A 57,671-nucleotide genomic window follows, 5' to 3' on the forward strand; every position below is an offset into this window, starting at 1 on the left:
CAAAAATCGATTTAGCTTCTTCAACTGCTTTATCACTAGCTATTGAAAAGGCTAAAGATAGAAGAAAGCAGTGACGGTCCCGATAATAATCAGCGTCCTGCCTCCATTTTATTGCTTATCTGAATAAAAGTAATAAAGAAACAACGACACCTAAAATTGGCACAGCTTCGATTAAAGCGACCCCGATAAACATTGTTGTTCTTAATTGACCAGACATTTCTGGTTGACGAGTCATTGACTCGATTGTTTTTGAAATAACTTGTCCGTTACCGATAGCGGCTCCGATAGCTGAACCGAAAATTGCAATTGCTGCTGCGATAAAATTTAATCCTTCCATTGTGTAAAATCCTCCTAAAAGATAATTTTTGTCCTTCGTATTTCTTGATTATTCTTCTGTTTCAATTTTGTGTGACATATAAACCATTGAAAGTGTCACAAAGATAAACGCTTGGATACATCCAATAAAGATTGAGAATGCTACCCAAATCATTTCTAGCGGAATTGCTAGTGGGATAACCCATAATCCGACGCTTGCTACGGTTCCAGCAATTAAGCCCAATAGAACTTCGCCGGCAAAAATGTTTCCGTACAAACGCAAGCCTAATGTTAATAGATTCGTGAATTCTTCCATTAATTTTACCGGTAGTAAGAAACCAACGGGTCTTAAATAACTATTAACTAGATAGCCTTTAAAACCAAAGCGTTTCATACCAAAGAAGTGTGTTAAGACAATCATCATCATCGCTAACGTTAAGGTTACGATTGGATCGGCGGTTGGACTTTTCCAAACGCTGAGATCGTCGCCCACAACGATTTTTGTAACGAGACCCAAGATGTTTGAAACAAGTACAAACATGAACAGGGTAAACGCCATTAAATGAAAATTGCTCACTTCTTTACGAGGTAAATTGTCTGTAATGATTCCACGAATAAAATCCACTAACCATTCGATGACCGTTTGTTTGCCTTTAGGTCGTAGCTTCATATTTCTCGTACAAGCATAGACAAAGGCGAAAACAATGATACACGTCAACAGCACCATCAAAACAATGGTTCCATCAAACCAAATTGGTCCGATATTGAAGAGTAATTTCTTCTCTTCCAAATCAATTCACCTCTTTTCCAACAATCTTTCAGAAGTTTCATCCTACTCCTGAGTGATAATCCCTGGCAAAGCTATCGTACCACCACTTGTTGATAATTTACAAATAGTTTACTTTTAAAATTTCATGTGTTGAAAATTGGTTGGAAAACCTTTTCCATAAACCAATCTAATGCAGGGTGGTACTGCTTTCCGAAGCGATTAAAAAATGAATCATTTACATTCATTTACTCAACACTTACCAGATTTTACACCTAATCCGAAGAAAGGCAAGCAAATATGCGAAAAAGAATAAATTTACATTTTTAACGTCGGTTATTTTTTAATGTTCGGCTGATTTGTCGGTCAACTTCCTTACGTTTCAAGTCTTCACGCTTGTCGTACTGCTTTTTCCCTTTAGCTAAACCAATCAAAACTTTGGCATAGCCGTCTTTAATATAGACCTTCAAAGGTACCAATGTGATACCTGTATTTTTGGTTTCGCCGATTAACTTATTAATTTGTTTTTTGTGTAATAATAATTTTCTGGTACGTAATGGGTCATGATTAAAAATATTGCCCTGTTCATATGGACTAATATGAACATTATACAAAAAGGCTTCTCCGTTTCGAATTCGTGCAAAACCATCTTTTAAATTGATACGACCATTTCGAATAGATTTGATTTCTGTTCCTTGTAAAACAAGCCCAGCTTCAACCGTATCGATAATTGAATAATCATGTCTAGCTTTGCGGTTTTGTGCAATTAATTTTCCTTCCCCTTTTGGCATAAGCGACCTCCTCTACTTCTTCTTTTTCCCTTTTTTATTTTTTTGTTTCATTGCTTCTTTATAAAAAGGTTGTTTTTTGCCTTTGCCTTTTTTCTTATTTTTCTTTTTCTTACCATCAAATGATTCATCTTTTTTATTTCTTCGTTGATTATTTGAACGAGTTGAAGAATTGGCTTTACCTTTTTTACGTCCTTTTGGTCCTTCGACTGGCGCGACTTCCTCAGCTGAAATCAATTCAAAATCAACTTCTCTTGTTTCTGGATCAGCTTTTTCAACACGGATTTGAACTTTCTGACCAATTTTCAAAGTCATTCCCGTCCGTTCACCAACTAACGCCATATGATTTTCAATAAAGTGGAAATAATCTTGTTTTAAGTTGTTCACGTGAATTAAGCCTTCTATTGTATTAGGCAGTTCCACAAAGATACCAAATTTTGTGACAGAGCTGATGATCCCGTCATACGTTTCTCCCACTTTATCTACCATAAATTCGGCTTTCTTCATAGCGTCCACTTCACGCTCTGCATCAACTGCGCGACGTTCCATACTTGAACTATGATTGGCAATTTCTGGTAATGCTTCGTTCCATTTTTCTTGATTTTTTTCAGATTGATCTTGGCTATAGCTGCGAATCAAACGATGCACAATTAAATCTGGATAACGACGTATTGGTGAAGTAAAATGCGTATAATATTCAGCAGCCAACCCATAGTGTCCGTAGTTGTCTTCTGAGTATTTCGCTTGTTGCATACTTCTTAGCAACATCGTATTGATAACCACTTCTTCCGGCTTATTTTCAACTTGCTCTAAAACTTTTTGTAAATCTTTCGGTGAAATGTTTTCTTTTGTTCCTTTAACAAGAATGCCAAGTACTGCAGCAAAATCAAAGAAACGTTGCATTTTTTCTTCTTTTGGTTGTTCATGAATCCGATAAATGAATGGCAGTTTTAAGTCATGATAATGACGTGCCACAGTTTCATTCGCTGCCAACATAAAAGATTCAATTAATCGTTCACCCACGCCACGCGTGCGTAAAAGAATATCTTGGGGATGACCATTTTCATCAACTAGGACTTTGGCTTCACGATCTTCAAAAGAAATCGCACCACGGCGCATACGCATCTCTTCTAATATGTGGTGCAGCTCGCCCATCTCTTTAAACATGGGAACTAGCTCTTTGTAGCGTTCTAACGTTTCAGGTTTTTGCTCTTCTAAAATTTCATTGACTGCTGTATAGGTCATTCGCTCCGTTGTTTGGATCACACTTTGGAAAATTTCATGCGAAATAACTTCTCCTTCTGGTGTAATTTCCATCTCACAGCTCATGGTTAAACGTGGAACATGTGGGTTAAGCGAACAAATCCCATTTGATAATCGCTGCGGAATCATTGGCACAACTCGGTCTGTCAAATAGACACTTGTGCCACGTTCATACGCTTCCATATCCAATTGGCTTCCTTCAGTTACATAATAAGAAACATCTGCAATATGCACCCCTAAAAAGAAATTGCCATTCGCTAACTTTTGTACCGTTACTGCATCATCTAAATCTTTCGCATCTTCTCCATCAATCGTCACAATCAACTGATCACGTAAATCCCGACGACCGACTAAATCGCTTTCTGCAATAGTTTCTGGTACTTGGTCCGCTTCAGCTAAAACTTCATCAGGAAATGCTGTGGGAATTCCATGAGCCACTACGATTGATAAAATATCCATTCCTGGATCATTTTTATGACCAATCACTTGTTTGACTAGTCCTTCCATACTCGTTGGATATTCTTGATCTGGATAATAGGTAATTTCAGCAATGACAATGCTACCATCTACTGGCTTAATCCCTTCAGGTGCAATCGATACAGTATACTGATTCAATTTCTTATCTTTGGGAATCATGTAGCCATACAGTCCCATTTCTGCCATTTCTTCTTCACTATATGCCACAAATTCTCCGACAACTTGGCTCACTGCTCGCTCTTTAATTTCTTTGACTTTACCTTCTGCTCCGCGATCTGAAAAAGAATCCGCATGTTGGATCACGTCGATTAAAACCGTGTCCCCATCCATTGCAAAGTTCGTTGCCTCTTTAGGAATATAAACATCTGGTTCTTCAGGATCGATGGTTACAAAACCAAAGCCTCGTTCATTTGCACGAAACGTTCCTTCTATTAATAAGTCTTTCATTGGTAACAGGACTTTGCCTTTTTTGTTGAAACTAACTGACTTTTCTCGTTCCATTTGTGCAATGGTTTGCACTAAAATTTTAAAATCTGAACTTTTTTCTAAATTCAAGCCTTGTGCAATTTCTTCCATTGAAAAGCTTTTCTTTTTTTGGCTTTCCATGAAATGTAAAATTTGCTCTTTAATTGTTTGTTTTGTCATTATTTCTCCTCATTCCAAGGTAGTGTTGCTAAAAATTGCACCACATCTTGCTCTAATTGTTTGTGTTCTCCACTCACCGTAATGACATGTCCGCTGTTTGGGTACCATTGTAAGGTCACACGTGCTTGTGTTAGCGCTTGGGCCGTTTGATAGACGCCCATTGGCTCAATCATTTCATCTTTGCCAGCTTGCGCTAAGAAAAGAGGTGCGTGGATTTTGTTTAGTTTGTCTGCCGTCTGACTAGCAATTGTTTCAATCGCTCCTAATTGTTGTTTGACTCGTTGCTCAATCGATTGCAACCGGCTTTGTTGTTCCTCTGCAGGAACTTCTGCGATTTTCATCACGTTTTCTGCGTATAATACAAAATTTTCTGGGACTTTATTTTCGACAGGGTAGATCGGTGAACAGAAAAATCCACCACCAATTAATCCTGTTAATTGTTCCGTTAATGCATGCATACTGAAAATCCCGCCCATTGATAAACCAAAAATGGCAATTTCTTGGTAGCCTCTTTCTCTCAAAAAAGCGACTGCTTCTTGTGTATCTTGCCACCATTGTTCCGTCGTTTGATCTAAAATATCTTCAGGAACTAGCGTGCCATGTCCTGAAAAATTAGGCGAATAGACAGTATAATTTTCTTTTTCTAAACGTCTGCTTAACATCCGTACATCATTACTGCTGCCAGAATAAGCGTGTAATAAAAGGACCGCCCGTTTTCCTTTTTCTGAAAATAACGGCTTCGGTAAATTGATTTTTTTTGCCACTTCGCTCACCTCAGCTTCATTCTATCATATTCTCAAAAGAAAACCTTCCGAAATGATAAGTTTCAAAGACTTTTTCAGAAAGAAAAAGAACAGAAAAATAAGTGTTCGCACTCATCTCTCTGTTCTAAACTTGTCATTTTAAAAGATTACGTACTTATTTTGAAGATAAGAACGCCAAAACAAATAATAAAATCATCCAAATTGCGCCAAGAACTGCTGTTGAGCGTTGCATAACAGCTTCAAAACCGCGCGCTTTTTGCTTCCCAAATAATTTATCTGCACCGCCAGTGAAGGCACTTGCTGCACTGTTTTGTTTGCTTGGTTGCATCATAACAGTAATGACGATTAAAACAGATAAAATGATGACCAACGTTAAGATTAGATTATACATGCGTTAATTCTCCTTTTTATACAAATATGCGAAATTCATCTACTTTAATGTAGCATATTTTATCTGTAAACACCAGTGAAATTTAATGTCTTTCCTTATTTGTCTCTAATAGCAACAGCCGCAAGTAGGAATCAGATTCCTACTTGCGGCTGTTGCTAACTTATTTTTTATTTTCTCAATACGTCTCCGTATTCAGGTTTAGTATCAAATTCTTTTTTGGCAAATGGACATAGCGGAATAATTTTTTTATGCTCTTTTCTCGCTTTTTCAACACCGGCTAAAACAAGTTTTTCAGCTAATTTTTGTCCACGATAAGTTGGATCAACAAACGTATGGTCAATAATCATCATGCTTTCGCCAGCATCTGACCAAGTCATTTCACCAATTTCTTGGTTTTCATCGTTATATAGAGCAAAATGATTGTTTTCTTCTTTAATTTGCATATTCGTTCCCTGCTTTCCGAATATATTTTAGAGCACCACTTGGACATGAATCTACCACAATCATGTCATTTTCAACACTTCCGTTATCTGGAATAATCCATGGTTTCCGACCAACTTCAAAGACTTCTGGATTTCCGCGAACACAATTACCAATATGTTCACAAATATCTTTATTATAAAAGATATCAATTCCTTCCCCAGTATATTTACGGTAGCCTTCTTTTAATAGTTGTTCTTCCGTGACTGGTTGCCCATCTATTTGGTTTCCTTTCATTGCACAATCTCTCCCCTGTAACTTATTAATATTAAAAACGTACCTTTATTTTACCACTAAGCTGGACATTCAGGCAATTAATTGTTCCACCTTACTTGCCAATTCGACGAGCACGCAAAGCAGATAAGATTGACACAGTGTCCACGACTTCTTGTAGCATAGCCCCGATTAGCGCCGGAATGATCCCGGTACTAGCAATTAGCATTAGTAAAACGCAGATAAAAATTCCGATTAATACAGATTGTTTGGCAATTTTCATGGTATCTTGGGCAATTTCGACCGCTTGGCTGACTTTACTTAAGTCATCTTTTAAAATAACAACGTCAGCAGTTTCACTAGCCGCAGTAGCTCCATGAGCGCCCATAGCAATACCTACGTCTGCAGCGGCAAGCGAAGGTGCATCATTTACACCATCTCCTACCATGATGACTGGATGGTTTTCTTTGGGCAATTCTTTTAGAATAGTTAATTTATCTTGTGGTAAACATTCCCCATGTACTTCGGTAATTCCTACTTCTGCAGCAATCGTTTCTGCGACGGATTCTTGATCCCCCGTCAGCATTAAAATTCGTTGAAGATGTAATTGGTGTAATTTTTCCATAGTCTCTTTTGCTTCTGGGCGTACAGTGTCTGTAAAAGTAATTCGGCCTAAATATGTGCCATTACGTGAAATATGAATAGTCGTTTTATCAATTTTTTCAGTTGCTTGAGACTCTTGTGTCACAAAATTCTTTTTACCTACCCGTATCTCAGCACCATCCACAAATGCCTTCACGCCAGCACCAGAAACTTCCGCTAGATCTGTAATATTTTTTAATGGGACATCTTGCTTTCTGGCATAAGCAACAATTGATCTAGCTAAAATATGACTTGATTCTTGTTCCACGCTTGCTGCCAATCCCACTAATTCAGCAGCAGTTATTTCAGCATTGATTGGTTGGACTTGATCAACAGAAAGTTGTCCTTGCGTAATCGTGCCTGTTTTATCAAACGCAATCGTTTTTGCAGAAGCTAATTTTTCGACCATCGTTCCAGATTTAATAACGACCCCATGACGACTTGAACGACCCATCCCTGCCACTAAAGCAATTGGGGCAGATAGAATTAAAGGACACGGCGAAGCAACAACTAAGACTTCCGCAAAACGTGTCGGACTTTTTGAAACAAACCAAGCAACACCTGCAATTAAGTAGGCAACTAGTGTAAAAGGTACCGCATAGCGGTCTGCTAAACGTACAAAATGAGCTGGACGTGCCGCAGATTCTTTCACTAAGTTCACAATTGTTTGATATTGACTGTCGGCTACAGTTTTTTCAGCAACCATTTTCAAAGAGCCATCACCATTCACGGAACCCGACATTAATTCATCACCAGGATTTTTTTCAATTGGTTTTGATTCTCCTGTTAATGAAGATTCATCGACTGTTGATGTCCCGGTTTTTACCAAGCCATCAACTGGAACTAGTTCCCCTGGTTTTACTACTAATTCATCGCCAACATTGATTTCCTCAACAGAAACATCTTCTAAATTTTCGCCATTCAAGCGATGAGCTTTTTGTGGCGAGTTATCCAATAATGACTTCAGCTCTTGGTTAGCTTTTCCAGCGGCATAGTCTTCTAATGAATCACCACCAGTCAACATAATTAAAATCATCAAACTGGCCCAGTATTCTCCCACAGCTAAGGTCGCGACGATAGCGGTAATCGCTAAAATATCGACACCATATTTTCCTTCACGTAAGGTTTGAATCATTTCCCAGAACATCATTAACGCCATTACAGAACCTGTTATTAAAATAATGCCATACGCCCAATTCGGCTGATGTAAAATAAATTCAAATAATAATGCCAAAACTCCTGTTATAATTGTAATCCCCAATTTTGTTACATGCTTCATCTCTTTTTCTCTCCCATCATTCACTTTACATTATTGAGCGTACCTTTTCTGTTTTGAAAAAGAAAGTGAAAACGCCTAAATGAAAACGACTTTCATTATCATAGAATAGAGGTCGGGACAGAACCGTTTAGCTCCGAGAACTCTCAAGGACAAAACTGCGACGAGTCTTTGACGAGAAAGCAATAAGAAGAAATTTCCGAAAATTGCTCTTTAATTTTTGGAGAATTTCGGCTTATTTCCGAAGGAGTTGGTTCTGTTTCCGCCGTTTATCAGGTTTTGATCCTGGAGCAAAAATCCAAAGTGATTTTTGTTCTAGGCTTGTTTACTTTCTAAAAGTAGTTATGTAAAAAAAAACACAGACCATCGTTCATTCGCCGATGGTCTGTGTTTTTATTTCCAAAAATCATCAAAAATTGTAATGGGTAAATGCCGTTTGTGTTGTCCTTTTTTATACCAGTTTTCAATTGTTTGTTGATCTGTTTCCGAGACTTTTTTGCCTTCCAAATAATCATCAATGGCATCATACGTGACACCTAAGGCAACTTCATCTGCAACTAACGGTTTGTCATCTTCTAGATCAGCTGTTGGTGTTTTTAGATACAAGGCTTCTGGTGCCCCAAGTTCTTTCAGCAAAGCTTTTCCTTGGCGCTTATTTAAACGAAATAACGGTAAAATATCCGCTCCGCCATCGCCATATTTGGTGAAGAAAGCTGTCACATTTTCGGCTGCGTGGTCTGTGCCAATTACTGCGCCAGCATTTTCGCCAGCTACTGCATATTGTGTAATCATACGTTGACGTGCTTTCATGTTCCCTTTATTAAAATCGCTAATTTGAACACCAGCGTTTTCTAGCGAACCAACCATTGCATCCACTGCTGGTTTAATATCCACTCGTAAAGAGACATCTGGCTGGATAAAGGTTAGCGCGGCTTGTGCATCAGCTTCATCTGCTTGCTCACCGTAAGGAAGGCGAATCGCAATAAATTGATACGACATATCTCCTGTTTCTTCGCGCATTTCAGTCATCGCTAATTGTGCTAAGCGCCCAGCTAATGTTGAATCTTGTCCGCCACTAATTCCCAAGACAAAAGTTTTTAAAAAAGGATGTTTAGTTAAATAAGCTTTCAGAAAATCAATACTTTTACGAACTTCTTCTTTTGGATCAATTGTCGGTAAAACACCTAACTCTTGAATGATTTTTTCTTGAAGTGTTGTCATTTCTAGGCCTCCTTATTCACCGTTTCCGTTAAATGTTTAACGTCTTTACGCACTTTTTCCAATAAATTCATTTTGTGGTTCCAACAATCTGTTGAAAGGTCCACTGGATATTTTTGCGGATTCAAGTCCCGCTTGTATTCTTCCCAAAGTGAATCTAAATTTTCTTTTGCATATTGTTTAATTTCATCTAAAGTTGGTAATTCGTACACACGTTTTCCTTCAACGAAAATATCTTGGAGTACTGGCCGTGCTTCAAAATCACGGACATACTTATTAATAAAGGTATGAACGGGATGGAACATATAAATTTCTTCTTCTTGGCGAGGATCTTCGTTCCAAAGTGTCACATAGTCCCCTTCTGACTTTTTATCAGATTTACGTGTAATACGCCAAACTTGTTTTTTTCCTGGTGTTGTCACTTTTTCAGCATTGCTAGATAGTTTAATGGTATCTTTCATTTGACCATCTTCACCTTCAATTGAAACTAATTTAAACACCGCTCCTAAAGCCGGTTGATCATAGGCCGTAATCAGCTTGGTACCCACGCCCCATACATCAATTTTTGATTTTTGCATTTTTAGATTCAAAATCGTATTTTCATCTAAATCGTTCGATGCATAAATTTTTGCTTCAGTAAAGCCAGCTTCGTCCAGTTGTTCACGAACTCGTTTAGAAATATAAGCCATATCGCCACTATCAATCCGCACACCTAGGAAATTAATTTTATCCCCCATTTCTCGAGCTACTCGAATTGCGCTTGGCACTCCCGCTTTCAAAGTATCATACGTATCAACAAGGAAAACGCAATCCCGATGTGTTTTGGCATACGCCATGAATGCTTCATAATCATTTCCATACGACTGAACCAATGAATGGGCATGAGTCCCACTAACCGGAATACCAAAAATTTTACCAGCACGAACATTACTTGTCGCGTCCGCCCCACCAATATAGGCGGCTCTTGTGCCCCAAATGGCAGCATCTAATTCTTGTGCCCGGCGTGTTCCAAATTCCAATAAAGGATCATCGCCAATCACAGATTTAATTCGAGCCGCTTTTGTCGCAATTAATGTTTGGAAATTCACCATATTTAGCAAGGCAGTTTCTACCAATTGACATTGTGCCAAAGGACCTTCAATTTGAATTAACGGTTCGTTATTAAAAACCAAATCCCCTTCTAAAGCAGAGCGTACAGTACATTTAAATTCAAAATTTGCTAAATACGTCAAGAAATCTTCTGGATATTCTTCAACTTCTCGGAGATATGCAATATCAGATTCTGTGAACGTTAAATTTTCGAGATAATTGACTAAACGTTCTAAACCTGCAAAAATTGCGTAGCCATGATTAAAAGGCATCTCTCTAAAGTAACATTCAAAAACAGCATGTAAATCTGCTCTCCCTAATTCCCAGTATGTTTGCATCATATTGATTTGATACATATCTGTATGCAATGTCAAACTATCATCTGCATATGTATAGTCCATCGTTTTCTACCTCTATTCTTTGTATTAAAAACTTGTTTATATTATAACAAAAAAATTTTTTTTAGCCTAAAATCTGCTTAGACCTCTTTTTCTTTAAAAATGAAAAATTTACTGAAGAAATAATTTAAAATCACTACTACAACTTGTGTAATCATTTTCGCCCAAAACGATGAAAAATGAATACCATCAATTAGGAGAATCATTAAACCCATATCAGCCACAAAAGATAAAATTCGGTACCAATAAAATAAGCCCATTTCTTTAAAAAAACCAGCTATGCTTTCATGCTTACTTGCGAATACCCAATATTTATTCGTGAAAAAGGCAAATAGAACAGATAAAAACCAACTAATTGCGTTACTTATCTTGTAATCCAGCCCTAACACGTTTTGACAAACAAAAAACACAACTAAGTTGACGACCGTCGTTGCACCACCAAAAAATAAATAAGCCAGTACTTCTCGGTATTTACGAAATAATTCTTTCAATTTTCACGCATCCTTTCAACTAATCATTTTATCAAACTTCGGCAAGAAAACCTATCTATTTTGTGTAAAGACACAATTCTCTTGCTAATTTTACTATTTATTAAGTATTTATGAAAAACATAGTAAGAGTAGAGGAAAAGTTCATCCATGAATGAACTTTTTCTCTACTCTTCGTCTTATAATATATTGACTCTATCGACCAATAAGTTAAATCAGCATTAGTCCTTTAGCTTAGGAAGTGCTATCGTTTGTCCTTCGATTAATACAGAATACGTTAAGTCATTTGCCTGCTTGAGTGCGGTTAAGGAATAGCCCGTTTTTTTAGCAATTTTTGCGAGGGTCTATCCTCTTTTTACTTCATAATACTCAGTAGACTCTGTTTTTGAGTCATTCGCTGTACCATTTGATTGCTCTGCTGTTTCCAAAGCATTAGTCACCGATTTACTGATTATTAGTGATTGAAGTAACGCTTGTTCTTTCGGTTCTAGAGAAGTCGCCGCTGTATGCTGAGGAATCGTGATTTTTTGGCCAATATAAAACATTTCTTGAGTCTTTGAATTTTGTTTTAAAATGGCTGTTGCTGACACACCAAACGTCTGGCTAATGGTGGCGAGAGAATCTCCTTTGCTTACTTCATAGATGACTGCTTCTTTTTTTAGCTGTTCTTTGACTGCTTCCTTATCAAACGAAGGTTTCTTTTCTTCTGCCAAATTAGTCACTACTGGTTTCTTCTTATCTTGATCGTATTCAGTTAATTGATAGGTTTCAATCAACGCGTTTAATTTTTTATCGTAATATGTATCCGTTGCATAACGACCTGTTAAAAATTTTGTTGCCTGCTGATAATTCGTCGTGTTTGCTTTCAAAACGCCGTGATAAAACGTTGGATTACCCGCTAGCCCATTGATGATTAATTTACTATAGTCTGTTAATGATTCTTTATAGGAAGGATACTGACGAAAATCGGCATGAATGGTGGTCATCTTCCCTTTACCATCATCTTCTTGTGTGGAAAAGCTGACACTTTGACCTTGATAAGCGCCTTTAATGCCAAATAAATTATAATTAGGCGGCGCGGCTAACGCACTATTGCCCGAGCCACTTTCTAAAATAGCTTGAGCTATCATGACAGAAGCGTATAGATCATGCCGCTGACCAATAACTCGTGCTTCTTCACCGATTTTTCTAATAAACTCAGAAGTAGAAGCATTCTCTTGGACAACAAAATTTGCCTCGACTTGTTGTTGAATTCCTGCTTGCTTTTCCTTTTCTTGACTATTGTCTATCTCTGAATGTACCAACGGCTCTTTGGTCTTTTCAGTTAATGTAGAATTTTGTGGTTCCTGATTATGAGGCGGCTTTTCAGTGAGTGCTTTACGCTCTTCAGACGCTGATTGCTCACTTTGTAACGATTCGGTTGGTTTAGTACTAGCAATTGGCTTTTCTTGTGGCGGTAAACTATTTTCAGATTCTGAAGGTTCCACATTATTTTCTGGAGGGTCACTGCTGTCATTTTGTGTTGAGCTTTCTTGTTGTTCAGACGAACTTATTACTGTTTCGTTCAGCGTTGAAGAAGTAAGAGTTTCTTGGTCTTGATTGACTTGGTCCGCTCTTTTTTCTTCCAGTACTAGCTGTCGGCTTTCGTGACTCGTTTCGGTCTCCTCTTGAGCGATTAATGGTTCCAAATTGTAGTAACTGGCGCCCGCATAAGTCCCTAAGACTCCAAGACATACCAACTTCAAATATCTTGCCTTTCTTTTTTTCATCGCATTTCTCCTTCATTTACCTCTTTATTTCTGCTAATAATTGCTCTATCTGTTGGTACATTCCTGTTGATTCATTCTTGATGGTTAGCATTTGTTCACAATAAGCTTGGTACTCTCTTGCCACTTGCTTCATGCTTGTTAAAGTTGCTAAACGTTGTTCCATCTCTTCATGAACTGTTGCAACTTGTTGGTTAGCTTGGGCAATTGTTTCTTTTGCTTGACGTTTGGCTTCTAATAAGACTTCGCCAATTTCTTTTTGAGAAAGCGTAACGGCTGTGTCTAAGTTCTCTTCGCTAGTCTGTCTCTGTTGTATCTTTGCTTCAGACAATTGTTTCTGTAAAGAAGTGATAGTTGCTTCTTTATCACTTAACGTTTCTTTAACATCTTTAAGTTGAACATCTTTTTCGACTACTTGTTTTTGTAATGCTTCCACTTCATTGGTTTGCATTAATAATTGCTCCGTTAGTTTTTTTATGGATTGCTGATATATTTGATTTTCTTCTTCCAGTTTTTCAGCAAAAGAAAACGATTCTTCCGACAGTTCAGTCGGCACTTCTTGCTTGACCTGCTTAACTTTTGCAGCTTGCTCTTTTGCATAAACGACCTCGTCATCAAAGATTGCTTCCTCTGTTACCTTTGGTTGTGCTTTCCCCGATTGTTCATTTTCAAAATCCGGCATCTTCTCATACTCCTCATCTTCATTGTTTTTAGTCAAAAATTGCCACATTTGTTTCTCCTCCTTCGTACCTTTTACACCGTTAACATATAGCCTTTTGAGCGAATTGTTTTGATATATTGTGGTTTGTTCACATCTTGTTCAATTTTTTTACGCAAATGGAAAATCACATTAGCGACACGATATTTTCGTTCATTCGCAGTATCTTTCCAGACATTTTTGTAGAGTTCTTCATATGTAATTGTTTGTCCTGCGTGTTTGTATAAATACTCTATTGTGAAAAATTCCAATTTTGTTAAAAGAATTTCTTCTCCACTTCCCAAGCAAACACTCAAATTTGGCGCAATTAAATACAATCTCTCAGAAAGATTCTTAGTAACGGTTTGTTCCTCGTTTGCACTAACTAATTTAGGATAAAAACGTCTTTTTACACGTTGCAATAAATTACTCATGCTTAACACGCATTCTTGGCGATCATAAGAATGATCAAAAACGCCATCTGCGCCTAATTGTAAATAAATAATTCGATTGACTTTACTAATTGCTTCTGTCCGAGAAAATAACCAAATAGGCAAGTCTGACTGCTTGCGAATTGTCATTAATAACTCACAACAAGTATTTACTTGCTGGTGATCAGTAACTTCAATCACTAATCCATCAATATGGTGCAAATGAAGAAGTATATTTGTTCCTTGGATGATCTGACATTCTACTTGATTACTTACAAACCAATTTTGACAGTATTCTTTTGTTTCAATTGTCAAAGGGACGACACCAATTGTATATTTTTCCATTTTTTTACCTCAATCTTCCTAATATTCTCCTTCAAAATATAATAATTTTTATTTATATTCTATTAATAAATAAAAATCACCAACTACTAATTTTTCAAAAAATGATTGTTATTACTAAATTTTATCGAATAAAAACAAGGCTGTCTAGCTAAAACGAAACCTTTAAATTATCATCTTTTTTGTTAAATGAGTAAATATTTGAGAAAACACTACAAGCAAAGATATTATTTAGATTATTTATTCTTTATGTAAAAAAAAGCTTACGATTTTTCAATCGTAAGCTTTTAGAATACTTTTTTTATTTTTACATCATACCGCCCATGCCCATTGATGGATCCATCATAGGAGCTGGTGCAGCTGGTTCTGGTTTGTCTGCAACAACTGCTTCGGTTGTTAATAATAAAGCTGACACAGAAGCTGCATTTTGTAAGGCAGAACGAGTTACTTTTGTTGGGTCAACAATACCGGCTTCAACCATGTTTACCCATTCACCGTTAGCTGCATTGAATCCGATACCTAAGTCAACATTTTTTAGTTTGTCAACAATCACTGATCCTTCATAACCAGCATTTTCAGCGATTTGACGGATTGGTTCTTCTAATGCACGAACGACAATCTTGATCCCTGTTGCCACATCGCCTTCAGCTTCTAGCGCAGCGACTTTACCAATTACATTGACAAGTGCAGTACCACCACCAGAAACCATGCCTTCTTCTACAGCGGCACGTGTTGCGTTTAACGCATCTTCAATTCGTAATTTTAATTCTTTTAATTCTGTTTCAGTTGCAGCACCGACTTTAACGACAGCAACCCCGCCAGCTAATTTAGCTAAACGTTCTTGTAATTTTTCACGATCAAAATCAGACGTTGTTTCGCCGATTTGGTTTTTAATTAAATGAACGCGGGCATCAATGGCTTCTTTTGAACCAGCACCTTCAACAATTGTTGTGTTATCTTTGTCGACAACTACTTTGCTAGCATTTCCTAAGTTTTCAATGGTTGTGTCTTTTAACTCTAATCCTAAGTCGTCAGTGATCACTGTACCACCTGTTAAAATAGCAATATCTTCAAGCATCGCTTTGCGGCGGTCACCAAATCCTGGCGCTTTTACTGCGACAACATTAAATGTACCACGGATTTTGTTCAATACTAATGTTGGTAGAGCTTCTCCATCAACATCATCCGCAATGATCAATAGTGGACGGCTTTGTTGTAGAATTTGTTCTAATAAAGGTAAGATATCTTGAATATTTGAGATTTTTTTGTCGGTAATTAAGATATATGGATTTTCTAAAACAGCTTCCATTTTATCGTTGTCAGTAACCATGTATTGAGATAAATAACCGCGGTCGAATTGCATTCCTTCAACCACATCTAATTCTGTTTCAATCCCTTTTGATTCTTCAATGGTAATTACGCCGTCGTTACCAACTTTTTCCATTGCATCGGCAATTAATTGGCCGACTTTTTCAGAACCTGATGAAACAGCAGCGACTTGTGCAATCGCTTCTTTTGAATCAACTACAGATGAAATATTGTGTAATTCTTCTACTGCTGTTTTTGTTGCTAATTCAATCCCACGACGAATACCTAATGGGTTAGCTCCAGCAGTTACGTTTTTTAAGCCTTCACGAACAATGGCTTGTGTCAAAACAGTCGCTGTTGTTGTTCCGTCACCAGCAATATCATTTGTTTTAGAAGCAACTTCTGAAACTAATTTTGCGCCCATGTTTTCAAAATGATCTTCTAATTCAATTTCCTTAGCAATTGTTACCCCATCGTTAGTAATCAATGGTGAACCAAATGATTTTTCTAAAACAACGTTACGACCTTTAGGGCCTAATGTCACTTTCACTGTATCTGCTAATACATCTACTCCGCGTAGCATTGCTGCACGTGCATCTTCTGCAAATTTAATCTCTTTTGCCATGATTTCTTCACCTCATAATTTTTTTCTTCTATTATATTATTCTGTAAAAGTTGTTTATTATTCAACAGTGGCAATAATGTCTTTGGCTGATACAATTAAGTATTCTACGCCTTCGTATTTCACTTCTGTTCCTGAATATTTTTCAAACATTACTGTGTCACCAATTTTTACTTCCATCGGAACTTTTGTGCCATTTTCAAGCACACGACCTTCACCTACTGCGATAACTTCACCTGTTTGTGGTTTTTCTTTTGCAACGGATGCAAGAACAATTCCTCCAACAGTTTTTTCTTCTTCTTTCGCGACTCTAATTACGACGCGATCGCCTAATGGTTTTAACACAATAAATCCCTCCAAATAAAAAGTTTTCGCTTATTTTAGCACTCGATACACAAGAGTGCTAACTCACACTATTTATAATACTCATTTCACTCTAAAAATGCAAGTCTTTTCTCTCTTTTTCTTGTCAATTATAAGATACGCATTTTTTATTGCGTATTCTTTTTTTCATGGAATGTTTTTCCAATCCTTTAATTCATGGTAAAATAAGTTGACTACGATTGGAGGCGAATAAAATGAAACAACGTTTACTTACAGCACTAATAGCAACCTTCGTTTATTTTGTGATAGCGAATTTAGGAAATCTTGTTTTCAGTGTCACAGAAGGAATTGTTTCGACACTTTGGGAATCTCTTTTCTTTTTCTTATTCGTTTTTCTTTTATTAGGCTATCGCAATAATCGTAAAAAATAATTATAGAAAGGATTAACCATGACCTTAAGAAAATCAAGTTTATTTATTTTAGTCACATACATTATCGCTTTTTTCGGGCCGTTACTTTTTTCGGGTATTTCCCCCAATGCAGCGATTAATGTGACAACTGCTCTCTACATTATTGGCGCCCTTGTAATGATTGGCATCTTTTTAAAAACCACAGAACCTTCTCCTTTAGAGGAAACCGCAACCTTGAAATCACCTATTTTTATTTTTTTACTAGGTGTTAGTGGGATTTTCATTGCCATGCTGATTCAAGGGGTTACTTTTGCCATTGAAGTAGCCATCACAGGAGAACAAGCTACTTCTCAAAATACGCAAGCTATTGTGGCGGTGATTTTGGCAAATCCTTTATTTATTTTGGCAACTACTATCGGTGGTCCGATTATGGAAGAATTCGTCTTTCGTTATGCATTTATCCATTTAATCCAGCCTTTTACAAATTTCTGGATTGCGGCTACTGTTAGTTCGGCGATTTTTTCACTCGCACATGCCGATGGTCACTTTTTTGTTTATTTCTTTATGGGATTTTTCTTTGCTCTTTTGTACAAGCAAACTGGAAAAATTTGGACCTCAATTATTGCCCATTGCGGCATGAATACGATTGTGATTATTGTTCAACTACTTTTGCATAATGGTGCAATTCAATAAGAAAAGGGCCTTCGTCTAAACGACTAGGCCCTTTTCTTTTGCTTATTCTTCTTCGTCAATCAATTCGTTGTCATGATGTAAGAAATAAATTAATGTTTGTAATTCGTTGGTTAAGTCAACATTTTGAATTAATACTTCAGGTGGCGCTACTAAACGCGCAGCTGTAAAGTTTAGAATTCCTTTAACCCCTGCTTCGGCAAGTTTGTTCACAACTTCTTGTGCTTTGCGAGCTGGAATAGTTAAAATAGCCACTTCGATTTGTTGAACACGGATTTGTTCCATCATATCTTCCATTGGATAAACCGGAATACCGTCAACAATGCGTCCCACAATATCTTCATTCACATCAAATGCGCAACTTACACGAATACTGTTGCTTTGATGGAATTTGTACTTTAATAAAGCACTTCCTAAATTACCAACCCCGATTAATGCGACATTGGTTAACTCATCTTCATTCAACGTTTTTGCAAAAAAGTTCATTAAGTTTTCAACATCATAGCCGTACCCACGTTTACCTAATTCACCAAAATATGAAAAGTCACGACGAATAGTCGCACTGTCTACTTGTACCGCTTCACTTAATTCAGTTGATGAGACTTTATTTTTTCCTGTATCATGTAACATTCTTAAGTAGCGATAATATAAAGGAAGGCGTCGCGCCGTTGCTTTTGGAATAACTTGATCTTTCACAATTGGACCTCCAATACTTTCACTTAAATCTTATCCATTAACATAATAGCAGTTTTTCACAATAAAAAGCAATTCTATGGCTCAAAAATAGCATTTTTCTTCAAAAGTTTGTGATAAAAGGTATAAACCTTCACAAAGCATTTTTTGATACGTGCTATTTTAGCAGATTTTATGCTACACTAAGGGCAATGAATTTAGAAATGAGGACTACTGATGATTTTATTACAAGCAAATCAAGTTGCCCGGCATTTTGGCTCGGAAACATTGTTTGAAAACATACATTTAGAAATTGCAACAAAAAGTCGGATTGCCTTAGTTGGTCGTAATGGTGCTGGAAAATCGACTTTTTTAAAAATCATTGCAGGCATTGATGCTCCCGATAGCGGAACTATTGCTAAAAATAAAACTGCTACGTTAGGTTATTTAGCTCAAAATACCGGCTTAGAATCAGATAAAACCGTTTGGGAAGAAATGACAAAAGCCTTTGCTGACATCCTAGAAATGGAACAGCGTATGCGAGAATTAGAAACCAAAATTAGTGAAATGGAGCCAACCACTTCCGTTTATGAAGGAATTTTAAAAGAGTACGATCAATTGCAACATACGTTTTCTGAAAAAAATGGCTACGGCTATGAAAATGAAATTCGCTCAGTCCTTCACGGCTTTGGCTTTGATGAATCTTTTTACACGAAAGATATTCAAACCTTATCTGGTGGTCAAAAAACCCGGCTTGCATTAGCGAGAATGCTTTTACAAAAACCAGACATTTTAATTCTGGACGAGCCTACAAACCACTTAGATATCGAGACGCTTTCTTGGCTGGAATCTTATTTGCCAAGTTATGCCGGCGCCCTATTGATTGTTTCCCACGATCGTTATTTTTTAGATAAGGTAGTTAATGAAGTTTATGAACTGAGCCGTAAAAAAATGACTCACTACAAAGGAAACTATTCCAAATACTTGGAGTTAAAAGCAGAACAATTAGCCAGTGAATGGAAAGCGTATGAAAAGCAACAAGAAGAGATCAATAAGTTAGAAGATTTCGTTGCCAAAAATCTGGTTCGTGCATCTACAACGAAACGTGCGCAAAGTCGCCGAAAAGTATTAGAAAAAATGGATCGTTTAGACCGACCTCAAGGAGATGAAAAATCGGCGCATTTTCTTTTCGATAGTGAAAAAGTCTCGGGAAATGTTGTTTTACAAGTCGAAGATGCCGCCATTGGTTACGACCAAGAACATATTTTATCCGAACCTATTCACTTGGATATTCGTCGCAAAGAAGCCATTGCCTTAGTCGGACCGAACGGAATTGGTAAATCCACTCTCTTGAAATCAATTATTGACCGCATTCCTTTCATTAAAGGAAGTAAAACTTTTGGCACCAATGTTTCTGTAGGTTACTATGACCAAGAGCAAGCCAATTTACATGGCAATAAAACGGTCTTAGCGGAATTATGGGATGAACACCCAACCACACCTGAAAAAGAGATTCGAAGTATTTTAGGCGGCTTTCTCTTCAGTGGAGATGATGTTGAAAAAACGATTCCTTTATTAAGCGGTGGTGAAAAAGCACGTGTGGCATTAGCAAAATTAGCGATGAATCGTGACAATTTCTTGATACTCGATGAGCCAACCAACCACTTGGATATCGATAATAAAGAAGTTTTAGAAAATGCGCTGATTGATTATGAAGGAACCATCCTCTTCGTTTCCCATGACCGTTACTTTATCAATCGAATTGCAACAAAAGTTGTTGAGCTTTCTGAAAAAGGCAGCAAACTTTATTTAGGCGACTATGATTATTATTTAGAAAAGAAACAAGAGGAAGAAGAAATCGCTGCCCTCTTAGCTAATGAAGAAGCGGCGAAAAAACCCGAACCAGTCACAGCCAAAAATACCTTTTATCAAAATAAGGAGCAACAAAAATTACTCCGTACTTTGCAGAGAAAAATAACACAAGTCGAAGAAAATCTTGCTCAGTTAGATACGACAATTGCACAATTAGAAGCACAAATGAGTCAACCAGACATTCTAGAAAATCATGTTGAATTGCTGGCTTTAAACCAACAATTAGATGATGCTCGTCAGCAACAAGATGAACTACTTGAGCAATGGGAAAATTTCAGTTTAGAATTAGAAGGAATGGAAAATAACAATTAACGGAGGGATTCACTATGGCTTCCAAAAAAATCAGTTTAACGAAGCCCAAATATCAACAAATCGCCGTCGATGTTGCGGAAAAAATTGCAGAAGGCAAATTACATGTTGGAGATAAAATCCATGCCCGTTCCACCCTAGCTAACCAATACCAAGTGTCGCCAGAAACAGCCCGCAAAGCCATTATCGTTTTAGTTGATTTAGAAATCGTTAAAGCCAAACACGGCAGCGGATTCTATGTGGCATCAAAAGAAAAAGCGCAGGACTTTGTGACACAATATCAAGACGTTCAAACGATTGCTGAAATTAAAGAAGAATTGCTAGATAGCGTAGCGAAACAAAAAGAAGAACTTACTCATTTTTCTAGCATTCTAGATACTCTTGTTGAACAAACAAAGCGTTTTGATTCTTTCAATCCAATGAATCCTTATTCATTAGTTTTAACAGAAGAAGCTGCTTATCTTGAGGCGACGATTAGCGAAATGAATTTTTGGCAAAACACTTCGGCAACGATTATCGCCATCAAACACAAAGAAGAACTTCTGGTCTCACCTGGTCCATATGCAAAGATTTCGTTGAACGACACACTTTATTTTGTTGGACATGACGAATCAACGTTACAACGAGTCCAAAATTTCTTTTATCCTTAAACAAAAAAGTGACTACTTATCTTGCGGTAAATAGTCACTTTTTTTATTTATTATTTCTATTTTTCATAAAAAACCACTATAAAACCTAGTTAAAATACTGTTTTTCTTCATTTTCAGAAAGATTTTCATCTAATTTGACAAAGTGACAACTTTATAGTAGTCTGATGTAGTCACTTTTTTTAATGAGGAGGAACAATGATTTGCCAAAAGTAAAAGTAAATCACCTTACCAAGATCTTTGGTAAGAAAACCAAACCGGCACTTGAAATGATTCGTGCCAACAAAAGCAAAACAGAAATTTTAGAAAAAATGGGTGCCACAGTCGGTGTTTATGATGTAAATTTCGAAGTTGAAGAAGGCGAAATTTTCGTTATTATGGGGTTATCAGGAAGTGGGAAATCAACATTAATTCGTTTATTAAATCGTTTGATTGAACCAACTTCAGGAAATATTTATATTGATGGACAAGATATTTCTTCTTTAGATAAAGAAGGATTACGTGAAGTACGTCGAAATAAAATGAGCATGGTTTTCCAAAACTTTGGTCTTTTCCCCCATCGAACTATCTTAGAAAATACGGAATATGGTTTAGAAATTCGTGGTGTTCCTAAAGAAGAACGCCAAGCAAAAGCTGAAAAAGCCTTAGAAAATTCTAGCTTAATTGCTTTTAAAGACCAATTACCAAGTCAATTATCTGGTGGGATGCAACAACGTGTCGGCCTTGCTCGTGCCTTGGCTAACGATCCAGAAATTTTATTAATGGACGAAGCGTTCTCTGCTCTTGATCCGTTAATTCGTCGTGAAATGCAAGACGAACTATTAGATTTACAAGAAAATGTCAAAAAAACCATTATCTTTATCACACATGATTTGAATGAAGCTTTACGAATCGGCGACCGGATCGCCTTGATGAAAGATGGTCAAATTATGCAAATTGGGACTGGAGAAGAAATTTTAACCAACCCAGCCAACGAATATGTGCGAACCTTCGTGGAAGATGTGGATCGTTCAAAAGTCTTAACTGCCCAAAATATTATGGTACCTGCTTTAACTACTAACATTGAAATTGATGGCCCAACTGTTGCTTTAAAACGGATGCGTCAAGAAGAAGTGAGTATGTTACTTGCCGTGGATAAAAAACGCCAACTAAAAGGCGTTGTACGCGCAGAAAAAGCTTTAGAAGCGCGTAAAAACGGGACTTCTCTTGTAGAATGTGTGGATCCAGAAATTCAAACAATCGACAAAGATATGTTAGTGAATGATATTTTCCCACTGATTTATGATGCACAAACGCCTCTTGCCGTGACTGATAACGGCAAACTATTAGGCGTGGTCATCCGTGGTAGCGTACTTGAAGCACTTGCAGAAACAGAGGTGAACGAACATGAATAAGTATCAATTACCTGTCGCGTCTTGGGTTGAAAGTTTTACTGATTGGTTAACTTCAACATTTGCTGGATTATTCAGCTTTTTACAAACAATTGGTCAAAGTGTAATGGACAACATTACTGCATTACTAACAGCCGTACCACCACTTGTGCTGATCGTGCTATTAACGATTGCTGCTTTCTTTATTTCTAATAAAAAAATCGGCTTAAGTTTATTCACGTTTATCGGCTTAATGTTTATCTATAATCAAAACTTATGGAACGATTTAATGAGTACCGTTACGTTAGTTTTACTTTCTAGTGTTATTTCCATTATCATTGGTGTGCCACTAGGGATTTTAATGGCGAAAAGCGAAAAAGCCAAAAGTATCATTACACCGATTTTGGACTTCATGCAAACAATGCCTGGTTTCGTTTACTTGATTCCAGCCGTTGCATTCTTCGGAATTGGTATGGTTCCTGGGGTCTTCGCCTCTGTTATCTTCGCTTTACCACCAACCGTGCGCTTTACGAATTTAGGAATTCGACAAGTACCAAATGAACTTGTTGAAGCAGCTGATTCTTACGGTAGTACTGGCTGGCAAAAATTATTCAAATTAGAATTACCTTTAGCCAAAAACACGATTATGGCTGGTGTTAACCAAACAACCATGCTAGCTCTATCAATGGTAGTTATTGCTTCAATGATTGGTGCGCCTGGATTAGGACGTGGCGTCCTTTCTGCTTTACAACGTGCGCAAGTCGGGAACGGTTTCGTAAATGGTGTGGCTTTAGTTATTTTAGCGATTATCATTGACCGTTTTACTCAACATTTAAATAATAAAAAAGCAGCCCCTAAAGCAGCTGGTGCCACCTCTAAAAAGAAAAAATACGGGATTATTGCAGCGGTTGTTGTAATTGTCGCTGGCTTAGTTGGTGCTTCAATTTTTACAACAACAAATGATAAGCAAATTTCCCTTTCTTATGTGGAATGGGATACCGAAGTAGCCTCCACACATGTGGTTGCCGAAGTCTTAAAAGATATGGGGTATGATGTTAAAACGACTCCTTTAGATAACGCAATTATGTGGGAATCTGTAGCTAAAGGTGAAACAGATGCCATGGTTGGTGCGTGGCTGCCAGGAACACACGCAGAGCAATATAAACAATATAAAGATAAATTAGACGACCTTGGTGAAAACCTTAAAGGTGCGAAGCTAGGAATTGTCGTCCCTTCTTATATGGATGTTGATTCTATCGAAGATTTATCTGATCAAGCTGGGAAAAAGATTACTGGAATTGAACCTGGGGCTGGTGTTGTTGCAGCAGCAGAGAAAACTAAAGAAGCTTATCCTAATTTGAAAGATTGGTCTGTTGAAACTTCTTCATCAGGTGCCATGACTGTCGCCTTAGGACAAGCAATTAAAAACAACGAAGACATCGTTATTACTGGCTGGTCTCCTCACTGGATGTTTGCAAAATATGATTTAAAATATTTAGCTGATCCAAAAGGCACTATGGGCGGCGAAGAAGCGATTCACACAATGGCTCGCCAAGGCCTAAAAGAAGATCAACCAGAAGCTTACAAAGTGTTAGATAATTTCCATTGGACAACTAAGGATATGGAATCTGTCATGTTAGAAATTAACGAAGGCAAAGACCCACAAGAAGCTGCACGCGATTGGGTTGATTCACATAAAGACCAAGTAGCAGAATGGAAAAAATAATTCTTAACAAATGACTTCCCCATCTATTAAAAGAGGACGTTGAACAAATTGTTCAACGCCCTCTTTTTTCGCAAAAAAAAACCACTCAGTTGGGTAGACTGAGTGGAAAGGAGTTATTTTTACTTGAGGAGTAAAAATGAAAAGTGTTTATGTTGGGTGTTTTGTTGGTATGCTTATATATTAACGAGAACCTGTGAATAATTTGTGACGAAAACCTTGGAAATTTGCTACGAATTACTTAAAAAAGTTTAAATGTGTCTCATCCTAGTTAATCGATACAGTAATTATTTCTTTTTAGTATTTTGGATGGCTTTAAATAATGTTGAAAATTGTCCTTTGAAAGACATCACATCATCAAAGATATCAACACCATCGTTTAACATTTTGACGGTAACCCAGCCAAGCGCTTCCGTAATTGCTACCGCAACTGAAGCATTGACCATGCCACCAGTCACAGTTCCGACAACAGGAATCACTTTTAGAATATTTCCGACTGCGCTCTTACCTAAACTAACCACTACTAATTCTTTGGTTAAACTTTTACCTAAGCTTTCAGACCAAGACTGACCAAAAATTTTATGCAGCCGTGACATCATAGTTAATTGAACAGGTACCAGTAAAAAAGCATCCGAAAATGGAATTGGCGAAAACCCAATAATTGCTGCTGACAATGCAGCAAAATGAATCGTTTGATGACTTTTCTTTTTCACGTCAGGTGAAACACCAGCCAAAAATTCATCAAATACTTTGTCGAGTTGTGTTTGACTGTTCGTCACTAATTGTTCTGCTTTACCTTTAGAAGTTGCGAAAGCATTCATTATGGCAGTAGACGTTTTTTGTGGAAATTTTTTCAAGACATCTTGAAAAAAAGAACGAAATTCTGGGTCTTCGATTTCTTCATTCAATTGCTTAGTTTCTTGTTCTGCTAATTCTTGTTTTTCAATCTCTTCAAAAAGTTCTTGTTTCTTTTTGTTTTTATGTTTTTTTCTTCTCATCTCATTAACTCCCTTATCTATCAATATGTAGAAACAAAGTATAGCATATCCCCTGATTGATTCTCTTTTAGATGATTTGAAAAGCCAGAACTTATCTGTTTTTTAAACAAATAGAAATGTTCCAGCTTTTCTCAAAAAATCAGCTATTTTGTTTGTTCTTCACCGCAATACACCGTCAAGTGTTTAGGCAAAATTTTCAGCGTAATTGGCAAAGCAGCTCCTTCATCACCATCCACATTAGTGGATAATTCTTCTTGGTTTTCTAAGGAGATTGTTCCTTCTTTAAAGGTTAGGTAAGCTAAATTATCAGTGGACTGATCGACGCCTTTTAACAAATCTGGAACGGCTTTTACTGCATCCCACAATGATTGATCTTTTAAATAAACTAAATGAAGTTTGCCATCATCCACTTGGGCCTCTGGTAATAATGTTTCAAACCCACCGATTGAATTCGTTAAACCAACTAAAACGGTACTACTTTCAATGGTTTGTTCTTTTTGATCCAAGCTTAAATGAAAAGGATACGTTTGAGCATTCGCTAAATGTTTGGCACCTGAAATAAAATAAGCGAGTTTTCCTAACTTCGTTTTTTGTTCAACGTCCACGTCGTTAATTGACTCTGGAATCGTCCCAATCGCAACGACATTCATAAAGTAGTCGTCATTGATTTTCCCCACATCTAAAGCACTGGTTTTTTCTAAATCTAATTGTTGAATCGCTTCTTCAGGGTCCATCGGTAAATTCAAGGCTCGCGCTAAATCGTTCACCGTTCCTAAAGGAAAAAAGCCAAATTTTGGGCGGTAAGCTTGTTCTGCCAACCCGCTAATTCCTTCATTAACGGTTCCATCTCCCCCCATTACGAAAACACTGTCGAAGTGACTTTCCGCAGCTTCACGGGCAAATTGTTCTGCATCGCCGCCTTTTTCTGTTTGTTTCACTACAACTTCATCAAATAACTGCTTTAATTTTTCTTCTGCTAACGTTTCAAATTCTTTGGCTTTTTCACCACCAGAACTGGGGTTAACAATTAAAACTGCTTTTTTCACTGGTACCACTCCTCGTTGATATCTAAATCGTTTGATTCCTTACAATTATTATAAAAGATATTTTTGATTCTGGCGAAAAATATGCTGACACTTGCTTAACAAACAAGCATTCCTGCTCCTCACTACTTTTCAAAACGTTCTTTAAAGCAATAGGCAAAATAATAGAACAATTTCCAAAAATCTTGCCAAACTTTTGGATCCATCCCCGTCAATTCATGAATTCGTTTCAAGCGGTAATTCAATGTATTTCGATGGATATGTAATACTTGTGAGGTTTCATTGATGTTTAAGTTATGATTGGCGAAAAAAATAACGGTTTCATAGTATTCATCATAAATCGTCTGGATGGTTTCAAAAAAATCCAATTCAATATGAAAAGGAAAATTAAAAATTCCTTGAATGAAAAAATCTTCTGCTTGGTAAAACTTAGCCTTTTCTAATTGGAGAAACGATAGAAGTAAATACGTGTTTTGTGCCTCTTGGACCATTTGTTGAATCGTGGCTTTTTCCGAACTTATCACAAGATATTCTGTTACTGGCTTTGTTATCTGAGGTAGTTCAGAAGTAATCACCAGATAACAATTTTCCCATTCAAATATTTCATGGCCAGGATAATAACTGGATAATAAGCGCTTGTCCTTGGTCAGTACACAATGATTCTGGTCATCTAATTGAAGGTTATATAGTTCCAACGCTTCAAGTTTTAAGGCTTCTGAGTAAGCAGAATCAACATGCATTAAGTGCTGGATAAACTGATTTTTTTGTTTTTTCTTTTTTTCGCGTTCTTGTTGTGTATTTAATTCTTCTGTCAGTAAAAGAACAATCGAGCGCACAAGCTTGGTAAATTTGCGCACCTCGTCTGGTTCTCCTGAAATGCCTACGACACCTAAAATGTGATCATTCAAAATAATCGGTTCATTGGTGCCTTTTTTCTCTAAAGAAGTATCTTTATAAATTTCAATATTTTTTCGTTCATTGATGGCTCTTTCTGCACCACGATGGCGTTCCCCAATTCGAGCAGAATCTCCACTCGCAATAATTTTTCCTCGTTCATCCATAATATTGATGTTATAAGGAATATCTGCCATCAACTTTTCAACAATTTTATTTGCTTGGATTTTGTCTAATTTTAACATTGCTATCGCCAACTTTCTAAAAAGCGAGTAGCGTTTGGGACATAAGCCGCAATGACTTATGTCCCAAACGCTTAATTCTTCAGATCAACGACTGAACATTTTTATTTCAGCTTTCATTACTGATGATACCATGGTTAGTTCTTAGTCACAAGGCACCAGCTGTAATGTACGAGCAATATTTTCAACGGTTCTTTCTAAGTTAACTGGTCCATTTTTCAATGCTGCTTCCAACGGTTCGGCTTTGGCCAAAATTCCAAAAATAGCCGTCATCCCTTCTTCATAGAGGACATCCACATCTTTGCCGATATAGCCAGCACAAGCGAAAACCGGTTTTTGATACTTCTTGGCCAAACGTGAGACGCCATAAGGGGCTTTGCCGAATTTTGTTTGAAAATCCATACCGCCTTCACCAGTAAAGACATAATCAGCGGCTTTTATTTTTTCTTCTAATTGATTCACTTCTACGACAATATCAATTCCTGGGCGTAACTGAGCTTTTGTGAATGCTAGTAACCCTGCACCCAAACCACCAGCAGCTCCTGCGCCTGGCATCATCTCAACATCAATGCCGATCTCTTTTTTGATGATCGCTGCATAATGGGCTAAGTTTTTATCTAATTGAGCCACCATTTCTTCTGTCGCACCTTTTTGCGGGCCAAAGACATGAGACGCCCCTGTTGGCCCTATTAGTGGGTTATTCACATCACTTGCTACTAGAACTTCGGTAGCAAAAATACGTTGATCAAACTGTGTTAAATCGATCTGCGCCAGTTTATCTAATGCACCACCGCCACGCGTCAATTCTTGCCCTTCCTTGTCTAACAAACGCGCACCAAGTGCCTGAATCATACCTGCACCCCCATCATTTGTCACGCTACCACCAATGCCGATAATGATTTTTTTTGCCCCATGATTGAGCGCATGTTGAATCATTTCTCCTGTACCATAAGTAGAAGTGATCAAGGGATTACGTTCTGCTGCTTTGACCAATTCAATTCCGTTGGCTTTCGCCATTTCAATGACCACCGTTTCTTGGTCACCTAATAAGCCGTAATAGGTTTCAACGATTTGATCAGGAAGCGGTCCTGCCACACGCACTGGTACTCTTGTACCTCCTGTTGCATCCACTAAGGAATCCACCGTTCCTTCCCCGCCGTCTGCCATAGGGACGTGTTGAATGTCTGCATCTTTAAATACAGCTAAAATCCCTTTTTCCATTGCCAGACAGGCTTCTTTTGCACTCATACTTTCTTTAAATGAGTCTGGAGCCAAAACAAATTTTTTCGTCATCTTTTCGCGCCTACTTTCCAACTAGTTTAAAATAAAGCCATATAAAATGGTTGCAACAATCGTCATTACCCCACCGACACACATTTCATAAGGAATCACTCGAATTCTTTCTTTAATCGTCATATTCATACTTTGTGCCGTAATATGGAAATAATTGCCTTGAGGAACACTATCAATCACAGTTGCCCCAGTATGCACCATGACTGCTGCTGAAAGTGAAGATGTGCCCATATCTAAAATCGCTGGTCCAAAAGAACCTGTCGCTAAAATAACCGCTGTGGATGTTGAACCAACTGCTAAGCCCATTAAAATACCAGAAATCGGTGCCAAGAAGGTTCCAGAAATTCCCATAACAGAAATTAAGTGGACAATTTGTGTTGATAAATCAGAAACAGAAATTAATCCAGCAATTGCACCTGCACCAATTAAAATTAAAACGGTATCGGTTACTCTCTTCAAGCCAGAAGATGCATAAAAGGCCAGTTGTTTTGTTTGCCCAATCGCAATTGTCCCAACAACTGAGGCGAACGGCAAAATATACAGAGCATCAATATTCAAACTTTTGATGAAAGAAATATTTAAAACGGCGCCAATCGGATTAAGTAATAATAAGACAATCGCTAACACTGGCGCGATCAACGCCTTTTTCAAAGGTAATAATTCTTTTGTTTGTTCCTCTACAAGATCCGTTTCTTTGACCATTGATCCTTTGCTTCTCATGATATTTGCAAGAACAACAGCTGTAATTAAACCAAATACGGCTGGAATAAATCCAGCAATCATAACGTCACTTAAAGGTAAATCAAAGCCGTTCGCCGCTGCAATAGTATTTGGATTAGGCGAAATAATATTACCCGCTTTGCCGCCACCTGATAAGGCAATCAATAATGATAACTTACTGATACCCGTACTTTTCCCAACGGATAGAGCAATCGGGGCAACAATCAACACTGCAACAGGAATGAATACGCCCACAGCTGTAATTACCATTGTGGATAATGCCAAAGATAAAATAGCTTTTTTCTCGCCAAGTTTTTGTACAATGGCGTTGGCAATTGATTCTGCCGCACCGGATTCCATCATCACACCCGCCAACATGCCGGCTGCTAAGACACGGATTGCGGTTCCCATAATACTTTGTGTTCCGTTTAATAGAACAGCGACTGTATCTGACAGGGAAGCGCCTCCAATAAGACAACCAACAATTGCACCAAAAAACAAGGAATACACAGGATTAAATTTTTTCAAAATTAATACTATCGCTACAACTAATCCTAAAATTGCAGCAACCCAAGATATTGTAATATCTGGCATTCAAAATCAGCTCCTTAAATTGTTTACGCTTTCATTTTATCAAAGTCCTTTCTTTTTAAAATTGTAAATTTAACAGGATTTATTGTTCAAATGCACAAAAAAACCGTTCTTAAAGAACAGTTTTTTGAAATCTTTTTCTATCTTTCTTAATAATGACCACCAATCCAACGAACAAAAGAACACTCACAATTAACAATACTGCCGTTTTATTATATCCATGAAATAGTGCTTCGCCTCCACATGCGTAAAGTATTGAGGAAGGAATCACACCAACGACTATCGCGGCTATTAAATTTTTTAATGGCAACTGCATAGTATCCGCAGCAAAATTAATCACAGAAGAAGGAATAATTGGAATCATGTAGCCCACCATAATCCCAATTTTTGGATGCTTCATCCGTCGAATGGACTGGACCCAATGATTGGTCTCCGTTTTTTTATCTAAAAATTTTATATGATGCATCAAAAAGATTGCAACTAAATTTCCCAAACTATTCCCTAAAACGTTAATGAGTGTGCCACTAAATGGACCAAAACTCAATCCTGCAATCACACCGATTACCGAGGTCGGAATCCCTGGTACTGCACACATAATTACTGTCAAAAAAACTAACCACAGCGCTGCTGAAAAACCATGTGAACGAATTCGCTCTAATAATTGTGTCTTACTGGCTTTAGGATTCAAAAATAATTGAATATCTGTTTGATATTCTAGATACAAACGGTAACCAACCAACAGGATTAAAATAAGACCGCTACTGATTAGTAGTATTCGGATTGTTTTCCTCTTCATTTTCTTTGCTCCTTTTATGCTTTACACAAAGTGTAGCACAGGATTCTTTGTGCCTCAATTAGAAGTTTGTATGAATAAAAGCCGACCCTAAAAGTTAGATTTTTTAATCTAACTTTTAGGGTCGGCATGAAAGTTACAAAGGTACTTTTTTATTTCCGATACATCTTAAACTCCAAGAATAGGTCGTTATAAATTCCTAAGTATTCTTGACCTAAGTCTTGGTAAACTTCTAAATGTTTGATGGTTTCATCATCTGGATAAAATTGTTTATCTTCGGCAACTTCTTTTGGTAATAGTTTTTTAGCTTCTTTATTTGGTGTGGAATAACCAATATATTCTGCATTTTGTGCTGCATTTTCTGGTCGTAACATAAAGTTCATAAATGCATAGGCACCCTCTTTATTTTTGGCTGTCTTAGGCATCACAATGTTATCAAACCAGAGATTAGAGCCTTCACTGGGAATCACATAATGTAGATGTTCATTGTTTTCTAGCATTTCAGCAGCTTCACCAGAGAAAGTTACAGCAACTGCACTTTCTTCATTAGCCATGTACATTTTGATTTCATCGGCAACAATTGCTTTGACATTGTTCGTTAATCGGTTTAACTTATCGGTAGCCTGACGTAATTGTTGGTCGTTTTTACTGTTTAACGAATAGCCTAAACTGTTCAAAGATAATCCTAACACTTCGCGAGCGCCATCAATCAGCATGACATTATTTTTTAATTCCGGGCGCCATAAATCATCCCAATGTTGGATCTGACGACCGTCAATAAATTTATCATTATAAATAATCCCCAACGTGCCCCAGAAGTATGGAACGGAAAACTTATTTTTTGGATCAAAGGATTGATCTAAAAAGCGTGCATCAATGTTTTCTAAGCCTTTTAATTTGCTGTGATCAAGTGGTAAAAGCATCTTCGCTTTCATCATTTTTTGAATCATATATTCAGAAGGAATGGCAATATCATAGGCTGTGCCACCTTGCTGAATTTTTGTATACATGGCTTCATTAGAATCAAAGGTTTCGTAATTGACTTTATAGCCTGTTTCTTTTTCAAATTTCTTAATCAAGGTCGGATCTATATAGTCCCCCCAATTGTAAATGGTTAAGGTATCTGCTCCTGCCATGCCACTTGCTTTCTCCAATTGGCGCACGCCAAAAAACAAGATGACAATAATAGCGATAATTCCAATAAAAAGTGACTGTAATTTTTTCATTTTAACTTGGCCACCTCACTTTGTTCCCGACGCATTTTCTTTAAACGTTTTGGCGTATTGTCTTTACTGATAAAGTAATAACCGACAACTAGAATCATTGAGAATAGGAACACTAACGCACTTAAGGCATTGATTTCTAAACTAATTCCCTGACGTGCTCGTGAATAAATTTCAACAGATAATGTTGAAAAACCATTGCCTGTCACAAAGAATGTTACGGCAAAATCGTCCAACGAATAAGTAAAGGCCATAAAGTAGCCAGCAATAATTCCTGGCGCTAAAAAAGGCAAAATAATATTTTTAATCACTTGAACATTATTGGCCCCTAAATCCCGTGCCGCATCTACCATGGAATCATTCATCTCTTGTAGTTTTGGTAAAACCATTAAAACAACAATTGGAATACTAAAGGCAATATGCGACAATAACACACTTGTAAAACCTAAACTGATAAACCCTACTGCCGTGAAGAAAATTAAGAAACTGGCTCCAATAATAACATCTGGTGAAACGAGTAAAATGTTATTAAAGCTAAGCAACGTGTTCCGGTTTTTACGACGTTTTGTATAATAAATCCCCATCGCGCCAAATGTTCCAATGATGGTTGCTATTAAAGCCGATAAGAAAGCTAACAAAAACGTATTCAGAACAATGGTTAACAAACGTGTGTCTTCGAAAACGTTCCGATAATTATCTAACGTAAAACCAGTAAACTGATTCATCGTTTGCGTATCGTTAAACGAATAAAAAATCAAATAAAAGATTGGTGCGTACAGTAGCGCAAAGACAACGAATAAATACACATAAGACCATTTAAACTTTTTCTTTTGCATTATTTGCCACGCCCTTTCTTCTTCTCACCCGTCAGCAACATCACAATAAACATGGCAACAATTAAAATCACACCAATTGTTGAACCCATGCCCCAGTTTTGCGTTACTAAGAAGTGTTCCTCAATCGCCGTTCCCAACGTAATCACCCGATTGCCGCCAATTAAACGCGTTAACATAAAGAGCGAGAGCGAAGGAATAAAGACAGCTTGAACGCCACTTTTCACACCGTTTAGGGAGAGAGGAAAAATGACACGGCGGAACGTTTCCGCACTGCTAGCTCCTAAGTCCCGACTAGCACTAATCAATGAAGGATTCATCTCTTCTAAGGCATTAAAAATCGGCATAATCATAAATGGAATTTCAATATACGTTGCGACAAATAAAAAACTGAAATCTGTAAACAGAATTTGGTGCGTACCCAAACCCATAAAACTCATAAACTGATTGATACTCCCATGAATACTGAAAATCCCAATAAAGGCATAAGCTTTTAATAATAAATTCACCCACGTTGGTAAAATAACGAGCATTAACCACAACTGTTTATGCTTGAGCTTTGTCAAAAAATAAGCCGTAGGATAACTTACCAATAACGTAAAAATGGTAATCAGAAAAGCATACCAAACCGAATTAATGGTCATACTTAAATACGTTCCTGATGTAAAATACGTTTGGTAATTCGCCAAAGTAAACTGGCCATTCATATCGAAAAATGATTGATAAATAATCATTAGCACTGGCGCAATGACGAATAAAAGTAACCACATTACATAGGGAATCGAATAAATTCGACGCATTGTTTTCATTTTATTTTCCCCTTTCGTTTACTCGTCGTAACTTTCTAAACGGGCATCAAAGTCTTCTTCTGATTCATTGAAGCGCATCACGTGAATATCTTCTGGCTCAAAAGAGAGCCCTACTTGAGCACCTTCTTTGGCTTTTCGAGTGGAATGCACCATCCATTCGTTTCCTTGTTCATCAAAACAAATAATTTCATAATGAACGCCGCGGAATAACTGCGTGTCCACCGTTACAGTTAGCTTGCCTTTTTCAAGCGTGGTAATCGTTAAGTCTTCTGGACGTAAAACGACTTCTACAGGTTCATTTTTCCGCATGCCGCCATCGACACATTCAAACTTTTTGCCCACAAATGAAACTAAATTATCTTCCAGCATCACGCCATCCACAATATTACTTTCCCCTACAAAGTCAGCAACAAAGTGATTAATCGGTTCATCATAAATATCGACTGGTGTGCCACTTTGCACGATATGACCTTTATTCATGACAAAAATTTCATCACTCATCGCTAATGCTTCTTCTTGATCATGGGTCACAAAAATAAAAGTAATTCCTAAACGTTGTTGTAAATCACGTAGTTCATATTGCATCGCTGTGCGTAATTTCAAATCTAAAGCGGATAACGGCTCATCTAAAAGCAATACTTTTGGCTCATTGACAATCGCTCGTGCAATTGCGACCCGCTGACGTTGCCCCCCAGACATTTCACTAATTTCACGTGTTTCGTAGCCCGGTAATTGAACCAAACGTAATGCCTCTTTCACTTTTTTTTCAATTTCTGCTTTGGATAGTTTTTTGATTTTTAAACCAAATGCAACATTATCAAAAACATTCATGTGAGGAAACAAAGCATAATCCTGAAACACGGTATTGACTTGGCGTTTATTGGCAGGTACATCATTTATTCTTTTACCATCAAAATAAACATCACCAGAAGTCACGTCATTGAATCCCGCAATAATACGCAAAATCGTGGTTTTACCACATCCTGAAGGTCCTAATAAGGTATAAAATTTTCCTTCTTCAATTTCAAAGCTGACATTTTTTAATACTGGTTCATCGTCAAATTGTTTGACAACATTTTCAAATGAAATCACATGGTTTCTCACTGGATAAACTCCTCCATTTCGTCCTTTATAAATACGATTCTGTCGCCACAATTAACGCACGACTTTTTCCTCGACCATTGTTGCTAATTTGGTGAGGTTCTGTTGCTTGGTAATACATGGTTTGACCTTTTTTAGCAATATACGTCGCTTCCCCTAATGTCAAACGAATGGAGCCATCAATCACATAAATAAATGTTTCCGATAGAGAAGGTTCAAACGTTTTGTATTCGCCATTTTTATCAAAAGTAATAATGACAGGTTCCATTTCTTTTTCATTTGAGGCTGGAATTAACCATTTTAGTTCATAGCCATGTTCTTCATCATAATAGAGGGTACTTTCTTCTTCATTGTAGACAATTTTCTGTTCAAGCGGTTGCTGACTAAAAAACTGCTCTGGCGTCACGCCTAGTACTTCTAAAATTGAGAAAAATGTTTCCATTGATGGTGAGCTTAAATCCCGCTCCAATTGGGAAATATAGCCTTTGGATAAATCCGTTCTTTCGCCTAATTCTTCTTGCGTTAAATTTTTCTGAATGCGTAAATTTCTCAACTTCTCACCAATTTCCATGGCACACCTCGTTTCTATTTTCAACTAATCTTTTCAACAAAAGTTTTGTAATACTAAACTTACAGTTTAGTTTTACCTTTTTTAGTATACGAACTTTTTGAAAAATTTCAACCATTTTTCTTTATTTTTCTAGTCTAATTGTCACACAATCTTTCTTTTCTGTATAACTTACTGTTTATAAGAAGAAAAATGATACGAAAAAATCAGAATATGATAAAATAAGACGAGTTGCTTTTTTACATAATTGGAAGGAGAGTTTTTATATGAATTCATTTCAAGCATTTACGTTAAGAGAACAAGATACATCTGTTATTGGTCAACTAGAAACCATTACTTTAGACGATTTATCAGAAGGCACTGTAGTAATCAAAGCAGCCTACTCCTCAGTTAACTTTAAAGACTCTTTAGCTTCAAAAAAAGACGGCGGTGTGATTCGCAATTATCCAATGATTCCAGGAATTGATGTCAGTGGCACTGTTGTCACATCGGAAGATCCTCGTTTCAAAGAAGGCGATAAAGTGATCGTAACAGGCTATCAATTAGGGGTTAGTCATACTGGTGGTTATTCTGAATATGTGCGTGTTCCTGGCGATTGGGTAGTTCCACTTCCTGAAAAAATGAGTCTCAAAGAAGCAATGATCTTCGGAACTGCTGGCTTTACGGCAGGATTATCTGTCACAGCTTTAGAAGACGATGGCTTACGAGACGACAAAGAAGCCCCCATTATTGTAACTGGTGCGACAGGCGGTGTTGCGACATTGTCTATTGCGATGTTGCATCAATTAGGCTACACTTCAATCACTGCATTAACTAGAAAGCCAGATTCTTTTGAGCTTTTAAAAGAGTTAGGTGTTAGTGAATGCTTATTAGTAGAAGATTTCTTAGCAACTCCTGTTAAAGCATTGATGAAACAGCGTTTTGCTTTTGCAATTGATACCACTGGTGGGGAAATTACTTCTGCTGTTTTACCACAACTTCGTTATGATGGCCGTTCAGCCATTTGTGGCCGCGCTGCTGGAATTACATTAGAGACAACCGTTTTACCCTTTATTTTACGGGGCGTTCATTTATTGGGCATTGATTCGGTTAATGTTGGTATGGACAAACGAAAAATAGTTTGGCAACGTCTTGCCACTGATTTAGACATCACTGAAAAAGCTGTGTATCAAGAGATTACTTTAGAAGAACTTCCCCCTGTTTTTGAAGCATTACAAGCAGGCCAACATATTGGACGGACCATTGTCCGAATTTCTTAAGGAGGCGTTTTGATTATGGATGTTTTAGTTACTGCTGGCGGAACGTCAGAACCGATTGATAATGTTCGTTCGATTACCAATCATTCTTCTGGCGGACTAGGAAAAGCAATTGCTGAAAGTTTTTTAGCTGCTGGACACACCGTAACCTACGTAACAACCAAACATGCATTACGTCCAACCCAACAATTGGACTTATCAATTAAAGAAATAGAAACAACGGTTGAATTAGCCACTACGTTAGAACAACTCTTTGCTGAAAAGCAATTTGATGCGATTGTTCACGCAATGGCAGTCAGTGATTTTACGACGGAAACCGCGCAAACGGAAGAACAATTTATTGATTCTTTTGCGCAACAATTAAGCGAACAAACATTGCCAAAGACCAAAGAAGCCTTGGCAACTATCGTTCAAAACACATTGAATCAGATTGCTGATATTCCTCAAACAGCAACAAAAATTTCATCTGATACGGATCGATTATTAATTTTTCTAAAGAAAAATCCTAAAGTCATCCAAATGATTCGTGACAAGCAACCCCAAACTGTTTTAGTGGGCTTTAAATTACTTGTCGACGTTTCACAAGAAGAACTCGTCCAGGTTGCACAAGCCGCTTTGGTTAAAAATCGGTGTGACTTTGTCTTAGCCAATGACTTGATGAACGTTCATGAAACAGAACACGAAGGATTATTAATTAACGAAACGGGCATTGTCCAAGAAGCTCGTTCAAAACAAGGGATTGGTTCAATGATCGTTAAAAATGTTGAAAAGAAATGGAGAGAACAACAATGAAAACTATTTTATTAGGCGTCTCTGGCAGCATTTCTGCATATAAAGCAGCAGATATTACAAGTCAACTAGCTAAGCTTGGCTACAATGTGGAAATTTTAATGACTAAAAGCAGCACAGCGTTCATCACTCCGCTGACGTTACAATCACTTTCTAAGAATCCAGTGCATACGGATGTCATGATGGAAATTGATCCCAGTAAAATTAATCACATTGAGTTAGCTAAAAAAGCGGATTTATTTTTAGTAGCACCTGCTTCGGCCAATACAATTGGGAAATTAGCCCATGGGATTGCCGACGACTTATTATCAACAGTTGCTTTGGCGCTTTATCCTGAAACACCCAAAATTATTGCGCCCGCGATGAATACGTATATGTACCAAAACCCCATTGTCCAACGAAATATTGGCATTTTAAAAGAAGTCGGCTATCAAGAAATAATCCCACGTGAAGCTCTATTAGCTTGTGGCGATTATGGTCGTGGCGCACTTGCCACTGTTGAAGATATTCTTCAAACAGTGATGAAAATTTTAGCATCTGATAACAAGGAGTAATTTATGAATAACACGAAAAAATTTACGTTAACAGCAATGTTCTTAGCTATCTTACTTTTACTGGCTTTAACCCCACTAGGATTTATCACATTAGGTCCTTTAAATTCGACCACGATGCATATTCCTGTAATTATTGGTTCCATTGTTTTAGGGCCAAAAATCGGTAGTATGTTGGGCGGCACGTTTGGGATCATTAGCTTAATTAAAAATACGACAGCACCAACACCTTTGTCGTTTGTTTTTTCTCCATTTATTCCCGTGATCGGTACCGATCACGGTAGTTGGAAGGCGCTTTTAATTGTGCTCATTCCGCGGATTTTAATTGGGGTCGTTCCTTATTTCGCTTACAAATGGCTAAATAAATTAACGAAGGAAAAAGCGCAACCTGTCTCCTTATTTGTGGCTGGTGTTTTAGGCTCAGCAACGAATACCATTTTAGTTATGAACATGATTTATTTTCTTTTTAATTCAGCTTATGCTGAAATTATTGGTAAAGTTGGAACTGCTGTTTACTTAGCCATTATTGCGACGATTTTCAGTTCTGGTGTGCCAGAAGCTCTTGTTGCTGGTGTAGCTGCTTCAGCAATTGCTAGCGTTTTGCTTCGCTTAATGAAACGGAATGCAACGCAAAAATTATAGAAAAAACCACAGGGGCTAAAAATCAAGTTTGATTTTTAGCCCCTGTGGTTTTTATTTATTTTTTTTGTTTTCGTAATTTATAGGCATATTCACTGGCTTTAAATAATAATTTATTAACCGGTAAATCGAATTCCCCAATAAATTCATTAATCGTTGGGTTGAAGTTTGCTTTAAACTTAATTAAGCCATCATTTAAACTACCTTCTAAGCCGCCCATATTACAGCTTTCGCAGCCACGTTTAAAACATTCTTGAATGGCATCTCGCCAAGTCACATATGTTGGCATGTAGCGTTTATAACGATCATCTAAGCCAGCATAAAGGATTTCACTTGTTGGACCAAATGTCACAGCCAAGGCGCCAGCAACCGTGACGATTTCACCAGCTTCTGCGATATTTTCTTCTAATTCTTTTAGTTCCCGAGTCAAGGAAGCATCTAATTCTTCTAAATTATGGCGCTTTTTCACTTGATTTTCTTTCAAATTACTCAAGTCTTTTTGATTTTTGTCATAGCGTTGTTGCGTGCTATCTAAGCGTTCCTTTAAATTGACTTGCGCCAGCATAATAAAGGAGTCTTCTGGGTAAATGTTCAACAGCTTCTTAAAGTAATCACTATTCCGCAAAGAAATATGTTGGCGTTCCATGGTTGATTGAATGACTTTTTCAAATTCATCAACAAAGTCAACATGCCCTTGCTGCACAACTACCCCTTTTTTTTCAGCTGTTTTAATCATTTTCTTGGTACTTTTTGACAATTGTTCCTCACTAAAATCTTCACGATAAATATTCGCTTGGAAGCGGGGCTGGATGGTGGCCCCCATATCCATTGTCAGTCCTTGATATTTGGCCCCTGCTTTTTTCAAGGTCTCAATAATAGATGTCGCTTCAGCATGCGGTTGATGTTCTTCTCCCAAATGGAAATCTTGATAGTGAACCGCAGGATCCATTTTTATAAATAAAGCTCGTTTTTTCTTGCCAAATTTTTTCAATTCAGCCATAAAGTAGTTGACCAAACGTTCATTTGTATAGTCCATTACTGGACCTCTTGGTGTATATAACATCGTAAAACCGGCTGGTAATGGTTTGATTAAAACTAAACTTGATGCAACTAATGTATCCTTTTCATAAACCCCAACAATTTCAGAACCCCAGTTATCCTTGACTTTTGCCCATGAAGATGACTGTAGTAAATTACATAATGGGTGATTTTTAACAAATGTATCGTGTACTTCTGCCGGAATACCGATTTTAAATGTGTACATGTTCAAACTCCTCTGCTGTGACTTTCCAATAGTCCGTTTATCTTACACTATCATAGTGTATTCCAACAGACTAGTAAAGTTTTACATGAAAATTTTTAGAAAAAATGTAGATCTTATTCTTTATGTAAAAAAGACGAGGTAGAAACAGTTCATTCTATCACTTAGTTCACTAATAGCAACGACACTTTTCTTCACTGCCATTCAAAGGATGAATCATTTCTATCCACATCTTTTCAATTAAATACGTGTTTCAAATTTTAATGACTTGTTGATAAAGTACATGATTGGTGCTGAAATCGTCATAATAATCGCTTCACTTAATGCTAACCAACCATAAGTTGTCCAAAATGCTTGACCGCCACTTGGTACTAGCATAAAGGCAATAAAAAACATACTTACAGTGAAAAATAGACTATTTAGACACATTCTAACAGGAATACTTGGTACCTTTTTTTGTAAAAAAGCTGTTAAGCTCAACGCAAATAATGTTTGCGCTCCACCAAACAGAGCATCCATTACACCGAAACCAAAAAATAAGTTAAAAAAGATAACGCCGCCTAAAACACCCCACATCAATTTGCGATTGAAAACGACTAGGTGATTCAAACTTTCTGAAATTCTAAATTGAATCATACCAGAAGAAACTGGCCGAACCAATAAAGAGAGGACAATATATAAGCCCATAATGATACCATTGGCTAAGACTGTTCTTAGCTTTCGATTGGCTTGAAACGAATTTTGCATACTTTTTCCTTCTTTCTCCGAGTTTTTTTACAAGGGATGGTTGATGAACCTTGGTTACAATTGCAACAGTTCACATTCTAATATGGAAAGTCAAAATAGTCAATGAAAGCCCTGTTTTACTTTGCACTTATTTGCAGTTTTCACCTCTCGTGCATTGTTTCGTACCTTTTTCTAGTCATTTTTTACTTTTTTAAGCAATCTTTATTCGCAGAAGTTCCTCCCTCTGGTATAATGGACAATAGCGATTCAAAGGAGGAGCTCAATGAACATTCACTACTATCTTATTATCAACGAGCAGGCAAGTAGCGGCAATGGCCGAAAAGTCGCTAGAAAAGTGATTCAACAACTCAAGCAACAAGAACTTAAATATACGGCTCTTTACACTGATTACGCTGGACATGAAAAAGAATTGACGAAGGAACTTGCAGAAACAACTTTACTTCCTTGGTCTGAAGACTTAGACGTTTCAACTTTTCCAATCCTAGTCGTGCTAGGCGGCGATGGCACACTACATAATGTCATTAATTCATTACTTCCATATGATTCAGCTATTCCTTTAAGCTATATTCCATGCGGCTCTGGAAATGATTTTGCACGAGGGGTGGGATTATCAAGAAATATTGATAAAGCATTGCATCAAATCCTGCGCACCAGACGACCAAAAGAAATTCAAACGATTCATTATGTAGAAGCCAACCAAGAAGAAATCGGCTTAGCCACCAATAATGTTGGCTTAGGATTAGATGCGGCAATCGTGGAAAAAACCAACGAATCGTCATCAAAAAAAGCCTTAAATAAATTTAAGCTTGGCTCGCTTTCCTATATTTCTTCAATCATTCATGTCTTTTTTAAACAAAAAGGCTTTCCAATTTTAGTTGAAATGAATGGTAAACAATACACATTTAATCGTGCTTTCCTATGTACGGTCACAAATCATCCTTATTTTGGCGGGGGCGTATCAATTATGCCGACGGCCAATCCTCGCAAAGCAGTCGTGGACTTAGTTGTCGTGGAACGAATCAATATTTTTAAAATTTTGTGGCTTATTTTCCTATTGCTTCGTCAAAAACAAGGGAAATCTAAGCATTTTCATCATTTTCAATCAAGTAAAATTCGAATTGTTTCGACGATTCCACAAACCATTCACGCAGATGGCGAGATTTTAGGCAAACGAAGTATTGATATGGTTTATACCACACAAAAACGTTTGTTTTGGTTTTAACTGAGTCCCTTAAGGTTGAAAAAGAGTGCCATAAGTCGAAACGACTTATGGCACTCTTTCCTCTTCTCACAGAAATTGATAAGGCGTCGTATCCTTCATTCCAATCATTGGATCAACAGCATTTGTTTGAATAATTTCGACTGTTAGTCGTGGTTCTTTTGGTAATGATTCTTCGACAACTTTTGTCGCTTTATTTACTGTTTCTGGGGTTGATTCTTCCCCTTCATCAGCAAATAGTGAAACTTCTTGTACTGTTGTTTCAGCTAATTGCTCGTCTGTTTCTTTTATCTGATCGGCTTTCGTTGATTGCTGTTCAGTTTCATAAGAGACAGCTTTTGTTTCCGTTTCAGTAAATGGATGGTCTGCCGTTAAACCTTCTTCATAGGCTTCTAACTGGGTTCTAGTCGTTAAGGTCATTTGTTCTGCGTTCACGATTCGTTCTTTTAGCATCGTCATGCGACTAGCCGATTCGTTTTTGACACATGTTTCAAAAGCAGAAACCTCACCTAGTAGAATTAATAATTCTTTACTACGTGTCACTGCTGTATACAACAAATTTCGTTGCAGCATTCGGCTATACTGATGAACCATTGGCAGTAACACCATGCGGAATTCACTACCTTGCGCTTTATGAATCGAACAACAATAGGATAACGTAATTTTATTCCATTCATTTCTTTTATACGTTACTTCATTATTATCAAACTGTAAAACCAACTCGTCCACTTTGTCCTCTGAGTCTTTGGCTAAAGTAATTCCGACGATTTCTCCCATATCTCCATTGAACACATTTAATTCTGGCGTATTGACTAGTTGCAAAACTTTGTCCCCAATCCGATAGACGGTATCATTCCATTTGACTTCTTTTTTCTTACCATCATTTGGATTGAAGATTTCTTGCATCATCTTATTCAAGGCATCAATGCCGGCTGCGCCACGATACATTGGCGCTAAAACTTGGATATCTTGTGGCGTAAACCCTTTTGCTTTTGCCTTTGTGACGATTTGTCGAATGTATTCTTCGATATGACCAATATCACTTGCAAAGAACGAGCGATCCTTTTGATTTTTTTGAAAATCAGCAGGCAACTTTCCTTCTTTAATTTCATGGGCAAGAGGAATAATACTTGAACCGTCTCCTTGACGATAAATTTCGTTTAGCTCACATTTGGGAATTTCGTTAATTTGCAATAAGTCATGTAAGACTTGACCTGGACCGACAGACGGTAGCTGGTCCTTATCACCAACAAAAATCACTTGCATGTTTGTCGGAATAGCTTTTAATAACGTATTGGCTAACCAAGTATCCACCATTGACATTTCATCTACAATTAACAAACCACCTTCTAATTCTTTGGCGGTTAAACTCGGATTTTTTTCACGACCTGTCAAGCCTAACAAACGATGGATGGTACTTGCAGGTAAACCTGTCGTTTCGTTCATACGTTTCGCTGCTCGCCCAGTTGGCGCCGCTAGCAAGATTGGAAACATCTCCTGCGTATAGTCTTTGAGATCTAATGAAAGACCATTTAGTTCCGCAAACAATGAGACAATCCCATTGATAACAGTTGTTTTCCCTGTTCCGGGCCCTCCAGTTAAAATAAATAACGGCGATTTAATCGCTTCTTCAATCGCTGCTTGTTGCGAGTCGCCATACTGAATATTTAAACGTTTCTCAATCATTCGGATATTTTTTTGGACTTCTTCTTCCTCGTAATGAATTTCTTTTTTACGAGAAAGTAAACGCTGAATCGAAGTACCAATGCCCCATTCAGAAAAATAGAGACTGTTCTCAAAAAGTTTAGTCTCTTCTTGTTGGATTTTTCCATGTTCGACTAACGTAATGATTTCATTGGCCACTTGATCAGGTGAGATTTCCACTGGGCGACTTGCTTCCAAGGTCCGAATCGCTTCTTCTAATAAAACATCTGCTTGAACATACGTATTGCCTGAACGAATAGAGTGTTCAAACACTTCATGTAAAATCGCCGCTCGAATTCGAACAGCAGAATCCGCCTGAATGCCGATTTGTTCAGCAATATTGTCCGCTCGTTTAAATCCGACTCCCTCAATATCTTCAACTAACTGATAGGGATTTTCTTGAATCACAGAAAGGGTTTCTTCTTGATACGTTTGATAAATTGAAAAAGCTAACTGACTACCGAAGCCGTATCGATTTAGTCCCACAATCACTTGCTCCATCCCGTGATTCAAGCGAATTGTTTCGACGATTACTTGACGTTTTTTTTCATTTAAAACAGTAACTTCTTCCAAAACACTCGGGTCATCAATAATTCGGTCAATCGCACTTTCCCCTAATACTTCAACAATTTTTTCAGCGGTTCGTTTACCAATGCCAGGAAATTTGTCACTTGATAAATAGTTAACCACCCCACTAGCCGAAGTCGGTCTTTCTTGCTGATAACTATCCACCTGAAACTGTCTGCCATAACGAGGATGGTCCACAAAATGACCAAAGAAACGATAGGGTTCCTCTTCTTGAACTTGGCCAAAACTTCCAGTTACCACAATTTCTTTTTCTAAATAATCTGTATTTGTATCGGTCACATTTACAAGAACGACTTTATAAAAATTACTGGGATTTTCAAAAAAGATTGCTTGTACAGTCCCAACAATAAAGGCTTTTTCTTCGTCCTCACCAAAAAGTGTTACCACTACAAGCCCTCCTTTCTGTTGTGCGCTTATTGTGCTTTTTCTTTAGCTAAAAAAGACGTATCATTCCATAGTGTTAAGTCATACGGCATATCCCTTGTTGCCTCTTTAGTTTCAAGGATTGAGAGGCTATTGTTTAACAGCCCGCCCATTGTCCGTAATTCTGATAATGGTTTACCAGCCATCGCTTGGATTGCCGCTGTCAAGGCTGCTCCGTGTCCGACAAATAGAACTGGACCTTCGTGTTGCTTCGCCGCTTCAGCAACTGTATCTGAAATCCGTTGAATCGCTTGCTCGATTGGTTCACCATCAAAAATTGTTGGATCATACAAATCTAAACGATGCCGTAAATGATCTAATTCTTCTCCATAAAAATTACGCATTTCTTCAATATATTGTCCTTCTAGACGACCTAAACCTAATTCTTTTAAGGTATCTGTATAAACAATTTCAACTGGATGAGTCAATTCTTGTTGAATTCCTCGCGCAGTATTTTTGGCACGTAATAGCGGACTAGAATAAATTTTTTCAAACGGAATATCTTGTAAATATTGGCCTAATTGTTTAATTTCGTCATAACTAGTTGGTAATAATGGCGAATCTCCTGTCATTCCTTGAAATCGTTTCTGTTGATTCCATTCAGTTTTTCCATGTCGTGTAAAATATAATTTCATGTAACTTCTCCAAACTTCTTTATCTCTTCATATGTCTTTCTAGTTTATCACTTCCCTGCGAAAATATCCATGGAAGTTTCTAGTAATCCAAGCAAAATAAGCCTAGAACAAAAATCTAAATTGTTTTTTGTTCTAGGCTTGGAAATTAGGCAACGGTAAAAATAAAACCACTTTCTTCTGACTTTTTTGAAAAAAGCGCTATTGGTTTAACTTTTTTTAATCCAATTTATCATTTTCATAATGATGCGTCAGTTCTAAGTTCGGAAAATTTTGCTGACGTAAGGCTTCATAAACAATTAGTGCGGCAGTGTTAGAAAGATTCAGTGAGCGCACATGTTCATCATTCATAGGAATTCGGATACACTTTTCTTCGTTTTCTCGCATAAACGTTTCTGGTAAGCCCGTTGTTTCTTTTCCAAAAAGGAAATAATGGTCCTCGCCATCATTATAATTGACCTCGCTGTACGTTTGGTGAGCAAATTTGGTTACTAAATGCAAGTGTTTGCCTGCCACATGGGCTAAAAAGGCAGCCAAATCTTTATGATACGTAATATTTACATCATTCCAATAATCTAATCCGGCACGTTTTAAGTGTTTATCATCTGTTGAAAATCCTAAAGGTTCAATTAAATGCAACGGTGTATTCGTCGCTGCACATGTCCGTGCAATATTTCCAGTATTTGCTGGAATTTGTGGTTCAAATAAAACAATATGGTTCGTCAACTATCTTCAGCTCCTCAAATATCAATCGTGTTCATTTTAGCATAAATTCAAAATAAATAGCGCCCACAATACTTATTTTCAAAAAAAAACCGCATGACGCGATGATGTCAGGCGGCAGCTATTCTAACCAATAAAAAAAACGTACCGTCTCGGTGTCTAGCACGGCGAGTCGTTACGTTAGTGAAGGTCTCTTCACTAACTTTTATCAGAACAGGACCCTGATAAAAACCAATGAAAAAACAACTTGTAAGTAATATAACACCAATGTCACTTTATTGCAAGACTTTTTTAGGATTTTCTTCACAAAAAAGTCTATCTTTTACGACCTACTAACAAGCGGACGTCAATCGTGATTTTTTCCAATGGTCGCTGTTGTAGCTCGGCTTTAACTTCTTGAGAAACTTGCCACTCTAATGGCGACATTTCTAATAAATCCAACCGTCTTTCCTCCGGAATGTCAAAGCAATAAGTTATTCGTTCATCTACTTCTACTGCTAATTCCTCGGCAAAACGTTGGACTACTTTTTGATTGGAATAACTTTGTTTCTTTTCGTCATTGGGATAAAAAGCCGCTCGTAATTCCTTTAAGTAATTCTCTTCAGGAATAATTTTAATCACAGTCCCATCAGCTTTTAGTACTCGCCGAAATTCTTGATAATGTGAAGGAGAAAAAATATTCAAAATCGTATCAAGCCCTTCATTCGCAAATGGCAAATTCGTTAAATCCGCCACACACCAAAACGCATCAATTGGCTGATTACTTGCTAAATAGATTCCTTCCTTTGATAAATCAAACCCGATTTTCAGTCCAGATAAGCCTGCTTGACTTAACTCAGCTAGAAAACTCCCTTCACCACAACCAACATCGACTACTGTTTTATTTTGAGGAAGATAGTGCATAATTTTGTTTAAAACAGGCGCGTACATGCCACTTTGAATCATTTTTCCTCGAGAAGTAAACATTTTTTTATTATATTCTGTCTGAACGCCATGATTTAGAAAGTATAGCGTGCCTTTCTTGGATAAATCAAATTGATGCCTCTGTTGACAAATCAGACCAACCCCTTCTACATGCATTGGTTCATGACAAGTTGGACAGCGAAATACGGCTGCTTCTTTTTTCAATAATTGTTGTGCTCGTTCAATTTTCTTTAACATTTAAAACTCCTTACGTTCATCAAATGAACATTTTCTCTTATAAAAAGTTGCACTCTTTTTTTCAGGGCTATGGTAGTAAGCAGAATTATGGTACAATGCCTGTGAAGAAAAAGCAAGGAGCGATAAGAAATGATTAAAGAATTCTGTGCTGAAAATTTCACTAAGATTCCCCAAGCCATTCAAAAAGGTGCAAATCGCATCGAATTATGCGATAACTTAGCCGTAGGTGGAACGACGCCAAGTACTGGTGTTATTGAAGAAGTCTTAGCATACGCTGGCGAACATTCTGTACCAGTGATGACAATCATTCGTCCTCGTGGCGGTAATTTTGTCTATAATGATATTGAATTAAAAATTATGCATACCGATTTAATCGAAGCAAAGAAATTAGGAACCGACGGCATTGTTATTGGCTGTTTAACTGAGGACGGTTGGTTAGATGAAGAAGCTTTGGACTTATTCATTGAAACAGCTGAAGGCTTGCAAATCACTTTCCATATGGCTTTTGATGCCTTGTCGAAAAAAAACCAATTTAAGGCGATCGACTGGTTAGCTGAGCGTGGTGTGACGCGTATTTTAACTCATGGCGGGCCAGCTGGTACCCCTATCGAAGACAACTTTGATCATTTAAAAGAATTAATTGCCTACGCAGATCAACGGATTCTTATTTTACCAGGTGGCGGTATTTCCACAGAAAACGTTCAAACTGTGATGGACACTTTAAAAGTCACAGAAGTCCATGGCACAAAAATTGTTTAATTTCTTGTATCTAAAAAAGTGAGGTAGCCGTCGTATTAACGGCTATCTCACTTTTTTGATTTTGAGCAAACCAACGTATCCTTTTACCTCAGTCTCATGATAAATAAGTGCAATTTTTTAAACAAAATAACGCATAAACATGCTTGCAATATTGAAATAAATTAATACACTGGTTAAATCACTTAAGGTCGTAATAAACGGGCCACTGGCAACTGCGGGATCAAACCCTAATTTATCCATTAACATTGGGATTAAACTCCCTGCTAAATTCGCCACAGTAATTGCACAGAGCATTGCCATCCCAATCACAAATCCAAGCGGAAGATTATGTTGCCACACACCAACCACAATCATAATCGTTAAACCTGTCACAGCCCCCGTCACTAGTCCCGTGAGCACTTCACTTAAGATTAAGCGACCAAAATTACTATCCTTTTCATCTTTCATAGCCAAACGGCGTACCGCGACCGCCAATGATTGTGTCCCAGCATTGCCGGCTGTTCCGGTAATTAAAGAAATAAAAACGGCTAAAATACTCGCTTCGCTAACTAACGACTCATAATTACTGATTAACGAGGCCGTAGACATCCCTAAAAACAGCAGCGTAATTAACCAAGGTAATCGTTTAGAAGCGGCTTTTAAAGGGTTCTCACTAACTTCCTCAACGTCGACCCCGGCTAAACCAGAGTAGTCGCTAGCGGCCTCATCATCGATAACATCAATAATATCATCAACTGTTACAATCCCCAACAAATGATCATCATAATCTGTAACTGGCACAGCTAAGAAGTCATAGTCACGAATTGTTTGCGCGACATCTTCTTGGTCATCGCCAACATGAACTGAAATAACCCGTTCATTCAAAATATCAGCAATCAAGGTATCATCATCATTAACAATTAAATCCCGCAACGAAATAACGCCGACTAAATGATTTTCTTGGTCGACTACATAAACGTAATAGATTGTTTCCGCCATGTCCGCTTGATTCTTTAAGACGTACATCGCAGAACGCACTGTTTGATTCGCCACAATCGAAACAAATTCGGTGGTCATAATCGCCCCAGCAGTTTCATCTTCGTAATGAAGTAACTCTTTAATTTCGCCTGCTTCTTCACTACTTAACAAACTAAGATATTTCGCCTTTTGGCTTTTATCTAACATATTTAGTAAATCCACCGCATTATCGGTATACATTTCAGCTAACATATCTGCTGCATAACTTGGACGCATTTCAGCTAAATAGTCTTTCATATTCTCATTATCTTCTTCGATAACATCAAACATATCCGCTAATTCTTTCGGAGATAGGTAATTGTATAAATGTTGTCGGTCTTTTTCATCTAACGATTGGTAAAATTGTCCTTGTTCATAAATGTGTAACGCTAAAAATAGCTCACGAAATTCGTTCATTTGTTGATTTTTTAGCGTTTCTAAAAGAAGGGCAAATTGCTCTTCCATTTCTTGGCCTTCATTCATCTTACACTTTCCCCTCCTGCCTCTTTATTATTATAACGTATCATCTACACTTTTCATATCCTCCGCTAGTGGGGAAATCAGATGAACCGTTTCTTTGGTAAAAGGATGAGTAAAAATCAGTTCCATGCAATGCAACGCTTGCCGCTCAATTCCTTGATCCATCTCTCCATGATACATCTCATCCCCTAACAATGAACAGCCAATTGCTTCAAAATGTACCCGAATTTGGTGTGTTCGTCCTGTATGGAGCTGAATGCGCACAGCTGCTGCTTGGGCTCCCCTTTTTGCGAGCCAATATTCTGTACTAGCAAATTGACCCGTTTCGATAACTTGACGTTTTAATAAAGAGGACAAGTCGCGCCCAATTGGCTTTTCAATCAATTGATGCTCGTTTAACTGCTCAATCGCTCCACCAACAAGAGCATAATAAATTTTTGTCACCTTTTTTTCTCGTAATTCTTGATTAATTAAAGCATGAGCAAAGCCGTGTTTCGCAAATAACATCAGCCCAGAAGTATCTCGATCTAAACGAGTCACGACATGAATAACTTGATTCACGTAATTTTGACGCTTGTAATAGCCCTTAACACGATTCGCCATCGTTCCTGAAGGATGATACTGAGCAGGTATCGAGGCAATGCCAGCAGGCTTATTAACTACTAAAAAATGATCATCTTCAAACACAATTTCAATCGGTTCATCATCTGTTAATAATGTCTCATGTTCCGCTTCATCTGGAATCGTCATTTTAACGACATCGCCAGTTTGTAAAGGATAGATGGCATTTTGAACGGTCCCATTCACTTGGATTTTACCACCTTGAAATTTCACCTTAGCTAATAACCCTTTTGAAACGCCTTGTTCCTTTAAAAAATATTTCACTTGTTGTGTTGTTTCTTTGTCATATGTCCATTGAAATTCCATCGTTTAATTAATCCTCACCAATAAAGGCATCTTTCACTCGATGCCAAAAATGCATGTGCCGATAAGAGGCAAAATGAATCCGTTCGTCTGCAATTCGATAGCAGACGGAAGCGATATTTTCTTGATAAATATCTAATTGGTCCACCGTGACAAAATAATCATCACTTTCCTGTAATTTAATCTCCAGCCACTCCGTATGGGCGATTACAATCGGTGACCCCAATGTTCGAAAGACACGATTGTTTAAGGAGGCGATTTCGGTTAACTGAAACGCATTAATGCTAGGATGCAAAACAGCCCCACCAATACTTTTATTATACGCAGTAGAGCCAGTGGGGGTCGAAATCGACAACCCATCACCACGAAATCGTTCAAACAGTTCGTCTTTAATAAACACATCGCCTACCATCGTCCGGTTTCCTCGTTTAATTGTCGATTCATTTAATGCTAAAAAATGTTTATCTGGTTTCCCATCTCTAAACCGAATCCGCACATCTAATAATGGATAACTCGTACTTTTTTCACGATGAATACACAAACTCTCAACTAGTTCTTTTAATTCATAATCACGCCAATCTGTATAGAAACCCAAGTGTCCGGTATGTACACCTAAGAAACTTACTTCGTTTAACAGATGATTAAATCGATGAAAAGCGGAAAGAAGCGTACCATCTCCGCCGACTGAAATCACAAGTTCAGGTTGACGATTGTCTATTTGAATTTGGTTTTGCTCTAATAGTGTTGTCAGTTGTTTTGTGACTTGTTTCGATTTTTCTTCCGAGTTATGAACAATCGCCACTTTCATAAGCAGACTCCTTTACTGATTTTCTGGTGTTTCGTTTTTAATTTGCTTATAGTATTCGTTTTCTAGCAATCCACGGCCATGAGAGAAGTAATGTTGTGCTTCTTGAATTTCTTCACGAATAGATGACATTTCTTCATCTAATAAATAGGCTGCCTCTGCCGCTCGCTGAAGGCGTTCTTTCATTTCTTCAGGAAAGACACCTTGATATTTATAATTCAAAGAATGTTCAATTGTTGCCCAAAAATTCATGGAGAGTGTCCGAATTTGGATTTCGGCCAAAATAATCTTTTCCCCGGTGACTAATTGCACAGGATATTCCACTACCACATGGTACGAACGATAGCCACTTTCTTTTTTATTTTCAATGTAGTCCCGTTCTTCCACAATTTTTAAGTCTTTACGATTTCTTAAAAGTGCGACTACCTGGTAAATGTCTTCCACAAATTGGCACATAATCCGCAAACCAGCAATGTCTTGCATTTCTTCTTCAATCCGATTTAAAGGAATATGCCGAATAGCCGTCTTTGTCAAAATACTATCTACTGGTTTCACACGTCCTGTAACGAATTCAATTGGTATGTGTTTATCTTGCTCCCGAAATTGTTTACGAATACCTCGTAGTTTTACTTTTAATTCGCTGACCGCCTGTTCATATGGCGCTAAAAACAGCTCCCACTCTCGTTCCATGGTAGATCCCTCAATTTCCTTGAATTTCATTCACTGATTATTTTACCACAGTCCTCCCTAAAATAGGGTGTTATTCGCTATTTGATTTACAAACGCCTTTCATTAGAAAAAATTTTCACAGAGAAGACCACTTTTCTTGACGGAAACCTATATAATATGTGAAAATTGGAGTGATTTAAGAAAGAGAGAGAACCCCATGAGTGAGCACTTAGAAATTGAATTTAAAACATTAGTTAGTCCGCAAGATTTCAAACGATTAATCGACCATTTTGCTATTCAAAAAACGGACTTTTTTACGCAAACAAATCATTATTTTGATACGGACGATTTTCAATTAAAAGCACAACGAATGGGCTTAAGAATTCGCGTATTAGCAGATCGTGGTGAGTTAACCTTAAAAGTTCCTGCGCCAGAAGGATTATTAGAAATCAATGACCCTTTATCGCTTGAGACGGCGAACCACTTTATCAAGAGGAATCACCTCCCTACTGAGGGGGCTGTGGCGAAGAAATTACAAGAATTAGGTATTGAAATCGCCTCGATCCATTTGATTGGTTCATTAAAAACAGCACGTGCAGAAAAACAAATTCCTCAAGGACTACTTGCGTTAGACGAAAGTTGGTATAACCAACAGCACGATTTTGAATTAGAGTTAGAAGTTACTGAAGCTGAAAGCGGCAAGCAAGCGTTTCAAACATTAATGGCTGATTTGAACATTCCCATTACGCTTGCACCTAACAAGATTCAACGCATGATGCGGACCACTGCCCCTTAGTATTCGAAGCACTGACGTTCTGGCACCTGTATTTGAAAAAGCATGGCATTGGAGGAAGTATGAATGGTTGAAATTTATTTGTTCGTCAATCCTTTAGGCGGCGTCTGTTTAGAAATTGAAAAAGAAATTATACAATTGTCTGTTAACGACAAGAAAAAAATACAATTGCGCTTTATCCCTTTATTAAACATGAAAACGATCAATGAATTTTTAAGTCGTCAACATATTCCAATTAATGACATTAAACGACGGAATCGAATTTTTGAAGATTTATACTCAGCCGCTCTTGACTATAAAGCAGCACAGTTACAAGGCCGAAAAAAAGGCCGACAATTGTTGATTGGCCTACAAAAAGCAGTAGCTGAAGACGGTCTAGCTTACTCTCCTGAGTTATCAGAAGAACTACTTCTAGCGGCCGGCGGGGATATTGATATGTATCGTAAAGACCGACAATCCGATTTTGTCAAAGAATCTTTCCAAACCGACCAAAAAGTTGCTCGAGAAATGGGGATTAAACAACATCCTACCGCAGTCGTTTACAACTATACTTGCGAGAATGATTTCGGCATTTTAGTCGAAAATTTTGAAAACATGGATGAAATTAAACAACTGTGTCGCGTCCATCCACATAACGAACCGTTGCTGGACCAAGGTGACGCAACCTTTGAATTTAAACGTCGCTCCAATTATCATTTTCCAAATGGACATTTACATTTATTATAAAAAAGATGCTGCGAGAAAAGCGGTTAACTGATTATCTTAAGAGTTAAAAAGTGGGCTATAAGTCATTTCGACTTATAGCCCACTTTTTTGTCTATAATTTTTCAACCAAAGCTTCTAATTCCGTTAAACGTTCTTCAAAAACTTTCATTGCATCTTCGATATACGCGGCTTGTGTCATATCCACGCCCGCTTTTTTCATCACTTCAATTGGGAAGTCACTACTTCCTGCTTTCAAGTAGTTAAGGTAGTTCTCTAAAGCTCCCTCTTCTTCAGCTAAAATATGTTTAGACAATGCCGAAGCGGCTGAGAAACCAGTTGCATATTGATAAACATAGTAATTGTAATAAAAATGGGGAATTCTCGCCCATTCGTAACTGATTTCGTCGTCTCTAACTACTTCTGGTCCATAATATTTAGCATTGAGCTCGCCATAATACTCACTCAAATATTCACTCGTTAATGGCGTGCCTTTAGCATCTTCCGTGTGAATAAAATGTTCAAATTCCGCAAATTGCGTTTGACGGAAAATGGTTCCCTTAAAGCCGTCTAAATAGTGATTTAAGACATACGCACGTACTTTAGGATCTGTTTCTGTTTGTAATAAATATTCTGTTAAAATATTTTCATTTGTGGTTGAAGCAATCTCAGCTAAGAAAATTGAATAGTCGCCATAAACATACGGCTGATTATTTCTTGTATAGTAACTATGAACACTATGGCCCATCTCATGGACTAATGTAAATAGTTGATCCAAACTATCATGCCAATTCATTAAAATGTATGGGGCTGTATCATAAGCTCCTGAAGAATATGCGCCGCTTCGTTTTCCTTGATTTTCAATCACATCAATCCAACGATTTGAAAAAGCTTCTTTAACAATAGATAAATAGTCTTCACCTAGTGGTTTTAAAGCCTCAATTGCTTTTTCTTTTGCTTCTTCATAGCTGTAACGAATTGGTGCTTCACCTAGCAAAGGTGCATACAAGTCGTACATGTGTAATTCTTCTACGTTTAATAATTTTTTTCTTAATTTTACATAACGATGTAGCAAAGGTAAATGTTTATTTACTACAGCTACTAATGTTTCGTGAACACTTTCAGGGATATGATTACTTGCTAAAGAGGCTGCCCGAGCAGAATCATAATTTCTAATTTTTGCTTTATAATTATGCGTTTTAACATGTGCACCTAAAGTTGAGGCTAATGTATTTCTAAATTGTTTGTATACTTTGTACAACCCTTTAAATGCTGCTTCACGAACAGATGGATCGACACTTTCCATTAATTGACCATAAACGCCATGAGAAAGTTGAATCGTTTCGCCTTCAGCATTTTGCACAGTTGGAAATTCTAAGTCTGCATTATTTAAAATTGAAAATGTATTACTTGAGGCACCAAAAATTTCACTAGCCCCCGCCAGTAAAGCTTCTTGTTCCATCGATAAAACATGGGGACGTTCATCTAAAATATTTTGAATATAGTGACGATAAACAGCTAATTTCGGCTGCTCTTCAAAATATCCCCAGATTTGTTCATCACTTAATGTTAAAACCTCTGGGTCAAACCAAGAAACAGCTTCACTAACTTGTGCATATAAAGAACTAGCTCTGGCATATAAAGCTTGGTAAGCTGTATTTGTAGTGTCTTGATCATTTTTTAAATGAGAATAGACATATAATGTTTCCACTTTTCGATAGACATCTAAAACGTATTCTAACGCAGCTAGAAAAGCTTCTGCGCCATTCCCTAAGGTACCTTTAAATGACTCTGCTTGATTTAGCTCCTCTGTCAACTGATTATACGCAACATCAAAAGCAGCATCATCTTTAAAAATTTTGGTTAAATCCCAAGTCAATGGAGTTGGAACTTCATCACGTGTTGGTAATTGTTTAATTTCGCTCATAGTTTACTCTCCTTTAAGAAACGTTTTACTCATTATACTATCATAATTTAACACGTGTGACTAAAAAAATGTTGTTTTTTCACTTTTTTTAGCCAATGAACGAGCTTTTCAGGATCTTCTCTTAGGAAAATACTAGTTATTAGGTACTTATTGTTTACTTTAATTAACACATAACATTCTTGTAACCAGCTCAATAAACTATTCCCCACGATTTTAAAAAGCTTTTTTAAGCCAATATTCGGCAGTGGTTGCCAAACAAAGTTCCCTTCTTCCAAAAAACTAGCTTCCAAGATACGCCATAGTTCCTGTTTTGTCACTAAACGCCCTTCTTTGGTTTTTAGTGCTTCCCAAACAAGCATTTTTAAATGAATATCTTCTTCAGAAGAAGGTAATAGCTTCAATCCAGGATAGTAAAACCAAGGAGGTAACTGGAGAAGGTGACAACCTTTCGTGTATAAAAAGCTTTGTGTTCTAAGCAACTGAGCATTTCTGTAACCAAGTTGTTGAGTCAATTTTTGATAATAATCATGCATCAATTGACCAGTATGCCGTCTACCTGGCAGTAAATTTAAATTAGCAGTCGGTAGTTGGATGATTTCTAGTAATTTTTTTTCGTAAAAATCCCATGATTGTTTTCTTCTATAAAATTGTTGACATTGACTCTCTTCAATATGACAAAGTAACTCTATTCGTTCTTGTTTCTTATTGGCCGTCCATAAATAAAATCCCAATGACTCCGAAAAGTAAAGAAATTGTTTCGTTAATTGCGTGAGCTTGTCTTTAGGCACTAATCGTTCACCTAAAATCCAAACAACTTGATAACCATGAGCTTGATAAGTCTCTGTCCGTTCCACCAAACGTTTAATTGGCAATGGGCTACATTGAATTTCAATGGCTATCTTGCCAATGAGTAAATCTGGGCGTTGCTTCAAGGTGGGTAAGTATGCCTCAACTTGAAAGGACAGCTTTTCGCGTAAACACTTTTCCGCAAAAAGCTGCTTCAAGCGGAGGTGTTCTTCTGTTTCAGCTTCTGCTTCGTACCAACAACTATTCTTTTTACGATGAGCAAAATGGGGTATTTTAATGGGGCCTGCCTTCAAAATGACCGATTGATGACACATTGGACACACAAAAGCTTGTTCGCTTCGTATCTGTGTTAATTCATCAATCGAGCAATCGATTAAAGAAAATAATTCTTGGTTGTCTGCCGTTAAAGCTGTTAACATGATTTTCACCTCTCATAAATAAACTACGCAAAGTTTCTTAATTTTCATCAAAAAAAAAAGCAAAAACCCGAAAGTTTTTGCTTTTTTGCTTAATCATTAAAGTAATAACGTGTTAATTCCAGCGCACTGCGTTCCATAATACAAGTGCCATATTCGACTAAAGTATCCTGAGTGACAGTTGTTTTATGAGCGAATTCTAAAATCTGTGCAATTTCATTGTCAACATTTGTTTTTTCTAATTCATCGGTTAAGAACAAAACTTGTAAGTAATAACGATCGTTGTACGTGTATAAGTTAGTCAAAACAGATTGCATGAAGACTTCTTTGGATAATTGGATCATCGCTTCAAAATTATCTAATTCAAAGATTACATTTCTGTTTGTTTCATCTGTGGCTTCCATCTCATCAAGTTCATCGGCGGCTGCTTTGTCTGCTTCAATTTGTTTGCGAATTAATTCGCTAACATCTGCATTGACTTCGCTCAGACCTTCTAAGGAAGACAAGTCGTCCATAGCGACATTTTTACTAATAAACAGTTCTAAGCCATCATTTTTAGGCAAGACTTGGAAAGTGACTGCTTCACTACCTTGGAATTCATCTTCGACATCAACTTCTTCTAAAATACTATAAAAGAAATTTTCAACATCTTTGTGGTTTCCTAGTAAGTCAAGAAAAGTAATCCCTCTATCCGCCAGGTCTTCGTTGCCAATTAACACACGAATCGTATTTTCATTAATATGTTCCATTTCCATAGCGCTACACCTCTCTTTGCTTCAATCAGGAAACTTCTTACGTTCATTGTAGCGAAAACTACACAAAAGTAAAGTGGAAAGTCTGTAAATCCTCGAAAACTAGCGAACGTTTTATAAACTTTGAACTTTTTTAACGATTGGTTTTTCGCTCCTTCTACCTCTTCATCTTAACGCAGTCTCTCCAAAAAAGATACTATTTTTCCTTGACCACGTTCTGCCAAATCGAATGAATACAAGTTCTAAATATGTATTAAAAAGCCAGAGATAAAAATCCCTGGCCCTAAATTCATATGAATCGTTCTTTATTACAATTAACAAATAAAGAACAAAATTTTATATTTTTTATAAACCTGCCATTAATTGTGCTTGGCGCAATTCCAGTTGTCGAACATCTCTTGGTAAGAATCGACGAATTTCATCTTCGTTAAAACCGACTTGTAA

56 protein-coding genes and 1 pseudogene (1 of these 57 cut by a window edge) are annotated in these 57,671 nt (G+C 37.4%); 14 read left to right on the plus strand and 43 right to left on the minus strand.

Annotated features, from left to right (window positions below; genetic code table 11):
* Nucleotides 1-115 precede the first annotated feature (115 nt).
* The 17 genes and pseudogenes from atpE to groES all read right to left on the minus strand — a co-directional run bounded on the left by atpE (nt 116) and on the right by groES (nt 16,724).
* Nucleotides 116-337 (minus strand): ATP synthase F0 subunit C, encoded by a 222-nt coding sequence (atpE, locus tag AB3I72_RS04235; protein WP_002356552.1) that lies wholly within the window; start codon nt 335-337, stop codon nt 116-118.
* Nucleotides 338-385: 48 nt separating this feature from the next.
* The gene (gene atpB / locus AB3I72_RS04240) at nt 386-1,105 is read right to left on the minus strand and encodes a F0F1 ATP synthase subunit A (RefSeq protein ID WP_002356551.1); all 720 of its coding nucleotides are present in this window, start codon (nt 1,103-1,105) and stop codon (nt 386-388) included.
* A gap of 302 nt (nt 1,106-1,407) precedes the next feature.
* Complete coding sequence (smpB, locus tag AB3I72_RS04245; RefSeq protein WP_002356550.1) at nt 1,408-1,872, minus strand: SsrA-binding protein SmpB; 465 nt, start codon at nt 1,870-1,872, stop codon at nt 1,408-1,410.
* Between the two features lie 12 nt (nt 1,873-1,884).
* Complete coding sequence (rnr, locus tag AB3I72_RS04250) at nt 1,885-4,254, minus strand: ribonuclease R (RefSeq protein WP_368023610.1); 2,370 nt, start codon at nt 4,252-4,254, stop codon at nt 1,885-1,887.
* On the minus strand, nt 4,254-5,027 hold the full coding sequence (locus AB3I72_RS04255; protein ID WP_002384145.1) for a carboxylesterase: 774 nt from the start codon (nt 5,025-5,027) through the stop codon (nt 4,254-4,256). The genes rnr and AB3I72_RS04255 overlap by 1 nt, the downstream gene beginning before the upstream one ends.
* Before the next feature lie 145 nt (nt 5,028-5,172).
* Nucleotides 5,173-5,409 carry a preprotein translocase subunit SecG gene (gene secG / locus AB3I72_RS04260; RefSeq protein WP_002356546.1) on the minus strand — a complete coding sequence of 79 codons (237 nt, stop codon included), beginning with the start codon at nt 5,407-5,409 and terminating at the stop codon, nt 5,173-5,175.
* Between the two features lie 167 nt (nt 5,410-5,576).
* Nucleotides 5,577-5,852 carry a GNAT family N-acetyltransferase gene (locus AB3I72_RS04265; protein ID WP_325815575.1) on the minus strand — a complete coding sequence of 92 codons (276 nt, stop codon included), beginning with the start codon at nt 5,850-5,852 and terminating at the stop codon, nt 5,577-5,579.
* Nucleotides 5,842-6,126, minus strand: a complete 285-nt coding sequence (locus AB3I72_RS04270) for a (4Fe-4S)-binding protein (RefSeq protein WP_002356543.1) — start codon at nt 6,124-6,126, stop codon at nt 5,842-5,844. Before AB3I72_RS04270 ends, AB3I72_RS04265 begins: the two co-directional genes overlap by 11 nt.
* Before the next feature lie 91 nt (nt 6,127-6,217).
* Complete coding sequence (locus AB3I72_RS04275; RefSeq protein WP_002356542.1) at nt 6,218-8,047, minus strand: heavy metal translocating P-type ATPase; 1,830 nt, start codon at nt 8,045-8,047, stop codon at nt 6,218-6,220.
* Nucleotides 8,048-8,413: 366 nt separating this feature from the next.
* Nucleotides 8,414-9,241, minus strand: a complete 828-nt coding sequence (gene nadE / locus AB3I72_RS04280; protein ID WP_368023611.1) for an ammonia-dependent NAD(+) synthetase — start codon at nt 9,239-9,241, stop codon at nt 8,414-8,416.
* Between the two features lie 2 nt (nt 9,242-9,243).
* Nucleotides 9,244-10,728, minus strand: coding sequence for a nicotinate phosphoribosyltransferase (locus AB3I72_RS04285; RefSeq protein WP_002356538.1), 1,485 nt, complete (start codon nt 10,726-10,728; stop codon nt 9,244-9,246).
* A gap of 77 nt (nt 10,729-10,805) precedes the next feature.
* Nucleotides 10,806-11,216 carry a GtrA family protein gene (locus AB3I72_RS04290; RefSeq protein ID WP_002367164.1) on the minus strand — a complete coding sequence of 137 codons (411 nt, stop codon included), beginning with the start codon at nt 11,214-11,216 and terminating at the stop codon, nt 10,806-10,808.
* Between the two features lie 218 nt (nt 11,217-11,434).
* Nucleotides 11,435-12,982 (minus strand): annotated as a pseudogene (locus tag AB3I72_RS04295) (glucosaminidase domain-containing protein).
* A 16-nt stretch (nt 12,983-12,998) separates the two neighbouring features.
* Nucleotides 12,999-13,709, minus strand: a complete 711-nt coding sequence (locus AB3I72_RS04300) for a hypothetical protein (protein WP_086279967.1) — start codon at nt 13,707-13,709, stop codon at nt 12,999-13,001.
* A 23-nt stretch (nt 13,710-13,732) separates the two neighbouring features.
* Nucleotides 13,733-14,452: a DNA-binding response regulator gene (locus AB3I72_RS04305; protein WP_033600531.1), complete on the minus strand. Its 720-nt coding sequence runs from the start codon at nt 14,450-14,452 to the stop codon at nt 13,733-13,735.
* 304 nt (nt 14,453-14,756) lie between these two features.
* On the minus strand, nt 14,757-16,382 hold the full coding sequence (gene groL / locus AB3I72_RS04310; protein WP_002362559.1) for a chaperonin GroEL: 1,626 nt from the start codon (nt 16,380-16,382) through the stop codon (nt 14,757-14,759).
* A 57-nt stretch (nt 16,383-16,439) separates the two neighbouring features.
* Nucleotides 16,440-16,724 carry a co-chaperone GroES gene (groES, locus tag AB3I72_RS04315; protein ID WP_002356531.1) on the minus strand — a complete coding sequence of 95 codons (285 nt, stop codon included), beginning with the start codon at nt 16,722-16,724 and terminating at the stop codon, nt 16,440-16,442.
* Between the two features lie 233 nt (nt 16,725-16,957).
* Here groES and AB3I72_RS04320 point away from each other — a divergent pair, with 233 nt between their 5' ends.
* Both AB3I72_RS04320 and AB3I72_RS04325 read left to right on the plus strand, forming a co-directional pair.
* Entirely contained in the window at nt 16,958-17,134 is a 177-nt protein-coding gene (locus tag AB3I72_RS04320) for a hypothetical protein (protein ID WP_002356530.1), read from the plus strand.
* Between the two features lie 18 nt (nt 17,135-17,152).
* Nucleotides 17,153-17,806, plus strand: coding sequence for a CPBP family intramembrane glutamic endopeptidase (locus AB3I72_RS04325; protein WP_002356529.1), 654 nt, complete (start codon nt 17,153-17,155; stop codon nt 17,804-17,806).
* A gap of 42 nt (nt 17,807-17,848) precedes the next feature.
* On the opposite strand, the gene AB3I72_RS04330 is transcribed toward AB3I72_RS04325, so the two are convergent.
* Nucleotides 17,849-18,499 carry a redox-sensing transcriptional repressor Rex gene (locus tag AB3I72_RS04330; protein WP_002356528.1) on the minus strand — a complete coding sequence of 217 codons (651 nt, stop codon included), beginning with the start codon at nt 18,497-18,499 and terminating at the stop codon, nt 17,849-17,851.
* A 213-nt stretch (nt 18,500-18,712) separates the two neighbouring features.
* Between AB3I72_RS04330 and AB3I72_RS04335 the strand changes: the two genes are divergently transcribed.
* From AB3I72_RS04335 to AB3I72_RS04350, 4 genes are all read left to right on the plus strand, one after another.
* Complete coding sequence (locus tag AB3I72_RS04335) at nt 18,713-20,659, plus strand: ABC-F family ATP-binding cassette domain-containing protein (RefSeq protein WP_368023613.1); 1,947 nt, start codon at nt 18,713-18,715, stop codon at nt 20,657-20,659.
* Nucleotides 20,660-20,673: 14 nt separating this feature from the next.
* The gene (locus AB3I72_RS04340) at nt 20,674-21,306 is read left to right on the plus strand and encodes a GntR family transcriptional regulator (RefSeq protein WP_002356525.1); all 633 of its coding nucleotides are present in this window, start codon (nt 20,674-20,676) and stop codon (nt 21,304-21,306) included.
* A gap of 200 nt (nt 21,307-21,506) precedes the next feature.
* Complete coding sequence (locus AB3I72_RS04345) at nt 21,507-22,697, plus strand: glycine betaine/L-proline ABC transporter ATP-binding protein (RefSeq protein ID WP_368023614.1); 1,191 nt, start codon at nt 21,507-21,509, stop codon at nt 22,695-22,697.
* Nucleotides 22,690-24,399 (plus strand): ABC transporter permease/substrate binding protein, encoded by a 1,710-nt coding sequence (locus AB3I72_RS04350; protein ID WP_002356521.1) that lies wholly within the window; start codon nt 22,690-22,692, stop codon nt 24,397-24,399. The genes AB3I72_RS04345 and AB3I72_RS04350 overlap by 8 nt, the downstream gene beginning before the upstream one ends.
* Before the next feature lie 284 nt (nt 24,400-24,683).
* Here the strand turns inward: AB3I72_RS04350 and AB3I72_RS04355 are convergent, their stop codons facing one another.
* The 11 genes from AB3I72_RS04355 to AB3I72_RS04405 all read right to left on the minus strand — a co-directional run bounded on the left by AB3I72_RS04355 (nt 24,684) and on the right by AB3I72_RS04405 (nt 35,507).
* A complete protein-coding gene (locus tag AB3I72_RS04355) occupies nt 24,684-25,418 on the minus strand; it encodes a YcjF family protein (RefSeq protein ID WP_016614371.1) in 735 nt (244 codons plus the stop codon).
* A gap of 119 nt (nt 25,419-25,537) precedes the next feature.
* A complete protein-coding gene (locus AB3I72_RS04360) occupies nt 25,538-26,440 on the minus strand; it encodes a diacylglycerol kinase family protein (protein ID WP_061101076.1) in 903 nt (300 codons plus the stop codon).
* A 122-nt stretch (nt 26,441-26,562) separates the two neighbouring features.
* Nucleotides 26,563-27,576: a sugar diacid recognition domain-containing protein gene (locus tag AB3I72_RS04365; RefSeq protein WP_002359587.1), complete on the minus strand. Its 1,014-nt coding sequence runs from the start codon at nt 27,574-27,576 to the stop codon at nt 26,563-26,565.
* 141 nt (nt 27,577-27,717) lie between these two features.
* Nucleotides 27,718-28,866, minus strand: coding sequence for a glycerate kinase (locus AB3I72_RS04370; protein WP_061101074.1), 1,149 nt, complete (start codon nt 28,864-28,866; stop codon nt 27,718-27,720).
* Nucleotides 28,867-28,887: 21 nt separating this feature from the next.
* Nucleotides 28,888-30,180 carry a GntP family permease gene (locus AB3I72_RS04375; protein WP_002359581.1) on the minus strand — a complete coding sequence of 431 codons (1,293 nt, stop codon included), beginning with the start codon at nt 30,178-30,180 and terminating at the stop codon, nt 28,888-28,890.
* Nucleotides 30,181-30,289: 109 nt separating this feature from the next.
* Nucleotides 30,290-30,973, minus strand: a complete 684-nt coding sequence (locus tag AB3I72_RS04380; RefSeq protein WP_002419471.1) for a TVP38/TMEM64 family protein — start codon at nt 30,971-30,973, stop codon at nt 30,290-30,292.
* Between the two features lie 149 nt (nt 30,974-31,122).
* On the minus strand, nt 31,123-32,196 hold the full coding sequence (locus AB3I72_RS04385; RefSeq protein ID WP_010823906.1) for a PotD/PotF family extracellular solute-binding protein: 1,074 nt from the start codon (nt 32,194-32,196) through the stop codon (nt 31,123-31,125).
* Nucleotides 32,193-33,029 (minus strand): ABC transporter permease, encoded by an 837-nt coding sequence (locus AB3I72_RS04390; protein WP_002356512.1) that lies wholly within the window; start codon nt 33,027-33,029, stop codon nt 32,193-32,195. Before AB3I72_RS04390 ends, AB3I72_RS04385 begins: the two co-directional genes overlap by 4 nt.
* Complete coding sequence (locus tag AB3I72_RS04395) at nt 33,029-33,835, minus strand: ABC transporter permease (protein WP_002356510.1); 807 nt, start codon at nt 33,833-33,835, stop codon at nt 33,029-33,031. The genes AB3I72_RS04390 and AB3I72_RS04395 overlap by 1 nt, the downstream gene beginning before the upstream one ends.
* 18 nt (nt 33,836-33,853) lie before the next feature.
* Nucleotides 33,854-34,939 carry an ABC transporter ATP-binding protein gene (locus tag AB3I72_RS04400; protein WP_002356508.1) on the minus strand — a complete coding sequence of 362 codons (1,086 nt, stop codon included), beginning with the start codon at nt 34,937-34,939 and terminating at the stop codon, nt 33,854-33,856.
* 25 nt (nt 34,940-34,964) lie between these two features.
* Entirely contained in the window at nt 34,965-35,507 is a 543-nt protein-coding gene (locus tag AB3I72_RS04405; protein ID WP_002356507.1) for a helix-turn-helix domain-containing protein, read from the minus strand.
* Between the two features lie 263 nt (nt 35,508-35,770).
* Here AB3I72_RS04405 and AB3I72_RS04410 point away from each other — a divergent pair, with 263 nt between their 5' ends.
* The 4 genes from AB3I72_RS04410 to AB3I72_RS04425 are packed head-to-tail and all read left to right on the plus strand — an operon-like array spanning nt 35,771 to nt 38,742.
* Nucleotides 35,771-36,763 carry a YhdH/YhfP family quinone oxidoreductase gene (locus tag AB3I72_RS04410; protein WP_002356506.1) on the plus strand — a complete coding sequence of 331 codons (993 nt, stop codon included), beginning with the start codon at nt 35,771-35,773 and terminating at the stop codon, nt 36,761-36,763.
* A gap of 15 nt (nt 36,764-36,778) precedes the next feature.
* On the plus strand, nt 36,779-37,552 hold the full coding sequence (coaB, locus tag AB3I72_RS04415; RefSeq protein ID WP_368023615.1) for a phosphopantothenate--cysteine ligase: 774 nt from the start codon (nt 36,779-36,781) through the stop codon (nt 37,550-37,552).
* A complete protein-coding gene (gene coaC / locus AB3I72_RS04420) occupies nt 37,549-38,103 on the plus strand; it encodes a phosphopantothenoylcysteine decarboxylase (RefSeq protein ID WP_002359573.1) in 555 nt (184 codons plus the stop codon). The genes coaB and coaC overlap by 4 nt, the downstream gene beginning before the upstream one ends.
* A gap of 3 nt (nt 38,104-38,106) precedes the next feature.
* Nucleotides 38,107-38,742 carry an ECF transporter S component gene (locus AB3I72_RS04425; RefSeq protein ID WP_061101073.1) on the plus strand — a complete coding sequence of 212 codons (636 nt, stop codon included), beginning with the start codon at nt 38,107-38,109 and terminating at the stop codon, nt 38,740-38,742.
* A 55-nt stretch (nt 38,743-38,797) separates the two neighbouring features.
* On the opposite strand, the gene AB3I72_RS04430 is transcribed toward AB3I72_RS04425, so the two are convergent.
* Both AB3I72_RS04430 and AB3I72_RS04435 read right to left on the minus strand, forming a co-directional pair.
* The gene (locus tag AB3I72_RS04430; RefSeq protein ID WP_368023616.1) at nt 38,798-40,003 is read right to left on the minus strand and encodes an aminoacyltransferase; all 1,206 of its coding nucleotides are present in this window, start codon (nt 40,001-40,003) and stop codon (nt 38,798-38,800) included.
* Nucleotides 40,004-40,240: 237 nt separating this feature from the next.
* Nucleotides 40,241-40,747 carry a QueT transporter family protein gene (locus AB3I72_RS04435; RefSeq protein ID WP_002356499.1) on the minus strand — a complete coding sequence of 169 codons (507 nt, stop codon included), beginning with the start codon at nt 40,745-40,747 and terminating at the stop codon, nt 40,241-40,243.
* A 262-nt stretch (nt 40,748-41,009) separates the two neighbouring features.
* Between AB3I72_RS04435 and AB3I72_RS04440 the strand changes: the two genes are divergently transcribed.
* Nucleotides 41,010-41,969, plus strand: coding sequence for a diacylglycerol kinase family protein (locus AB3I72_RS04440; protein ID WP_002356498.1), 960 nt, complete (start codon nt 41,010-41,012; stop codon nt 41,967-41,969).
* 66 nt (nt 41,970-42,035) lie between these two features.
* Here AB3I72_RS04440 and AB3I72_RS04445 read toward each other — a convergent pair whose 3' ends face one another.
* The 4 genes from AB3I72_RS04445 to AB3I72_RS04460 form a co-directional block, all read right to left on the minus strand.
* Nucleotides 42,036-44,645: an ATP-dependent RecD-like DNA helicase gene (locus tag AB3I72_RS04445; protein ID WP_061101072.1), complete on the minus strand. Its 2,610-nt coding sequence runs from the start codon at nt 44,643-44,645 to the stop codon at nt 42,036-42,038.
* A gap of 26 nt (nt 44,646-44,671) precedes the next feature.
* Nucleotides 44,672-45,316, minus strand: a complete 645-nt coding sequence (locus AB3I72_RS04450; protein ID WP_061101071.1) for a histidine phosphatase family protein — start codon at nt 45,314-45,316, stop codon at nt 44,672-44,674.
* A gap of 216 nt (nt 45,317-45,532) precedes the next feature.
* Nucleotides 45,533-46,039: a tRNA (uridine(34)/cytosine(34)/5-carboxymethylaminomethyluridine(34)-2'-O)-methyltransferase TrmL gene (gene trmL, locus AB3I72_RS04455; RefSeq protein ID WP_002356493.1), complete on the minus strand. Its 507-nt coding sequence runs from the start codon at nt 46,037-46,039 to the stop codon at nt 45,533-45,535.
* Between the two features lie 312 nt (nt 46,040-46,351).
* On the minus strand, nt 46,352-47,197 hold the full coding sequence (locus AB3I72_RS04460) for a methyltransferase domain-containing protein (RefSeq protein WP_002362280.1): 846 nt from the start codon (nt 47,195-47,197) through the stop codon (nt 46,352-46,354).
* A 129-nt stretch (nt 47,198-47,326) separates the two neighbouring features.
* Here AB3I72_RS04460 and cutC point away from each other — a divergent pair, with 129 nt between their 5' ends.
* Nucleotides 47,327-47,956 (plus strand): copper homeostasis protein CutC, encoded by a 630-nt coding sequence (gene cutC / locus AB3I72_RS04465; protein ID WP_061101070.1) that lies wholly within the window; start codon nt 47,327-47,329, stop codon nt 47,954-47,956.
* A 117-nt stretch (nt 47,957-48,073) separates the two neighbouring features.
* Here the strand turns inward: cutC and mgtE are convergent, their stop codons facing one another.
* The 4 genes from mgtE to AB3I72_RS04485 are packed head-to-tail and all read right to left on the minus strand — an operon-like array spanning nt 48,074 to nt 51,851.
* A complete protein-coding gene (mgtE, locus tag AB3I72_RS04470; protein WP_002362548.1) occupies nt 48,074-49,435 on the minus strand; it encodes a magnesium transporter in 1,362 nt (453 codons plus the stop codon).
* Nucleotides 49,436-49,465: 30 nt separating this feature from the next.
* Entirely contained in the window at nt 49,466-50,359 is an 894-nt protein-coding gene (locus AB3I72_RS04475) for an RluA family pseudouridine synthase (RefSeq protein WP_368023618.1), read from the minus strand.
* Between the two features lie 7 nt (nt 50,360-50,366).
* Nucleotides 50,367-51,164 (minus strand): NAD kinase, encoded by a 798-nt coding sequence (locus AB3I72_RS04480; protein ID WP_002356486.1) that lies wholly within the window; start codon nt 51,162-51,164, stop codon nt 50,367-50,369.
* A 12-nt stretch (nt 51,165-51,176) separates the two neighbouring features.
* Complete coding sequence (locus AB3I72_RS04485; RefSeq protein ID WP_002356484.1) at nt 51,177-51,851, minus strand: GTP pyrophosphokinase family protein; 675 nt, start codon at nt 51,849-51,851, stop codon at nt 51,177-51,179.
* A 196-nt stretch (nt 51,852-52,047) separates the two neighbouring features.
* Here AB3I72_RS04485 and AB3I72_RS04490 point away from each other — a divergent pair, with 196 nt between their 5' ends.
* Together AB3I72_RS04490 and AB3I72_RS04495 are read left to right on the plus strand one after the other, a co-directional pair.
* Nucleotides 52,048-52,626 carry a CYTH domain-containing protein gene (locus tag AB3I72_RS04490; protein WP_002356483.1) on the plus strand — a complete coding sequence of 193 codons (579 nt, stop codon included), beginning with the start codon at nt 52,048-52,050 and terminating at the stop codon, nt 52,624-52,626.
* Nucleotides 52,627-52,689: 63 nt separating this feature from the next.
* Nucleotides 52,690-53,349, plus strand: a complete 660-nt coding sequence (locus AB3I72_RS04495) for a ClpXP adapter SpxH family protein (protein ID WP_002356482.1) — start codon at nt 52,690-52,692, stop codon at nt 53,347-53,349.
* A 91-nt stretch (nt 53,350-53,440) separates the two neighbouring features.
* Here the strand turns inward: AB3I72_RS04495 and pepF are convergent, their stop codons facing one another.
* From pepF to spxA, 4 genes are all read right to left on the minus strand, one after another.
* Nucleotides 53,441-55,252, minus strand: coding sequence for an oligoendopeptidase F (gene pepF, locus AB3I72_RS04500; RefSeq protein ID WP_368023619.1), 1,812 nt, complete (start codon nt 55,250-55,252; stop codon nt 53,441-53,443).
* A 47-nt stretch (nt 55,253-55,299) separates the two neighbouring features.
* Nucleotides 55,300-56,478 (minus strand): competence protein CoiA, encoded by a 1,179-nt coding sequence (locus AB3I72_RS04505; RefSeq protein ID WP_061101069.1) that lies wholly within the window; start codon nt 56,476-56,478, stop codon nt 55,300-55,302.
* Between the two features lie 89 nt (nt 56,479-56,567).
* Entirely contained in the window at nt 56,568-57,230 is a 663-nt protein-coding gene (locus tag AB3I72_RS04510; RefSeq protein WP_002356478.1) for an adaptor protein MecA, read from the minus strand.
* A 342-nt stretch (nt 57,231-57,572) separates the two neighbouring features.
* Nucleotides 57,573-57,671, minus strand: partial view of a transcriptional regulator SpxA gene (gene spxA, locus AB3I72_RS04515; protein WP_002356477.1) — the final stretch only. Its footprint extends 300 nt past the window's final position; the window shows 99 of its 399 coding nt (coding positions 301-399); its start codon lies beyond the right edge, outside the window; the stop codon is at nt 57,573-57,575.

The sequence above is a fragment of the Enterococcus sp. GC34 genome, assembly GCF_040886645.1.
In the GTDB taxonomy this organism is placed as follows: domain Bacteria; phylum Bacillota; class Bacilli; order Lactobacillales; family Enterococcaceae; genus Enterococcus; species Enterococcus faecalis.

Coding starts and splice junctions, on each gene's coding strand:
- AB3I72_RS04460 (WP_002362280.1), bottom strand. CDS start 47,197: ATGTTAAAGAAAATTGAACGAGCACAACAATTATTGAAAAAAGAAGCA.
- AB3I72_RS04440 (WP_002356498.1), top strand. CDS start 41,010: ATGAACATTCACTACTATCTTATTATCAACGAGCAGGCAAGTAGCGGC.
- AB3I72_RS04265 (WP_325815575.1), bottom strand. CDS start 5,852: ATGCAAATTAAAGAAGAAAACAATCATTTTGCTCTATATAACGATGAA.
- AB3I72_RS04380 (WP_002419471.1), bottom strand. CDS start 30,973: ATGAAGAGGAAAACAATCCGAATACTACTAATCAGTAGCGGTCTTATT.
- smpB (WP_002356550.1), bottom strand. CDS start 1,872: ATGCCAAAAGGGGAAGGAAAATTAATTGCACAAAACCGCAAAGCTAGA.
- AB3I72_RS04370 (WP_061101074.1), bottom strand. CDS start 28,866: ATGACGAAAAAATTTGTTTTGGCTCCAGACTCATTTAAAGAAAGTATG.
- rnr (WP_368023610.1), bottom strand. CDS start 4,254: ATGACAAAACAAACAATTAAAGAGCAAATTTTACATTTCATGGAAAGC.
- AB3I72_RS04320 (WP_002356530.1), top strand. CDS start 16,958: ATGAAACAACGTTTACTTACAGCACTAATAGCAACCTTCGTTTATTTT.
- coaB (WP_368023615.1), top strand. CDS start 36,779: ATGGATGTTTTAGTTACTGCTGGCGGAACGTCAGAACCGATTGATAAT.
- AB3I72_RS04335 (WP_368023613.1), top strand. CDS start 18,713: ATGATTTTATTACAAGCAAATCAAGTTGCCCGGCATTTTGGCTCGGAA.
- AB3I72_RS04480 (WP_002356486.1), bottom strand. CDS start 51,164: ATGAAAGTGGCGATTGTTCATAACTCGGAAGAAAAATCGAAACAAGTC.
- coaC (WP_002359573.1), top strand. CDS start 37,549: ATGAAAACTATTTTATTAGGCGTCTCTGGCAGCATTTCTGCATATAAA.
- nadE (WP_368023611.1), bottom strand. CDS start 9,241: ATGACAACACTTCAAGAAAAAATCATTCAAGAGTTAGGTGTTTTACCG.
- AB3I72_RS04270 (WP_002356543.1), bottom strand. CDS start 6,126: ATGAAAGGAAACCAAATAGATGGGCAACCAGTCACGGAAGAACAACTA.
- AB3I72_RS04495 (WP_002356482.1), top strand. CDS start 52,690: ATGGTTGAAATTTATTTGTTCGTCAATCCTTTAGGCGGCGTCTGTTTA.
- AB3I72_RS04490 (WP_002356483.1), top strand. CDS start 52,048: ATGAGTGAGCACTTAGAAATTGAATTTAAAACATTAGTTAGTCCGCAA.
- AB3I72_RS04305 (WP_033600531.1), bottom strand. CDS start 14,452: ATGGAAAAATATACAATTGGTGTCGTCCCTTTGACAATTGAAACAAAA.
- AB3I72_RS04350 (WP_002356521.1), top strand. CDS start 22,690: ATGAATAAGTATCAATTACCTGTCGCGTCTTGGGTTGAAAGTTTTACT.
- AB3I72_RS04285 (WP_002356538.1), bottom strand. CDS start 10,728: ATGGACTATACATATGCAGATGATAGTTTGACATTGCATACAGATATG.
- AB3I72_RS04325 (WP_002356529.1), top strand. CDS start 17,153: ATGACCTTAAGAAAATCAAGTTTATTTATTTTAGTCACATACATTATC.
- AB3I72_RS04300 (WP_086279967.1), bottom strand. CDS start 13,709: ATGTGGCAATTTTTGACTAAAAACAATGAAGATGAGGAGTATGAGAAG.
- AB3I72_RS04450 (WP_061101071.1), bottom strand. CDS start 45,316: ATGAAATTATATTTTACACGACATGGAAAAACTGAATGGAATCAACAG.
- AB3I72_RS04385 (WP_010823906.1), bottom strand. CDS start 32,196: ATGAAAAAATTACAGTCACTTTTTATTGGAATTATCGCTATTATTGTC.
- AB3I72_RS04395 (WP_002356510.1), bottom strand. CDS start 33,835: ATGAAAACAATGCGTCGAATTTATTCGATTCCCTATGTAATGTGGTTA.
- groL (WP_002362559.1), bottom strand. CDS start 16,382: ATGGCAAAAGAGATTAAATTTGCAGAAGATGCACGTGCAGCAATGCTA.
- AB3I72_RS04475 (WP_368023618.1), bottom strand. CDS start 50,359: ATGGAATTTCAATGGACATATGACAAAGAAACAACACAACAAGTGAAA.
- AB3I72_RS04390 (WP_002356512.1), bottom strand. CDS start 33,029: ATGCAAAAGAAAAAGTTTAAATGGTCTTATGTGTATTTATTCGTTGTC.
- AB3I72_RS04505 (WP_061101069.1), bottom strand. CDS start 56,478: ATGTTAACAGCTTTAACGGCAGACAACCAAGAATTATTTTCTTTAATC.
- AB3I72_RS04365 (WP_002359587.1), bottom strand. CDS start 27,576: ATGTTAAAATTAGACAAAATCCAAGCAAATAAAATTGTTGAAAAGTTG.
- pepF (WP_368023619.1), bottom strand. CDS start 55,252: ATGAGCGAAATTAAACAATTACCAACACGTGATGAAGTTCCAACTCCA.
- mgtE (WP_002362548.1), bottom strand. CDS start 49,435: ATGAATGAAGGCCAAGAAATGGAAGAGCAATTTGCCCTTCTTTTAGAA.
- AB3I72_RS04485 (WP_002356484.1), bottom strand. CDS start 51,851: ATGGAACGAGAGTGGGAGCTGTTTTTAGCGCCATATGAACAGGCGGTC.
- secG (WP_002356546.1), bottom strand. CDS start 5,409: ATGTATAATCTAATCTTAACGTTGGTCATCATTTTATCTGTTTTAATC.
- AB3I72_RS04435 (WP_002356499.1), bottom strand. CDS start 40,747: ATGCAAAATTCGTTTCAAGCCAATCGAAAGCTAAGAACAGTCTTAGCC.
- atpE (WP_002356552.1), bottom strand. CDS start 337: ATGGAAGGATTAAATTTTATCGCAGCAGCAATTGCAATTTTCGGTTCA.
- AB3I72_RS04430 (WP_368023616.1), bottom strand. CDS start 40,003: ATGTACACATTTAAAATCGGTATTCCGGCAGAAGTACACGATACATTT.
- AB3I72_RS04375 (WP_002359581.1), bottom strand. CDS start 30,180: ATGCCAGATATTACAATATCTTGGGTTGCTGCAATTTTAGGATTAGTT.
- AB3I72_RS04425 (WP_061101073.1), top strand. CDS start 38,107: ATGAATAACACGAAAAAATTTACGTTAACAGCAATGTTCTTAGCTATC.
- AB3I72_RS04340 (WP_002356525.1), top strand. CDS start 20,674: ATGGCTTCCAAAAAAATCAGTTTAACGAAGCCCAAATATCAACAAATC.
- AB3I72_RS04510 (WP_002356478.1), bottom strand. CDS start 57,230: ATGGAAATGGAACATATTAATGAAAATACGATTCGTGTGTTAATTGGC.
- cutC (WP_061101070.1), top strand. CDS start 47,327: ATGATTAAAGAATTCTGTGCTGAAAATTTCACTAAGATTCCCCAAGCC.
- AB3I72_RS04405 (WP_002356507.1), bottom strand. CDS start 35,507: ATGGAAATTGGTGAGAAGTTGAGAAATTTACGCATTCAGAAAAATTTA.
- AB3I72_RS04410 (WP_002356506.1), top strand. CDS start 35,771: ATGAATTCATTTCAAGCATTTACGTTAAGAGAACAAGATACATCTGTT.